Annotated in this window: 54 protein-coding genes, 1 tRNA gene and 1 riboswitch (1 of these 56 running past the window's edge); of the genes, 22 read left to right on the plus strand and 33 right to left on the minus strand. The window is 44.9% G+C overall.

Annotated features, from left to right (window positions below; genetic code table 11):
* The first annotated feature begins 931 nt into the window (after positions 1-931).
* Positions 932-1,207, plus strand: coding sequence for a DUF2992 family protein (locus ACI3E1_RS02190; RefSeq protein WP_405024256.1), 276 nt, complete (start codon positions 932-934; stop codon positions 1,205-1,207).
* A gap of 50 nt (positions 1,208-1,257) precedes the next feature.
* Here ACI3E1_RS02190 and ACI3E1_RS02195 read toward each other — a convergent pair whose 3' ends face one another.
* The 4 genes from ACI3E1_RS02195 to ACI3E1_RS02210 form a co-directional block, all read right to left on the minus strand.
* Entirely contained in the window at positions 1,258-1,386 is a 129-nt protein-coding gene (locus ACI3E1_RS02195) for a hypothetical protein (RefSeq protein ID WP_405024051.1), read from the minus strand.
* 411 nt (positions 1,387-1,797) lie between these two features.
* On the minus strand, positions 1,798-2,463 hold the full coding sequence (locus ACI3E1_RS02200; RefSeq protein ID WP_405024052.1) for a hypothetical protein: 666 nt from the start codon (positions 2,461-2,463) through the stop codon (positions 1,798-1,800).
* Positions 2,464-2,465: 2 nt separating this feature from the next.
* Positions 2,466-3,335, minus strand: a complete 870-nt coding sequence (locus ACI3E1_RS02205) for an ATP-binding cassette domain-containing protein (protein WP_405024053.1) — start codon at positions 3,333-3,335, stop codon at positions 2,466-2,468.
* Positions 3,313-3,699: a GntR family transcriptional regulator gene (locus ACI3E1_RS02210; RefSeq protein WP_405024054.1), complete on the minus strand. Its 387-nt coding sequence runs from the start codon at positions 3,697-3,699 to the stop codon at positions 3,313-3,315. Before ACI3E1_RS02210 ends, ACI3E1_RS02205 begins: the two co-directional genes overlap by 23 nt.
* Before the next feature lie 289 nt (positions 3,700-3,988).
* On the opposite strand from ACI3E1_RS02210, the gene ACI3E1_RS02215 reads away from it, so the two are divergent.
* The 5 genes from ACI3E1_RS02215 to ACI3E1_RS02235 all read left to right on the plus strand — a co-directional run bounded on the left by ACI3E1_RS02215 (position 3,989) and on the right by ACI3E1_RS02235 (position 8,371).
* Positions 3,989-5,422 carry a DNA methylase gene (locus ACI3E1_RS02215; RefSeq protein WP_405024055.1) on the plus strand — a complete coding sequence of 478 codons (1,434 nt, stop codon included), beginning with the start codon at positions 3,989-3,991 and terminating at the stop codon, positions 5,420-5,422.
* Positions 5,419-5,580 carry a hypothetical protein gene (locus ACI3E1_RS02220; protein WP_405024056.1) on the plus strand — a complete coding sequence of 54 codons (162 nt, stop codon included), beginning with the start codon at positions 5,419-5,421 and terminating at the stop codon, positions 5,578-5,580. Before ACI3E1_RS02215 ends, ACI3E1_RS02220 begins: the two co-directional genes overlap by 4 nt.
* A gap of 249 nt (positions 5,581-5,829) precedes the next feature.
* Complete coding sequence (locus ACI3E1_RS02225; RefSeq protein ID WP_405024057.1) at positions 5,830-6,672, plus strand: metal ABC transporter ATP-binding protein; 843 nt, start codon at positions 5,830-5,832, stop codon at positions 6,670-6,672.
* A complete protein-coding gene (locus ACI3E1_RS02230) occupies positions 6,669-7,466 on the plus strand; it encodes an ABC transporter permease (RefSeq protein ID WP_405024058.1) in 798 nt (265 codons plus the stop codon). Before ACI3E1_RS02225 ends, ACI3E1_RS02230 begins: the two co-directional genes overlap by 4 nt.
* A 50-nt stretch (positions 7,467-7,516) precedes the next feature.
* The gene (locus tag ACI3E1_RS02235) at positions 7,517-8,371 is read left to right on the plus strand and encodes a hypothetical protein (protein ID WP_405024059.1); all 855 of its coding nucleotides are present in this window, start codon (positions 7,517-7,519) and stop codon (positions 8,369-8,371) included.
* Positions 8,372-8,484: 113 nt separating this feature from the next.
* On the opposite strand, the gene ACI3E1_RS02240 is transcribed toward ACI3E1_RS02235, so the two are convergent.
* Positions 8,485-9,237, minus strand: coding sequence for an alpha/beta hydrolase (locus ACI3E1_RS02240; RefSeq protein ID WP_405024060.1), 753 nt, complete (start codon positions 9,235-9,237; stop codon positions 8,485-8,487).
* Positions 9,238-9,476: 239 nt separating this feature from the next.
* On the minus strand, positions 9,477-10,958 hold the full coding sequence (abc-f, locus tag ACI3E1_RS02245; RefSeq protein ID WP_405024061.1) for a ribosomal protection-like ABC-F family protein: 1,482 nt from the start codon (positions 10,956-10,958) through the stop codon (positions 9,477-9,479).
* Between the two features lie 1,010 nt (positions 10,959-11,968).
* Here abc-f and ACI3E1_RS02250 point away from each other — a divergent pair.
* Positions 11,969-12,184, plus strand: a complete 216-nt coding sequence (locus tag ACI3E1_RS02250; protein WP_405024062.1) for a helix-turn-helix transcriptional regulator — start codon at positions 11,969-11,971, stop codon at positions 12,182-12,184.
* Complete coding sequence (locus tag ACI3E1_RS02255) at positions 12,171-12,614, plus strand: hypothetical protein (RefSeq protein WP_405024063.1); 444 nt, start codon at positions 12,171-12,173, stop codon at positions 12,612-12,614. The genes ACI3E1_RS02250 and ACI3E1_RS02255 overlap by 14 nt, the downstream gene beginning before the upstream one ends.
* 108 nt (positions 12,615-12,722) lie before the next feature.
* Here the strand turns inward: ACI3E1_RS02255 and ACI3E1_RS02260 are convergent, their stop codons facing one another.
* Together ACI3E1_RS02260 and ACI3E1_RS02265 are read right to left on the minus strand one after the other, a co-directional pair.
* Positions 12,723-13,217 (minus strand): isochorismatase family protein, encoded by a 495-nt coding sequence (locus ACI3E1_RS02260; RefSeq protein WP_405024064.1) that lies wholly within the window; start codon positions 13,215-13,217, stop codon positions 12,723-12,725.
* A gap of 493 nt (positions 13,218-13,710) precedes the next feature.
* Positions 13,711-14,070 (minus strand): hypothetical protein, encoded by a 360-nt coding sequence (locus ACI3E1_RS02265; RefSeq protein WP_405024065.1) that lies wholly within the window; start codon positions 14,068-14,070, stop codon positions 13,711-13,713.
* Between the two features lie 190 nt (positions 14,071-14,260).
* Here ACI3E1_RS02265 and ACI3E1_RS02270 point away from each other — a divergent pair, with 190 nt between their 5' ends.
* Genes ACI3E1_RS02270 through ACI3E1_RS02280 form a run of 3 tightly spaced genes read left to right on the plus strand, consistent with a single transcriptional unit; the run spans position 14,261 to position 15,885 of the window.
* Positions 14,261-14,803: an NAD(P)H-dependent oxidoreductase gene (locus tag ACI3E1_RS02270; RefSeq protein WP_405024066.1), complete on the plus strand. Its 543-nt coding sequence runs from the start codon at positions 14,261-14,263 to the stop codon at positions 14,801-14,803.
* A 19-nt stretch (positions 14,804-14,822) separates the two neighbouring features.
* Positions 14,823-15,128, plus strand: a complete 306-nt coding sequence (locus tag ACI3E1_RS02275; protein WP_405024067.1) for a hypothetical protein — start codon at positions 14,823-14,825, stop codon at positions 15,126-15,128.
* Between the two features lie 25 nt (positions 15,129-15,153).
* Complete coding sequence (locus ACI3E1_RS02280) at positions 15,154-15,885, plus strand: alpha/beta fold hydrolase (RefSeq protein ID WP_405024068.1); 732 nt, start codon at positions 15,154-15,156, stop codon at positions 15,883-15,885.
* Positions 15,886-16,102: 217 nt separating this feature from the next.
* On the opposite strand, the gene ACI3E1_RS02285 is transcribed toward ACI3E1_RS02280, so the two are convergent.
* The 6 genes from ACI3E1_RS02285 to ACI3E1_RS02310 all read right to left on the minus strand — a co-directional run bounded on the left by ACI3E1_RS02285 (position 16,103) and on the right by ACI3E1_RS02310 (position 21,547).
* A complete protein-coding gene (locus tag ACI3E1_RS02285; protein WP_405024069.1) occupies positions 16,103-17,296 on the minus strand; it encodes an MFS transporter in 1,194 nt (397 codons plus the stop codon).
* Between the two features lie 204 nt (positions 17,297-17,500).
* Positions 17,501-18,472: a hypothetical protein gene (locus ACI3E1_RS02290; RefSeq protein ID WP_405024070.1), complete on the minus strand. Its 972-nt coding sequence runs from the start codon at positions 18,470-18,472 to the stop codon at positions 17,501-17,503.
* Positions 18,473-18,530: 58 nt separating this feature from the next.
* Positions 18,531-19,067 (minus strand): hypothetical protein, encoded by a 537-nt coding sequence (locus ACI3E1_RS02295; protein WP_405024071.1) that lies wholly within the window; start codon positions 19,065-19,067, stop codon positions 18,531-18,533.
* 54 nt (positions 19,068-19,121) lie between these two features.
* A complete protein-coding gene (locus tag ACI3E1_RS02300) occupies positions 19,122-19,598 on the minus strand; it encodes a hypothetical protein (RefSeq protein ID WP_405024072.1) in 477 nt (158 codons plus the stop codon).
* 191 nt (positions 19,599-19,789) lie between these two features.
* A complete protein-coding gene (locus ACI3E1_RS02305) occupies positions 19,790-20,788 on the minus strand; it encodes a DNA-processing protein DprA (RefSeq protein ID WP_405024073.1) in 999 nt (332 codons plus the stop codon).
* Between the two features lie 75 nt (positions 20,789-20,863).
* Entirely contained in the window at positions 20,864-21,547 is a 684-nt protein-coding gene (locus tag ACI3E1_RS02310) for a DUF554 domain-containing protein (RefSeq protein WP_405024074.1), read from the minus strand.
* Between the two features lie 130 nt (positions 21,548-21,677).
* Between ACI3E1_RS02310 and ACI3E1_RS02315 the strand changes: the two genes are divergently transcribed.
* From ACI3E1_RS02315 to ACI3E1_RS02330, 4 genes are all read left to right on the plus strand, one after another.
* Positions 21,678-22,211: a GNAT family N-acetyltransferase gene (locus tag ACI3E1_RS02315; RefSeq protein ID WP_405024075.1), complete on the plus strand. Its 534-nt coding sequence runs from the start codon at positions 21,678-21,680 to the stop codon at positions 22,209-22,211.
* A gap of 14 nt (positions 22,212-22,225) precedes the next feature.
* Positions 22,226-22,609, plus strand: a complete 384-nt coding sequence (locus ACI3E1_RS02320) for a VOC family protein (protein ID WP_405024076.1) — start codon at positions 22,226-22,228, stop codon at positions 22,607-22,609.
* Positions 22,610-22,775: 166 nt separating this feature from the next.
* A complete protein-coding gene (locus tag ACI3E1_RS02325; protein WP_405024077.1) occupies positions 22,776-23,411 on the plus strand; it encodes an FMN-dependent NADH-azoreductase in 636 nt (211 codons plus the stop codon).
* Positions 23,412-23,413: 2 nt separating this feature from the next.
* Positions 23,414-23,890, plus strand: a complete 477-nt coding sequence (locus ACI3E1_RS02330) for a MarR family winged helix-turn-helix transcriptional regulator (RefSeq protein ID WP_405024078.1) — start codon at positions 23,414-23,416, stop codon at positions 23,888-23,890.
* Between the two features lie 190 nt (positions 23,891-24,080).
* Here the strand turns inward: ACI3E1_RS02330 and ACI3E1_RS02335 are convergent, their stop codons facing one another.
* From ACI3E1_RS02335 to ACI3E1_RS02360, 6 genes are all read right to left on the minus strand, one after another.
* Entirely contained in the window at positions 24,081-26,540 is a 2,460-nt protein-coding gene (locus ACI3E1_RS02335; RefSeq protein ID WP_405024079.1) for a glycoside hydrolase family 3 protein, read from the minus strand.
* A gap of 15 nt (positions 26,541-26,555) precedes the next feature.
* Positions 26,556-27,614, minus strand: coding sequence for a serine hydrolase domain-containing protein (locus ACI3E1_RS02340; protein ID WP_405024080.1), 1,059 nt, complete (start codon positions 27,612-27,614; stop codon positions 26,556-26,558).
* A 12-nt stretch (positions 27,615-27,626) separates the two neighbouring features.
* Positions 27,627-28,334, minus strand: coding sequence for a DnaD domain protein (locus tag ACI3E1_RS02345; protein ID WP_405024081.1), 708 nt, complete (start codon positions 28,332-28,334; stop codon positions 27,627-27,629).
* Between the two features lie 83 nt (positions 28,335-28,417).
* The gene (asnS, locus tag ACI3E1_RS02350; RefSeq protein WP_405024082.1) at positions 28,418-29,719 is read right to left on the minus strand and encodes an asparagine--tRNA ligase; all 1,302 of its coding nucleotides are present in this window, start codon (positions 29,717-29,719) and stop codon (positions 28,418-28,420) included.
* Positions 29,720-29,813: 94 nt separating this feature from the next.
* Positions 29,814-30,323, minus strand: coding sequence for a DUF5590 domain-containing protein (locus ACI3E1_RS02355; RefSeq protein ID WP_405024083.1), 510 nt, complete (start codon positions 30,321-30,323; stop codon positions 29,814-29,816).
* A 64-nt stretch (positions 30,324-30,387) separates the two neighbouring features.
* Positions 30,388-33,174: a helicase C-terminal domain-containing protein gene (locus tag ACI3E1_RS02360; RefSeq protein ID WP_405024084.1), complete on the minus strand. Its 2,787-nt coding sequence runs from the start codon at positions 33,172-33,174 to the stop codon at positions 30,388-30,390.
* A 187-nt stretch (positions 33,175-33,361) separates the two neighbouring features.
* On the opposite strand from ACI3E1_RS02360, the gene mvk reads away from it, so the two are divergent.
* The 4 genes from mvk to fni are packed head-to-tail and all read left to right on the plus strand — an operon-like array spanning position 33,362 to position 37,424.
* Positions 33,362-34,309, plus strand: a complete 948-nt coding sequence (gene mvk / locus ACI3E1_RS02365; protein WP_405024085.1) for a mevalonate kinase — start codon at positions 33,362-33,364, stop codon at positions 34,307-34,309.
* Positions 34,306-35,283 (plus strand): diphosphomevalonate decarboxylase, encoded by a 978-nt coding sequence (mvaD, locus tag ACI3E1_RS02370; protein ID WP_405024086.1) that lies wholly within the window; start codon positions 34,306-34,308, stop codon positions 35,281-35,283. The genes mvk and mvaD overlap by 4 nt, the downstream gene beginning before the upstream one ends.
* Positions 35,284-35,304: 21 nt before the next feature.
* Positions 35,305-36,387 (plus strand): phosphomevalonate kinase, encoded by a 1,083-nt coding sequence (locus tag ACI3E1_RS02375; protein ID WP_405024087.1) that lies wholly within the window; start codon positions 35,305-35,307, stop codon positions 36,385-36,387.
* Positions 36,384-37,424 (plus strand): type 2 isopentenyl-diphosphate Delta-isomerase, encoded by a 1,041-nt coding sequence (gene fni / locus ACI3E1_RS02380; RefSeq protein ID WP_405024088.1) that lies wholly within the window; start codon positions 36,384-36,386, stop codon positions 37,422-37,424. Before ACI3E1_RS02375 ends, fni begins: the two co-directional genes overlap by 4 nt.
* 113 nt (positions 37,425-37,537) lie before the next feature.
* On the opposite strand, the gene ACI3E1_RS02385 is transcribed toward fni, so the two are convergent.
* The 4 genes from ACI3E1_RS02385 to bsh form a co-directional block, all read right to left on the minus strand.
* On the minus strand, positions 37,538-38,926 hold the full coding sequence (locus ACI3E1_RS02385) for an RsmB/NOP family class I SAM-dependent RNA methyltransferase (RefSeq protein WP_405024089.1): 1,389 nt from the start codon (positions 38,924-38,926) through the stop codon (positions 37,538-37,540).
* Between the two features lie 12 nt (positions 38,927-38,938).
* The gene (locus ACI3E1_RS02390; RefSeq protein WP_405024090.1) at positions 38,939-39,916 is read right to left on the minus strand and encodes an ABC transporter permease; all 978 of its coding nucleotides are present in this window, start codon (positions 39,914-39,916) and stop codon (positions 38,939-38,941) included.
* Positions 39,917-39,931: 15 nt separating this feature from the next.
* Positions 39,932-40,690, minus strand: a complete 759-nt coding sequence (locus ACI3E1_RS02395; RefSeq protein WP_405024091.1) for an alpha/beta fold hydrolase — start codon at positions 40,688-40,690, stop codon at positions 39,932-39,934.
* A gap of 140 nt (positions 40,691-40,830) precedes the next feature.
* Positions 40,831-41,781: a choloylglycine hydrolase gene (gene bsh / locus ACI3E1_RS02400; protein WP_405024092.1), complete on the minus strand. Its 951-nt coding sequence runs from the start codon at positions 41,779-41,781 to the stop codon at positions 40,831-40,833.
* Between the two features lie 767 nt (positions 41,782-42,548).
* On the opposite strand from bsh, the gene ACI3E1_RS02405 reads away from it, so the two are divergent.
* Positions 42,549-43,292 (plus strand): sulfite exporter TauE/SafE family protein, encoded by a 744-nt coding sequence (locus ACI3E1_RS02405; RefSeq protein ID WP_405024093.1) that lies wholly within the window; start codon positions 42,549-42,551, stop codon positions 43,290-43,292.
* A 169-nt stretch (positions 43,293-43,461) separates the two neighbouring features.
* Positions 43,462-44,811 (plus strand): NCS2 family permease, encoded by a 1,350-nt coding sequence (locus ACI3E1_RS02410; protein ID WP_405024094.1) that lies wholly within the window; start codon positions 43,462-43,464, stop codon positions 44,809-44,811.
* 177 nt (positions 44,812-44,988) lie between these two features.
* Here the strand turns inward: ACI3E1_RS02410 and ACI3E1_RS02415 are convergent, their stop codons facing one another.
* The 7 genes from ACI3E1_RS02415 to ACI3E1_RS02445 all read right to left on the minus strand — a co-directional run bounded on the left by ACI3E1_RS02415 (position 44,989) and on the right by ACI3E1_RS02445 (position 50,711).
* Positions 44,989-46,191, minus strand: a complete 1,203-nt coding sequence (locus ACI3E1_RS02415; protein ID WP_405024095.1) for an MFS transporter — start codon at positions 46,189-46,191, stop codon at positions 44,989-44,991.
* 27 nt (positions 46,192-46,218) lie between these two features.
* The gene (locus ACI3E1_RS02420; protein ID WP_405024096.1) at positions 46,219-47,037 is read right to left on the minus strand and encodes a metallophosphoesterase family protein; all 819 of its coding nucleotides are present in this window, start codon (positions 47,035-47,037) and stop codon (positions 46,219-46,221) included.
* 236 nt (positions 47,038-47,273) lie between these two features.
* Complete coding sequence (locus ACI3E1_RS02425; protein WP_405024097.1) at positions 47,274-47,819, minus strand: ECF transporter S component; 546 nt, start codon at positions 47,817-47,819, stop codon at positions 47,274-47,276.
* 108 nt (positions 47,820-47,927) lie between these two features.
* Complete coding sequence (locus ACI3E1_RS02430; RefSeq protein WP_405024098.1) at positions 47,928-48,512, minus strand: AAA family ATPase; 585 nt, start codon at positions 48,510-48,512, stop codon at positions 47,928-47,930.
* A 60-nt stretch (positions 48,513-48,572) separates the two neighbouring features.
* Entirely contained in the window at positions 48,573-49,775 is a 1,203-nt protein-coding gene (locus ACI3E1_RS02435; protein WP_405024099.1) for an acetate/propionate family kinase, read from the minus strand.
* Positions 49,776-49,846: 71 nt separating this feature from the next.
* Positions 49,847-50,176 (minus strand): hypothetical protein, encoded by a 330-nt coding sequence (locus tag ACI3E1_RS02440; RefSeq protein WP_405024100.1) that lies wholly within the window; start codon positions 50,174-50,176, stop codon positions 49,847-49,849.
* A 91-nt stretch (positions 50,177-50,267) separates the two neighbouring features.
* Positions 50,268-50,711 (minus strand): universal stress protein, encoded by a 444-nt coding sequence (locus ACI3E1_RS02445; protein WP_405024101.1) that lies wholly within the window; start codon positions 50,709-50,711, stop codon positions 50,268-50,270.
* A 190-nt stretch (positions 50,712-50,901) separates the two neighbouring features.
* Between ACI3E1_RS02445 and ACI3E1_RS02450 the strand changes: the two genes are divergently transcribed.
* A tRNA-Leu gene (locus ACI3E1_RS02450) sits at positions 50,902-50,986 on the plus strand.
* Between the two features lie 182 nt (positions 50,987-51,168).
* A riboswitch (purine riboswitch) is annotated at positions 51,169-51,267 on the minus strand.
* Positions 51,268-51,501: 234 nt separating this feature from the next.
* Here ACI3E1_RS02450 and addA read toward each other — a convergent pair.
* Together addA and ACI3E1_RS02460 are read right to left on the minus strand one after the other, a co-directional pair.
* A complete protein-coding gene (gene addA, locus ACI3E1_RS02455; protein WP_405024102.1) occupies positions 51,502-55,674 on the minus strand; it encodes a helicase-exonuclease AddAB subunit AddA in 4,173 nt (1,390 codons plus the stop codon).
* Positions 55,664-57,671, minus strand: partial view of a PD-(D/E)XK nuclease family protein gene (locus ACI3E1_RS02460; RefSeq protein ID WP_405024103.1) — the 3' portion only. It continues 1,817 nt past the right edge of the window; 2,008 of the gene's 3,825 nt are visible here — the last part of the coding sequence; the start codon falls outside the window, past its right edge; its stop codon occupies positions 55,664-55,666. The genes addA and ACI3E1_RS02460 overlap by 11 nt, the downstream gene beginning before the upstream one ends.

Genomic DNA, 57,671 nt, shown 5'->3' on the forward strand with positions numbered 1-57,671 from the left:
ATCATCAAATTTAACATACGCAAAATTCACGAATGTGTACACCGTGTGCACAATGTACCTCAAAGTACTGGTATTATAGGTTTTAAATATCCTGTACTCTCCTTTTTAATGAGTCATATGTTATCACAAAACCCCGTAAAACGTTGATTTTGCGGGGTTTTGTTTTTTGATGAATCATATGTTTTCGTATGTTTTTGAAATTCTGTTGCACAATTGTTGCACAAAATTGCACTTTATCCACGTTAGAATTAACGGAACTATGTATCAAAAAAACAACCTCCCGCCATCTTGGTGAGAGGTCGTTTTATCAATAATTCAATTTTTCACCCGGGTAAATCAGGTTCACGTTGCGAATACTATTAGTGAAGCTAACCGGGAAACGGACGTCCCTAGCCGGAGCGGTTGCCAAGTAATTGCGTGATACTTCATTTTACCCACTACTACCACTCTTTTCGATTAATATATGCTGTAATACAGACACAATGAGTATGAAATGTCGACGCACTCTGTCACGAAACCGTCTGGGCGTTCCGTTTGGAGCGCCCTTTTTTATTTGCTCTCCCTAACCCCGTCGATATAATAAAATATTGAATCATACCAGTAGAATTCAGAGAGACTAAACTACAGTGTCACTGGCGGTTTTTTACTTGTTCTTACCACTATGGTACTATTAACTCCGAAAGCAAAAACACAGTTCGGTTGGTAGTCCGGACGTCAGTTAAAACTGATCAGTATCCTTCCCCTCCGGGATGTCCCGCTTTCTTGATCTAATTTAAGGAGGGGACATGATGGCTATTCAATCTTGTCTAACAATTATTTTCGACGGCAGCTTTTACAAGGCCATTTGGGAACGCCACGATGATAAAAATTATTCGGTAGCATCGTTACACTTGGCAGTTCGGAGCCTAAAACGTCATTAATCCTAAAGCTGATAAATCAGAATTATCATCGGTTTCATTTTCATTATGAGCCAGACAAAACACGGATAATTACAAAACATATCAATCCCAAACGCACCCAACGTTTGGCCAACAAAATAATGAAATCACGCGGTATCAGTACTAAAGCACGATGCATTTTGCAAAAACAATTTGAAGAAAAAAAGAAAATTCGTAAAACGCAGCGTTCTACTGAGAAACGACTAGCACAAGAGCTTCGATATCAAAAGCGAATTACTAAACATTACAAAAAACATCGTGGTCATTAACACCATGCATGATCGTCATATAAACGATCATGCTTTTATTTTGGTTTTTGTTATCTAAAAAACTGCTGCATCACTTCGCCAATATCCACATCATCCGTTTTATCAGCCAACATATTAATTAAATTAGCACATGACGCTGGCGTTAACCCTAACTCACCGGGCAGCTGCTTTAATTTCATTGTCGCTGCATCTAAAAGCTGCGCAGCCGGGATTCGTTTATCCCCTTAAAAGTCCCGGCGTAGTTCACCCTTCCCGTCACGAAGAACTTCACCTGTCGAAAGGATTGCCGTTTTCTACATTACTTGTGCCTGTGCCCGTGTCCCTCCCCGTCCTTGTACGCCGTAATCAACTATAATAATGCAAAACGCTTTAACCAGCTGCATCCCCTAATCACCTCATAAAAATAAGAATGGTTGTTACCCACTCCATATTTTTTAAAACTATTAATACAGCACTGGTAATGTCCAATAAATGAATAGCGCCTATTTTTCGAATTATTGTCGTTTATTTGAGACCATCTCTCTTCAATTTATTTTATTTATAACTGCCTAAATTAAAAAACGTCCCCGTTTAGAGACGTTTCCTTTACGTTAACCCCGCCGCACTTGCATTAACCGTGCACACTCATATGAAACTGCAAACATTAACACTATCCATAACGTACACCCGACGTAAAAAGAGATGTACATGTTTGAACTAAGCACTCGTTGAATCAAACTAACTACGGTTGGCAGGCTACTTGCAATCTTAAAAAAGCCGTACAGGACCAAATATATAACAACTAACATTACTGCTTTTCCCAGTCGTTTAAATAGCGCCAAGAAGCTACTCAAGGCAAAAAACGTAGCTGTAACAACAAAGCAACTCACTACAACACTACTAATTAGTAACATTAAGATCCGTGCATTGGCATGTTGAACGCGCAAATTAACTACTGCAAAAATAGTAATTAATAAGGTAATTACTACTACTTCAATTACCTTCACCCACCAAAAGATTGTTCGCGAAAAACCTAACTGCGTTGCAACCAAATAATCTTTGTACTGCGTGAAGAATCCATACAGAAGTGATACTGCCAACATAAAAAAAATCAGGCCATTTATCATGCTCATCCAATACCGTGCTTCGATAATTGCTTTAAATCCGCTAATAATATTTCCTAAAAGCAATACACTAATAAAAATTGCCGTTGCGATAAAAACCTGACGCGCTCGATTATGACATGTACACCTTAATAGTTTAAAGACCTGCTTCATACCTATTCCTCCCCATTTGCCGTTAAAGTAATAAATGCTGTTTGCAAATCAACCGGTTGTACCGTAACCGTTTCAGGGATATTTTTCCCCCGTAATAATTCTGTTTTGACATTAACCATTACCTGCTGTCCAACTGTTATTGGATTAAATAAGTTAACTGATGATCCAAGTAAACGTTCAATCTCCTGTCGTGATCCCCGGATCTGTGTAACTTTCTTACACAGGTCCTCGGCCGACTGGTTAAATTGTAATCGTGCATTATCTAAAACCAACACATCTTCTACTAGATTCTGCACCTCGTTAATTAAATGAGTTGACAACACAAAAATGCGTGGGCGTTCATTATAGGTTTTAATCAATTCGCGGTAAAACGTATTACGCAGGGCAGCATCTAACCCCAATGTTGGTTCATCAAGTAAAATAATCTGCGCATTAGTACAAAAAGCTAAGATTAATTTAGCCGCCGTTCGCAGCCCCGTTGATAAATTTTTAAACCGTTGATGTTCATCAATTTGGAAACTATGTGCTAATCGGTGTGCTTCTTCATAATTAAAATTCCCGTATGCGACATCATTATATTGGTATAAATCCAAGACAGTTTCCCATCCATAATACATTGACGAATTGTCATTCATTAAATAAATCTGATGTAATTGATGAGAATTATTATGCAGCGGTTGCTCATCGAGTAAAATAGCTCCATCACGAAACAACAGCCGATCGCAAATACAATTTAACAATGTACTTTTCCCAACACCATTTCGGCCTAACAAACCATATATTTTGTTACCTGTTAGCTCAAACGAAATATCCTCTAAAATTGGTTGCTGATTAAATGTTTTTGTAAGATTATTTACCGTTAACCTCGTCATCATAATTCCCCCGCTCAATCATGTCCAAGAGACTTTTTTTCGATATATGCAATTTCTTAGCCTCCCGTAACATTCCTTTGACGTAATCCTGATAAAAACTTTTTTGACGCTGAGCCATGACTTTTTCATAAGCTCCAACACAAACAAACATTCCCATTCCACGACGTTTTTCAATTAAACCCGCACCAACTAACAAATTCATCCCCTTTAACACTGTTGCTGGGTTGATACTTAATTCCTGTGAAAGCTGTGTTGTAGAAGGAACTTGTTCTCCCTCAACCAACTCCTGCACAAAAATCATTTCCTCTAATTGATGGGCAATTTGGCGATACAATGGCTCTTTCGTATTAAATTTAAACTCCATTACCACACCTTCCGTCTTAAGTGGTTAACTGCTTATGTAACTAAGTATATAAGGTTCCACCACTTTGTCAATTATTTTTTTCAAAATTAAAAGCGACAAGTATGTAGCGATCGCCCAACTAGCATTATTACTCACAACATCCTAATCACTTTACTTTTCTTAGTACTACCAATATAACCAGCAATATTAGTTAGTTCAGAATCGATGATTCTTTAATAAGAGAGTTGATTTTAAGACAAGAAATGACTATATTAGTATATGCGAACACTTGTTCGATAGGAGGAATAGCATGAATAAGGTTTACATTGCAATTGACTTAAAATCTTTCTACGCCAGTGTGGAATGCCGTGCCTTAGGCTACGATCCGTTAACCACTAATCTAGTAGTTGCTGATGAATCGCGCACAGATAAAACTATTTGCTTAGCGGTTTCTCCCGCTCTAAAAGCCTTTGGTGTTCCGGGACGCCCGCGTCTCTTCCAAGTTAAAGAAATTGTTCGTCAGTTTAACCACCAACGAGTGCAACGGGTGCTGGGTAAACGACTAATTTATTCCTCAATTTACCGTCCCGATATTTTACATAACCCAGCCATGGGACTAGATTTTGTGGTTGCCAAACCACGGATGGAATTATACGAAGATGTGAGTGCCCAAATTTTCGGGATCTATCTTAACTACATTGCACCGGAAGACATTCACGTTTATTCGATTGATGAAGCCTTTATTGACGCCACTGGATACCTAACAATGTACGATTGCACGGCCCAAGAGCTCGCCGACCGGATGATTAACGACGTCTTTAATGCTACCGGAATTACTGCCACTGTCGGAATCGGCCCGAACCTTTACTTAGCCAAGATAGCGATGGATATTATGGCTAAACGGATGACGCCGACACAGACGGGTTACAAGGTCGCCACTCTATCGGTCAAGGAATACCGGCAACAACTATGGAACCACCAACCCCTCACAGATTTTTGGCAAATCGGTCCCGGTTACGCGCATCGGCTTAATCAGTTAGGGCTGCATACTATGGGTGAAATCGCCGCCTGTTCGGTGGGAACACTCGACCAGAAATATAACGCGGACCTCCTCTATCGGACATTTGGCATTAAGGCAGAATTATTAATCGACCATGCTTGGGGCATGGAACCTTTAACCATTCAGGACATTAAACAGTACCGTCCTGAACATCAAAGCCTTTCGGTCGGTCAGGTATTGCCCCGCCCGTATACGTTTGCCGAAGGATTAACGATTATTAACGAAATGAGTGCGGAGCTTGCTCTACGTTTGACGAAACACCGCCAAGGAGCCAAGCAAATCATCCTCAGTGTTCGTTACGATAAAAAAACACCGGTACCCCTAACGAAGCATCGGCTACACGCAACGGTTAACCTACCGCAGCGAACTAACTTAACATCTATCATTCAACGAGCTCTCCGAAACGCCTTCTGCGACCAAGTTAACTCGCACTGTTTAATCCGGAAAATTAGCCTCACAGCCATTGATATCCACGATCACTTTACCCAGGAGTTTGAATGCTTACAAACCAATCTGTTTGAACAGAGAGCGCCACGTAACCACCACAAAGAGGAGCAATTACAGCAAACCACCCTCGATATTCATAGTCGTTTTGGAAAAAACTCCCTACTCACAGCTGAGGACTTAGCACCCCACGCCCGCACACAAGAACGTAACCAACAGATTGGAGGACACCACGCATGATATACAATCAAGCTACATTAATTAACGCTGACTACCAATCCCACCTCCGCTATCCGCGAATGCCCAAAAAAGAACGCGCGGCAATTTTCTTGCCGTACGCCGCTTTAAATGGATTTGAAGAAAAAATTCAATATGTTTTAAAACAGCATGGTAATTAAAAATAAACAAAAATCATAGAAATTTATTCATTATGTAACCGATTGTGTACCACACATCAACACTGATTCAGTGCTATAAAAAAGATAGATAACAATTAATAGAATTTCACTACCTAAATTTCATAATTACATTAATATAACATTCATAATAATCGATATATCACTAATAAATATATACGTTTTAATGCACTTATGATTCAAGAACACATGATACAATAATAAATATCTACATAAGAAAGTTTGATTCATATGAAATACGTGGAAATAAACCATTCAAATTTAGGATACGTAGAAAAAGACACTGATGTAATTCTAAGGGATGTGAATCTCAACCTTAAACCTGACGGTATTTACGCCTTAGTCGGTTCAAATGGCGCCGGTAAATCAACGTTAATTAATTCAATTGTCGGTATTTTACCACCCATATCGGGTGAGATTTCTGTTATTACAGATCAAAACGATGATATGCCCACTTTTAGCAGAATCGGTTTTTGCCCTCAATTTCCCTTAATTGACTGGTATACAACCGTAATAGATAACATAATATTAGGACCAATGTTATCCGGAAAAACATTAAAAGAAAGCAAGAAAATTTCTGATAAATATATCAATATGATGCATATTGGCGATTTAGTAACTCGTCCAATTGATCATTTATCTGGCGGGCAACAACAACGAGTACAGATTGCACGAGAACTAGCTAAAGAACCTGAAATTTATCTTTTAGATGAACCTACTACAGGTCTCGATGTAGAAACTTCTGAAGCTCTATTCAAATATTTAAAAAGAAAAGCAAAAGATACCATCGTCCTGATTTCCAGTCACGATCTTACAATTATTGAAGAATATGCCGATAACATTATTTTCATTGATGAAGGAAAAATAAAATTTAACGGTAAAATGCACGAATTTTTACAAGGGAGGAAATCTACTAACAAGGCAAAGATCCGTTTTGATAATGGTCAAGAAAAAGAAATATTAATAACAAATTTATCAGATGAGTTATCGAAATCAAAACAGAAAATAACGAATATCAAAGTATTAAATCAATCACTTCGCGACATCTACTTAAACATCAAGGGAGAAAAATGAAACCAACTAATTTTAGAAACGAGTCGCTTGGCATCAAGGGTATGTACGTTGTATTGCTTAATGAAATCAATGCTTTTAAGGCAAATAAAGGTAAACTATTATCAATGACAATGCAACCAATATTGTACTTTGCCTTTTTAATCGTCGGATTAAATGCCACTTCTGGAAAGATAATATATGAAGGCCGCTCTATGCCCTATACAGCGTATGCTGTAGTAGGCGTACTCAGCCTAATCATGACAACTCAAATGTCAGAGTCACTTTACCGTAGCACCATTGATAAACAATTTGGGCTAATGGCTATTAAATTCATAAGCGGTGTCACACCGTTATATTATATACTAGGTATGAGTATCTTTCCTTTTATCGGCTATTTATACCAAAGCGCCATTTTATTTATTCTTTGTATCCCCTTCAAAATCCTTAAATTCGCAAAATTTTTACCCCTAAGTATTTTACTGGGATTATTTATGTTACTCTTTTGGACCTCTCTTGGAATTTTCTTCAGTACTCTATTTAGGAATTATCAACAACGGGACATTTTTATCCAGTTAATATTCACTCCCGTTACATTTACCGCCCCCGCATTTTATCTTGAATCAAAGGCACCCTTGTATATCAAAACGTTAGCTAATATAAATCCTATGACGTATCAATTACAGGCTTTAAGAGCGATTGCCTATGGTCACTTTAGTATTTTAAAAACTTGTATTGCCGTCTTACCTTCAATTTTGGCACTAATTTTCGTAAGTTTTGCATTACGGAAAATAAGACTTACACTTCAAGAAAAGTAATAATTATTTGTACTAATATTAGTCCTATTTCTAACCAGGAGGTACTACAAATGAAAACGAACTTCATAAAAACTAAATATGGTAATTTCGCAGTAAAGAACTTTTCCGCATCTCCCTCTTCTAAAAAGGGAATAATCTTTTTCTCTGGATTAGGTGTTAACAGCGCAATATATGATTATTTTAACCTTGCTAATAATATAAAAAATGAGTGTGCAAACCTTAATATCATATGCGCCGATATGCTTAACTGCGGATTGAGTAGTAAATCTTCAAACCAAAATAGAAACATTAATCAGATTTCAACAGAATTAAACAGGCTTTGCAATGAACTACAGTTGGAAAAATTAATAATTGTTTGTCATAGCTTTTCGGCAATCTACCTTTTGAATATTATCAATAATCCCCAATCATTTATCTCAAACTATCAAATTAATGGTTTAGTTACAATCGACCCTACAAATCCCCAATTTATGCTCGAGAACTCATATATTTTTAACGAAATGTTATCTGAAGAAATAAAAAATAAAGAGCTTGTTCAAAATGGCAAATCACCAGATATTCGCCTTGACGACGTAAATCCATTACTTCCCGATAAATTAAAAAAAGATTGTTTATCTCTATATCGTTCTCTATCGGGAAATGATCAATTAATTGCTGAAATTACTAATGCAAAAGACAGCATTAATAAAGTGGCATCACTTACCGTTCCTAATGCGTTACCAACGCTCTGTTTTATTTCTACTTTAAACTCTGATGAATATACGGAAAACAATCCATATTTCAATAAGAATAAATTATCTATGGAAGTTAAACTTAACGGTCACCACTACCTACACTGGTTATTTCCTGAAGTTATATCAAGGAACATTACTGAATTTTCATTGAATTTATTGGAAAACAACTAAAAGAACGGGAAAAATTCCCGTTCTTTTAGTTTAACTTAACATATATAAAAAAGCGGTAGAATACTGCTATCACCTATTTTAATGTCCCTCATCTCATTTTGATACTCGGTTACTTATTTCCTTGAAATAAAGTCAATAACCTTCCCTAACATCGTTTTTCGTTCATGCCCAGTGAAAATATGATTACTCGTATTGACCCGCACAACATCCATTCTGCCAGAATAAAATTTCTGATAACTTTTTTCGACTTCCTGTGGAACATATTCATCATGCAAACTTTGACAGTATAAAACCGGTCCTAAATACTTGGAGATTTGACGAATATCACAATTAATACATTCCTGAATAAATGCTTTTCCAATAATCCTATCAATCCGGTTAACATATAGGTTATCAGGTAAACAATCCGTATCAAACGCGGTTCCTAATAATCGACCACGATTGATTTCTGCTAATATTGAAATAGCCGGTGCAAGCAGTATTAGTTTATCTACTTTCAACATTGACGCTGCTAGACTAGCGATTAGTCCACCTTCTGAAAAACCCAATAACGTAATCTTAGCCATCGGGTACAAACTCCGCGTCATTTGAACTACCGCAACAACGTCACTCAATTGCGATGATAACGTCATCTGTTTAAACGCCCCGTCACTTTTCCCACAACCATAAAAATCAAATCGGATACTACAATAACCCGCACGCCCCAAATCCTTGGCACAGTCAGCCATTAAAGAACCAGCTGTTCGCCCACAATCTGCTCCAAATCCATGCAGCAAAATTATAATATCGGTTATTAATTTTTTATTAGGAACATCAATATACCCCCGCAGGATACTATTATTCCTTTTACATTCAAATTCTTTCAAACTTATTTTTTCATCTCACTACTCATAATTTTTTATGCTGATATTTAAATCATAACGTTCAATGGATTGATTAGTAATATAAGTAATATAGAAAATTTTTATACCCCACACCATAAACATTAAAAAAGCAACATACACTACACTTATTCTTTCGAAAATCTGCACGAAACTAATCGTTCGCTTTTATAATATTGCATTTACTTGAACACCAAACGGTTTTACCGATTACCCCACGGATACTAACTGTTTTTTAATTCTATCTTTTTGCCGGCAATTTTATTTATAAAATCAACATCATGATCAATAAGTAACATCGTAGGAGAAAATTCCAATATCATATCTTGCAACTGTTGTTTGTTATAAACATCTAGATAATTTAACGGCTCATCCCAGATATATAACTCGGCGTTCTCTGTTAACGATTTTGCTAACGCAACCCGTTTTTGTTGCCCGCTACTCATATGTTCAATTCTTTTATTAAACATCCTTCTTTTGAAACCCAATTTATGCAAGTTGTTCAAAAAAACGTTAAAGTTAATCCTATTCGTCTGGGCAAAATCTTTCAATGAACCCCGATAATTAAATTCTTGGCGCACGACGCTTATTTTTAGGTCCTTAGCCTTATGCAAAGATCCGACTATTTCACCTTTAAAGTCCCCTAAAATAGCGTTAATTAAGCTTGTCTTTCCTACCCCGTTTTCCCCAACTAATGCAATGCAATCATTCCTTTTTAGTTCGAAGCTTATCGGCACAAATAACTTATCGTTACCGTAGCTCAACGAAAAATCCTGTAGTCGTAGTAATTTTTCTTTTCTTGTAGGACTAAAATTTAAACTCAACTTATCCATAAATTCAACATCATTCAATAAACCTTTTTTATCTTGTATTTTATGATCAACTGCCTTCTTCATGTTGTTCATCTTCTTCATCAGCCTTGCTGATCTAGCCCCTTCAAATCCCTTGTCCTTTTTTGCATTATCCTTCCGTTTATTTTTCTCTTTCTCCCTTTTATTCCCCCATTGTTTCTTTTGATTTAGCGAATTTGTTAGTGTGCCAATTTCCTTCTTTATCTGAATATTATCCTTTACGTTTTTTTCATCACGGCGTTTCTTCTCCGCCTTAAAGATTTTATAGTTCCCCCGATACAAATAAATGTTTTTGTTCTCAATACTTAATATATGGTCACAGACTGTATTTAAAACTTGTGAATCATGACTAACCAGAATAAAGCCACTTTTTTTCAACAGGTATTGCGCAACTTCCTGTCTTCCTTTCCCATCTAAATGATTCGTGGGTTCGTCTAATAACGGGAAGGAGTCACTTTCTATAAAACAAAGCGCTAACAATATCTTGGCTTTTTCTCCACCTGATAATTTTTTAAACGGTTTCCATAACAAATCTAAATCTACGCCCATTAAATTTAACTCACGTTCTAACTGCCACTCTTCAAACTGGCTAACCTGTTGTAATGCATAGAGGGTATAATTATCAACATCACGTACTTTATGGGGATAGTACGTGAATGCTTGTTTGTGATCAATTTTCCCCTTATAATCCAAATTTCCCCTCAAAAGATTTAAGAAGGTTGTTTTCCCCCTTCCATTTCTTCCAATTAACCCTAAGCGCCACGAACTATCTAAATTTAAATTAACGTTATCAAATAATGGTTCATCTTGATCGTCGTATTTAAAACTTAGTCTTTTAATTCCTATTGACCCCATTAATTTTTATTCCCCTTCCTTTTTACTCGATTATATAACAATTAGACTTATAATTATGTTTTAATATGGCAACAACCTTATTTGCCTCAATTTGTTAGTCTAAATAAAGTTTTAGATTTTATTCTTGTAATCCATAATCAAGCTACACTAATTAACGCTGACTACCAATCCCATCTCCGCTATCCGCGAATGCCTCAAAAAGAACGCGCGGCAATTTCTTTACCGTACGCCGCTTTAAATGGATTTGAAGAAAAAATTCAATGTGTTTTAAAACAACGCGAAAAAAATAGGCAAAACATATGAAAGTTTGCCCAAACAAATTTAGCCTAGCTTTTTTCGTAACTATTTCTTAAACATTCCCCGTTGGTTTTGCACGTTTTTATCACATTTGACATGTATACTCATTGATAGTAAAAAATTGACGACACCCAGTAGACTGAGAAATAAAGAGATAACTACTGGTAATGTCGCCGTTTAGTAAAAATATGTTGTGAGCCCATAGGGAAAAAACTTGGAGACAGAATTTCTCTGGCTCACTCGTGTAGGATAGCATATGTCCTGTTAACCGTCTACTTAAGTTTTATAGCGGTTTTAAACGGTTAATGTACTTATTATGGACTGTCTAACTCGATTATTTTGTTGTTCGCAAAATAATATAGGATCACTAGGGTTTTACTCTAGTGATCTTATTTTTACGAAAAAACGGTAATATTGTGTCCAATGCTGCAGCATATCTAAAATGATATGGGACAAACATCAGATTCCTGCATTTAAAGTATTGCGTATAAAATACACTCTATTATTTTATAAGTACATCCTGAAATGCTTATAAAAATAATATCTAGCTTTCACCTATTCTATGTTATGCCTGGGGTTGGTTCTCCAAAAACATGCTAAATAATCTCCCATAATGGATATATAGTTATATCAGTGTTAAATATATTTGACACCAGCACAACGCTAATATATAACTATATGTGTAAAATAAATTTTACATCGGAGGTGGCACCGTGCAAAATCGAATCTTGCAGTTACGCAAGCGATACGGCTATTCACAAGGAAAATTAGCAGAATTAGCTGGCGTAACCCGCCAAACAATTAATGCGATTGAGAATGCAAAATATTCCCCTTCATTAGAGTTGGCATTCACTTTGGCTAATCTTCTTAACGTAACCGTTGATGAACTGTTTACAATGAAAGGTGTTGATAAAAATGACATGGATTAAAAAACAATTATTACTCAGAGCAATTACAATGACGGGCCTTTTAATTTGTTTTTGCGGCACGGTAATCTTCGTTAATACTCACATTCCATTCGCAATTTGCTCCCTTTCAATGGTAGCCTTTGCGTTTACTCGAATATTCATGCTCCACAAAAAAGCGCCAAATTCGCACCAAAGATTCTGGGCTTTACACGCCCGCCCAACTTATCCAATTGGTGATGAACGCGAACAAAATTTAATACTAAGCGCCGGTTATATTGCTGGACAAGCAACCATGGGAGTAGCGATCATCATTATTTTCATATTATCGTTTGCCAATGCTACTACAGCTTTAACGGTTTCTCTCCCTATTGTTGTGACGATTATCATAGCAATTATAATTGCTCATGAATGGTTGGTTCTAGGGTTTTATTGGTATCTTACTAGTAAATAATAATCATTCTGACAGCACTTTAAGTCCAACGTTTTTGCAAAGTAAAAAGACGAGAGCTTCGACTCCCGCCTTTTTTACAACTATTACAGATGAATCAACACTATCTATTTAATTATCACGCAACGTCAAAAAACGGTTATCCCACATCTGGTAATAATAAGCTAACATCTTTTCCGCTGACAAAAATTCATTATCATAAGTTGATGTGGTCCCCTTATACATTGTCAATGAATATCCTAAATCATGCGCTACCCGAATCGTGGTATCTACACAGTATTCAACGCATAACCCGGTAATTTCTAATTCAGTCACGTTTAGCCCTGCTAACGTTTTCGTTAACTCCGTCTGATAAAAAGAATCAGCATGGTACTTTTGCACAGTAATATCTTTATCAGCGCAATAATCAATTAATGGTGTTATCTGCCACTTTTTTGTCCCGGTAACTAACTCTTCATCATTGTGTTGAATAAAAACTATCGGACCCCGTTGCTTCCGAAATTCATGAATTCGGTTGTTAACAGCCATAGTTACCTTTTTTTGATTATAAAGCTCCTGAGTACAAACACCATTTTGCATGTCAATTACTAACAACGCTCGCCCCATGTTAACCCTACTCCTCCTGTTAATCTGATAAATACATTTTTAATTTTTACATGTGGATAGTCTACCACGTAACAAATAAACATAGAACCTTCTCGACAATATTTAATATATACAAAGACGGCGTTAACAGAAAGAACTCACTATCCGTTAACGTCGCCTTTTAAAAGGACATAGGGCGTAATTGCAAACATGCTAATAAACGGTAAAAAGGAGATTGTTTTGCTATGGTGCCTTATGTACTTCTATCGTTGTGGAGTATATCACTTTATTTTTATGATGGAAAGAACAAATTAAATAATGCAGTAATCTAACACCGTCATAATATCAACGCTCTCTTGGTTCTCAGAATGACTGAAAATTTCTCCCAGTAAAAAAATAATGACACACAATTATTAACGGCTATAAATGTCAGAATTTATGAAATCCTTGGTATTACTGTTTCTGGTTAATATCAGATGGCCTTACTGCTTAATACAACGCAATTTCAATTTAATTACTGCCGAACCGCTACGTTGATTTGCTGAGCAAGTGCTGTTGGATCAGTCACTCCTAGAATTAGTTGCTCGTATTCAGCGTCATGAAGCTGAATAACAAGTGGCGTTTGCGTTCGCTTTACATTAAGAAAAAGCTTACGGTGATCTTGATAATACGTTCCGGCGTAATAAACCCCCGGGATACTCGTCCCTGGTGACCGAAACGCTTTTAAAGGACGGGAAAAAATACCAGTAGCAACAGTTGCCTTTGTAATACATTTTAATGGGACAGTTATCTTCCCCTTAAGCGTTAAAATATGCCCCATCCCTTGTGGGACAACCGTTAAAGAATCATCCGTCAATTTAACCAAATTTTTCATAATAACTCCCCCATGGCAGCTTTAGTTTGTTTATCAACATAATACTTATAAACAAACTAATTGTCTACCATAATTTTTACATTTAAATAGATATTAATTGTGTTTTCATATAATTCTGTGACACTTAATAATCAAAATGTTATAATCTACAACGTTAATCAAAACTAATCCCTAGCAAAGGAAGATTAAAATGAAAACGTTGATATTAGCACATCCATACGATAAAAGCTTTTGCCATGAAATTTTCAATATAATTAAAAATCATAATCCTGAACTACAAGTTATTGATTTATATCGAGATGGATTTAACCCAACTACCTCTAAAGAAGAATTGTCGCAATATAATTCTGGTACCGTTATGGATGAATTAGTAATTAAATATCAAAAACTTTTAAAACAAACAACAGATCTAATTATTGTTACTCCTATTTGGTGGAATAGTATTCCTGCAATTTTAAAAGGCTTTTTTGACAAAGTGCTCAGCAAACATTTTGCATATGAAGATTCTTCAATGGGCGTCAATGGAAACTTAAAAAACATCAAGAAAGCTCAAATAATTACGACCTCAAATTCACCGGTTACATATTTAAAAATAAACGGAGTTAATCACGTACTTAAAATGACCTTAAAACAAGTTGGAGTATCAAGAATAAAATTTACCCAATTGGGGTCAATTAAAAAAACTACCTTGAACGATAGGAAACACTTTTTGAATAAGCTGATTAATGAATAGTTTTTAAGGAGGAATTACAATGAAAATCAATCTGCACGATTATGTAAAAAAGCATTATGAGAGCGGTGATTACGATAATGCTTATTCATCCTACGATTCTAATCAACGTCGGCATGAAGATACTTACAAATACGACAACGTTACAAGAGACGAAACAAACGACTTCGATTTAGGGTATAAGAAAGGACTATCAGATAGTTTTAACAAGTTTAAATTTGTTCCACTAAAACTTTTGAGGTGGATTAATCAACTTTTCAATGGCAAACTGCACGAAATTATTGATTATATAGAAGGATATCGGAAGGCATACCAACATAACCATTAATATTAATTGAAAGGAATCCCCCAGCATGATCACATACCAAGCCTATGGTAACTCAAAAAAGCCCGTCTTATGCTTACTCCCAGGTGCTGGATTGGGTGCATGGGCTTATCAGCAAATAATTCCATTAATTTCAAAAAATTTCTATATAATTATTCCCGAAGTTCTCCCCAACTTTACAACAATGACGGATGCAAGCCAACAACTACATGAATTAATTACCGCTAAATTCCAAGGTCACATTCAAACATTAGCGGGATTAAGCATTGGCGCTCAAATTGCATTAAACCTAATTTCATCTTATCCCACCATATGCACTAACCTATTATTGGAAAGTTGTGCTGCTTTTCCTCAATCAATTCATAAAGTAATTAAACCACTTACTAGTTTAAGCTACTCCTTGACACGATTCACGCAATTCAACCGGTTACAAGCAGCTGCCCTTCATTTACCATCAAATGAATATTCATCCTATGACCAAGAAGTTAAAAGCATTTCCAAACAAACACTGATTAATACGTTAACGGCAAATACAACGTTTGACGCTAGAAAACTCATCCCCATTGACTTTAACGGAAAAACATTTATTGTATATGGAACAAGTGAGAAAAAAATAATTATTAAATCAAGCCATTACCTTTTGAAGAATTTCCGTAACGCTAAAATCATCCCTCTAACTAACTATTACCACGGGGAACTCACGCTAACCCATCCGGTCGAATTCACTCAAATGATAAATAAACTCAATAATTATGATTAATATTGGTGATATTGTATCATCCCTGTTTTTTATATTAACGTCACCGTATTAAGAAGATGACAATACAGCCTATAGTGGAAAAAATTAGCAAGATTTCGCAATACTCCTATTAAACTTTAGCAATAGTATCGTATAAAAAATTCTTATCAAACTCTATTACTGAGGGAATACATGCTTATTTTAAGCAGTATGCTTTACATTCAAGCAATATAATTGATCATCTCGTTTCCTTTCTAATGGACGAAATAATAACCGATCCGATTATACCCAGTGCAATAACCTGCATACATCCCCAATTCAAATAAGGAATTGTTTTTCCAAAAATAAAATCTGCGATGGGTGTTAAAAGGGAACACGCAACAAACAGAACTGAAAAAACACGGCCCAAAAATTCTTTTTTAGCACTCAACTGAATCAACGTAAATGCTTTAGCGTTAAACTGCGTTTCAATGTAACCGTTAATAAACGCCAACGCTATTAACGCCGGGTAATTTTTCAAAAAACCGACTATAAAGAATGCAATGCCTAAAATAATGATGTCCGTTTTAAATTTTATTTCTTTTTTACCATTCTTTTTACTAGCAGATAAAATTATTCCGCCAATAACTCCCCCTACGGCAGTTAAGCTTAAGATAAAACTATACTGACTACTTCCCCTGTTCAAAACAGTTTTAACAATGTACGGCAGCAATAACATAAAACCTTCCATAAAGAAGTTAATCAGCATTACCAGCACAATTAAACTGAATAGCGTTATTTCTTGTTTAACGTACCGTAAACCTTTTAAGAGATCAGCGATAATTGTTGCTTCTTTATCAGGATGAATGGTTACCCTGTACCTAACAAATAACGTTAACCCACTAGATACCAAAAAGGTTATCCCGTTTATAAAAAGAAATTCTTTAAAGTTATTACTATGATTTGCAAGGACCGCACCGAGTAATGGACCACCAATTTTTATTAAGCTTGACAATGTATTTTGAATAGAATTAAAAGCTTCAATTTTATCGTGAAAAAGAACTTCCGGAACGATCGCTTTTGCAGCGGGTGAATTAAAGGACAAAGAAACGTTCAAAACCGAGCTAACCAGAATTAACAAAGCGGTATGTTCGATTGGATTACTAAACAACAACCCGCTTAGTATGCATACAACTGCACTAAGAAGATCAGCTATCATCATAATGGCCTTTCGGTTCTTTGAATCAGCAATCGGCCCCGCAATAATATTAGAAACGATTAAAACAAGCGAACTTACCCCATTAACCAGCCCCAGCAGTCCTGTATTTCCGGTTAACTGGACCAAAAACCAATTCAATCCGTAAGAATAGATAATATCGCCAAGCAAAGAAATTCCATAACCCGTCAGGAGAAATAACGGTGCAGTTACTTGTTTTGGTGTTTTTTGTTCCATAATTAACTATTCCTCAAAATATTTTGTAACAAACCGACTAAGATATTATCCTTACACGGCATAACAACCACATTACGCGGCCTATTGCTAGCACTTTTAAGATCACGAGTAACAGTGTCCGTATCCCTCGCCTCACCCCAAAAATTAACGGCAAAGTTCAAATTATCCCAATAATCCCTGATTTTCCCAAAAATAGCCGCTATTTTAATTTCCAATTTTTTGATACTTATCAATTTGCTTTTCTGTCCAATAAATTTCCGTCTTTTTAATGTGTTTTCCTGCTTGATGATCCTTTTTTTCGTGCTGTCGCATTGTTAAATTATATTTGGCAGCCAATTCTTGCCGTTTACCAAATGGTTCGTTTTCACTTGCTTCGTCAGTTAGATAATCATAATCATAACTTGAAATTGATTTACCGTTAATTCCAATTAAAACAACATTATCTTGAATATTTTGCGCATCCCCACATACATCTGTTTCGTTCAAGGTGATTTTTGAAGTTGGAATGACTGCAAACTTTGCTGTTTTAATCCCCGATACATCGGAACTCAATTCTGACAACTGCTCATTTTCATATGATTTTCGATTCTTAGTGTATTCTTTTTTCATCATTACTAATGTTGACCGCTGTTGGGTTATAGTTATTATTCCAATACTTCCAATTAATCCGCAACTAATAATTACAATTACCCATAAAGCAGCCCTATTCTTTTCCCGTGACCACTTCGCGCGATTAATTAAGATCAATAAAACGATTCCTAACGCAGTACTAATAATCAAACAACTTAATGAAACAAACCGCCAAGTAAAAGCATAATGATACTGAATTCCACCCTCGTCATCATAAACAAATGGGCGGTGAAAAAGGCCATTAAAAGTAAACAAATAAATAATATTAACGATTATGGAAGCAATCATCAATATTTTGCTTCTCTTTATTAGCGTAATCCCCATTAAAATTTCCGGAATAATATAAATTACATATGCTCCTCCTAACGTAAAAACCAATATCCAAGGACCAGCACCAGTTAAGACATACCGCGCACACCAAAACGAACCAACTAACCCGGTCAAAATAAACCCAATTACAAGACTAACGAATAGCTTTTTAGATAATGGTGAACCGTTCTTAAAAACACTACGTTGGTTCTTTAATTTTCGTTTTTCTTCAGTCATCGTTATTAACCTCCATTAATATTGGAATTTTGAATATCAACAGACGATTAAGAGTTATTTACCGAATGTTGTCACCGTGCTGTCTATTATGCCTGCTAATTGAATCGCTAACCTTGTTTTTCATCCGTTTCACCGCTATCTTTAACCTACATCTCTCCGGAATAAAGGCCCATACCACAGCAAACACAAAGTAAACAATGCAAAGATCTTCCATCCAGTCCATCAACTGGTCCAACGCCGTTTCCTGGTTATCATAGTATGTAACACTATCTACATGATAGTAAGAAGAACGGTGACCATGCCACGTTCGCGGAATCAAATAATTAAGAGTATCCTTTACTCTTGATCCAAACGATTGCGGCTCATCACCCGTTTCGTCATCATCTAAATGCGTGTGCGTCCCGTCCTCATCATCGTCATGAAAGGCATGCCCGCCCGTTCCTTCATCATCATGAAACGTATGCGTTGTATGTCCGCCACCAAAACGACCTCCGCCGACATGGCCACCTCCGTGAAAGCCTCGTGCCAATGCAACGGTTGGTGTAAAAAACATTAACATGCACACAAAAACAATAAGCCACCTATTTCTCTTCAAACCCCTATCTCCTTCACCCTGATATTTATTATCTAAGTAAAGAGAACAGCCAACTCACTCTAAACCTAATTCTACCTGTAACCTATTGATTGCTGAACGCAACTCCTTACGACTTTTATGAGTTAGGTAATACAAACTTACTGTAAGGGCGTTGGCACCCTTGGTAATATCGCTCATACTACAATCATGGATTTCCTTGGTTTTTACTGTAAGAACAGCACATTTATAGTTTATAAAATTAGTACTTAACCCGGAAACATTGATGGCTAAGACGTCATCAAAACTTATTTCAATTGTGTTTTTCGTAGAATCACCTACTCCTCCTATATTCAAGTTAAGAGAATTATGAGGAATAAGTACCCTTCGATTAAAATCAATTTCTAACGGCGAATTTAATGATAAAAATATAAGCATACTAATCGCTACAAACACCATAATTAAGACGTATGTTTTTATATTTTTTGAAAAAGACTCATCCCCACTCCCAGGACTAGGGGACGTTACTTCGATCACCACATTACCGTTAACCACGCAATATCGCGATCCCGGATTCGTTGATCACTTGGTTTACCTTCACCGTTCGCCGTTAAATTGGGTTTACCAATGTGTTCGGTTAAGACGTGGTGCTACTGGTTCAAAGCCGTAATGGGTTGTTCGTAGAGTTGGCGGTTCTCCCGCCCACCGCGAATCGAAGCTGCAAAGTAAATTTCCATGATTTCATTCTAAAATAGATGCATTTGGCGGCTTTGCGGCGTTGCCGGTCGTTCTGCTAACCGCCGGCGCCGGGCATTCGCCATCCGCCGCTCAAAGACCTCCAGACTATCTTCCTGCCATAGCGGCATGGCTCGATCGACCTTAATAAATTCTTGATTACCAAGAGCTTCAGGAATCTTGGTGACATCGTCAATCTGCGGGCACTGACTATGATCCAACATGGCAACTGGTCGGTGCTGCTTAAATGCGTGTTGTAAGGCCATCTCAGTCTTCCCGTTCTGATCGGTTTCCACCACGACTAACCCATCGCTCATCCCACTTTCCCACTCATCACGGGCCGCAAGAAACTGCCGGCGCGCAGCCGTGCCGTAACGGAAGGACGACACCAATGCCCCTCCCCGAGCAGTAATTTCATCCGCCAGCGGCTCATTTTCTGGTGGGTAAACCGGTTGTTCTAGACTCTCCCCTAAGATTGCAACGGTTTTCCCGTCAGGTACATCCAAAGCGCCACGGTGAGCAGCGGTATTCGTTCCGATTGAAAGCCCACTTACCACCGTGTATCCATCCGTTGCAAACTTCTGCGCCATCCGCCGGCTCATCTTTACACCCAGATCCGTTGGGCGCCGTGTCCCAATAAACCCTACACTGGGCGTGTTAAGAACTGCTATGTCGCCCTTTACGTACAAAAGAAGTGGAAAGTTCACCAATCGCCGCATATTTTGCGGGTATGCATCTTCCTGGTAATTAATCACCTGCGCGCCATTCTCAACCGTCTTGGTAAGCAGGTCAGCAGCATCCTGCTGAATATCTAACCATTGCTGCGGGTCAAGTTTTCCCGCCAGGTACTGCTTGCGGACTGCTGCAACCCGGCATCCCGGAATCCAACCTGCCTGAGCAAGCCGGGCTGCTGGAATCCGGGCCAAAATTTGTCGGGCAGTCTTTGGCCCCACACCCTTAATCATTTCCAACGCCATAATTAACCGTGAATAATCTAATGGTTCCACCATGCTGCACTTCCTTACTTAGTTTTCGTTCTTAGTATAGCGCGCTCCCGTAGAAAAACCGGCAGTAAACCCCTCTTGCTACTTCAACCCAAGAAATAAGCCATAAAGAAGTGGCCCTAACAGTGCCGGCAACATGTTCGCCACCTTAAGCTGCCGGATCTTTAGCACATCAATGGCCAACGCCACAAGTAGTACCGAACCGACCGCCCCAATTTCCGTGATTACCGCCGTGGTTAGAAACGGGTGCAACGCTGCCGCTGCCCAGTAAATTATCGCCTCATAAGCAAACACAAACGGTCCCGCAAAAAGCACGCCCGGACCAAACGCTGCCCCGTAAATTAACGACGACAGCACGTCCAAAACAATTTTCATTAGCAAGATACTGGGGTTGTGACTCAACGCTTCATTTAGTGGCCCAATAATCGCCATCGAACCGATACATTCAATCATCAAAGCAGCGACAAACCCGGTTACAAAATCCTCGTTCATCGCATGTAACCGGCGCTCCAATACATGACCAACTCCCGTAAACCTACCGTCAATATCTAACCAGTAACCCACTAATGTTCCCAAAACTAAACTTACCAGCATCAACAACGGCTGTTTGGTCGTAATGGCTCCCTGAACCCCAATAATGCCCACACACAATGTTGCCGCATCCAGCATCGCGCCTGTTTGGGTGGTAGTTAACACGTGTTTTAATGGTTGGCTTAGTAAGCCAGCAATAATGATTCCTACTAAATCCATCATAACGTACAGCATAATTCTTAACTCCGTTCATTTAATCTCCCCTAAATTATACGGATTCTTAAGCAGAACGGCAACGGCGCTTGCGAAAAAGAATTCTTGCCGTGTACAATATACAAGAACAACTTATGAGGGAGGAATTCCTATGCATCTGCGGCACGCAATACCTAGCGACCAATCAGCAATTATGGCAATTCTTACCGGGGCAATTACCGCCTTAAAGCAGACTGGTAGTCCCCAATGGCAAAACGGTTACCCGAATGATGCGACCATTACTACCGACATTAAACAGCACGTTGCGTACGTCCTTGAAAAGGACCAAACGGTAATTGGATACGCTGCCTTAGTCGGTGGCCCTGATCCAAATTACCTTCATATTAATGGACAGTGGCTCACCTCAAATACTAACTACTGTACCATTCACCGGGTTGCCCTTGCCCAAAGTATCCGGAGACAGGGAATGGCAACTCCCTTTTTAACCCTTTTGCTAGCCCAAGCTAAGCAAGATGGATACCAAAGTGTCCGGATCGATACGCACCGGCTTAACCTCCCAATGCAAAAAACGGCAATTAACGCGGGATTTATCCAGTGCGGAATGATCAAGATTATTAACGACCCCACTGACCCCAACCGCATTGCGTATGAACAACTCCTCACTCCTACAAATAATCATCACTAAAGGAAGGTTTTTCTATGAAAATTAGTCGTATTGACCATATTGTCCTTACGGTAAGCGATGTTGCCCAGGCCACCCGGTTTTACCACGAAGTCTTTGACATGCCGGTCATCCAGCAACAAAGTACCACAGGGGTAACTACACTACGCTGTGGACACCAACTCATTCGCTTGCAACGAGCCGACCGGAATGCCCGCAAAGCTGCCCACCCAACCGTTGGCAGTGCTGATCTGTGCATCGTTACCCGCGATGACCTGGAAGATGTTCTTCGCCACCTCAAAAGCTACTACGTTAAAATTGATAGTGAACCGGTTACCAAACAAGGATCTGAGGGGCAAATGCATTCTATCTATCTTCGGGATCCGGATGACAACCTAATTGAAATCTCATCATATAAGTAACCTCACCGCTTCAGGGATTGAATTCACTGAAGCGTTTTTTAGTTACCAAACCATTTCTACCGCAAAAGGATTCAATCTTGTAGCGGAACATTTTATTTTTGTTGACAAGCAACAAAAATAATTGTATGCTTTCTTCAACATAAATAATTAATTGGAGGAGTTCAATATGACTAAGTTACTTGTTGTTAAGGCTCACCCACACGTTGAACCAAGCCTTTCACTTAGCATCGGAAATGCCTTTGTTACGGCCTACCAAGAAAGTCATCCAGATGATAAAATTGTCGTTCGTGACCTATATGACAGCACCGTTCCCGCGCTTAACGACACCACAATGAGCGCTTGGAAACACGAAAAGGCTGGTCAGGAGTTAACCGCAAAAGAAACCGCCCTTCTTACCCGCCATAACAAGTGGCTCAACGAATTTATGGCTGCTGATAAGTACGTTTTTATCAACCCAATGTACAATCTCTTTTTACCTGCTGAATTAAAGCAATACATTGATGTAATGGCCGTCCCCCATAAAACATTTAAGTACACAGCCCACGGCCCTGTTGGCTTGATTGGGGACCGCAAAGTAATTCATATTCAAGCGGCCGGTAGTGTATATCACGGTCCAAAAGCAAATTCCATGATGACTAAACTGGACTTTGGAGATGCGTACCTGCGGGGAATTTTCACGCTCTTTGGCGTAAAGGATTTCCAGAGCATCTTTGTCGAAGGGGCTGACCAAGATCCAACCAAGCGGGAAGCAATCATCACGGCAGCAAAGGAACAGGCAATTCAGCTCGCCCGGAAATTTTAACCATGACAACTCAAATTGAACGATTATCGCTACTAATTGCACAACTCCGGCATACTCCGCATAGCGCGCAATCTGCCGCTAAAAAATGGATGCAAGCCCACGTGACGGACGATTCCCTTAAAGAACTTATTCCCCAAATTTCGGTCGTGGCCTACCATTTATTGGATGCCCTGCTCCACCACGGGGAAATGCCGGGGAGTACCATTGCAACTGAGTTAGGAGTGACCCGCGGAGCCGTCACCCGCGCAGCCCGCACACTCAAACAACTTGCGCTAATTACGAGTACCAAACATCCTGATAACCAAAAGAATATTTACTACCAGTTAACAGCATCCGGAAAGCAGCTTGCTATGCTACATAATACGATGCGTGAAGAGCTTTACCAACAGTTAGCAAACCACATTCAGGCAACGTATTCCCCGGATCAAATTGAACTAATTATCCGTTTTTTGACTGATATTAAGGATAGTTCCCTTTAATCCTAAGACGTGTTCTCAAAAAACGAGCGCGGTGGAGCCAGCTAGCCGCACGAAGCACAAAACGTTAATTCGAAGGGGTTACGGTTTTCCAATCAGTCCGGTTATTTTGTATTCAAAAACAACACGGAGGATGTGACATAAGTCACATCCTCCCATTATTATCTTTGGTTGTCTTTCACTTACTTGCTTATTAGTGTGCCTGCAACCGCAATAATATTCCTAAAACCATCCGCGCGTTTTCCTGGAGCCGAGCAAGTGGCAGCGTTCCGCCCGCCAGTGCACCCGCGATACTATCGTAGTCATCCGGTGTCCCAGGCATAATGACATTCGTTCCGGCGGCCACACACGCCGCAGCGTTAGTAGTCGGGTATTGATGGGTTTGCCCATCACTCAGCGTGCTAAACCAATCGGTCATCACCATGCCATCAAAGTTCCATTCATCCCGTAAAACGGTGGTTACTAGCTTAGATGATGCGGCCACGTGCTGGCCGTTAACAAGATTATAGGCCGTCATTACCGCTACGGGTTTCCCCGCTTTAATGGCAACCTCAAAGCCACGTAAATAAATTTCCCGGAGAGTCCGCTCACTCATATTGCTACTCGAATACATCCGGTTAGTTTCCTGGTTATTTGCCACGAAGTGCTTGAGGGTTACCCCACATCCTGGATGATCCTGCACTCCCGCAGTAATCCCGGCCGCAACTAATCCACTTAATAACGGATCCTCCGAGTAATACTCGAAATTACGACCATCAAGCGGTGACCGTTGAATATTAAGGGCGGGCGCGAGCCATAAGTGCACCCCAAGGCGGGTCATTTCATCCCCAACAATATCGCCGTACTTCCGCGCAATTGCCGGGTTCCACGTTTGCGCTACCGCCGTTCCAACCGGTAAAGCCGTTGTCCACTGGTAATACCGCTTTCCCCGGATAACCGGGTGACGCCGATAATCACCGCCAAACGATGGGGTCAGCGCCTGGGCGTTTCCGTTACTATCAAGCGTATACACCGTGCTGAGCCGTAATCCGGCCGGACCGTCCGCCATCACAAGCGACGGCACCCCACTGCCGCGAAGCTGACGGGTCGTTTGCCCAGCAGCCCCCGCAACCATTGTCGCTGCGTTTCCTACAAAATCCGTCCCGGTTACTGAATCACCATAATTACCCACTGCTAATTGACATAGTTGGTCTGGTGACAATCCCGCAATAAAATCATCAAGGGAGTGGTTCCCCACCACTACGTCCTCCCAAAACGACTGGGGCGCTGCAGGAAGCTCTTGGAGGGGATTAACCGGTGTAACCGCCTTAGTCCTAAAATCTTCAGCCCGCAGGTAGTACTTGGGAAGCCAAAGGTCCGTGTGGCGCATATCATACTCGAATGTCTGGTCGGTAACGGTTCTTTGGTGCGTACTAATAGGATGTAACTGCTCGAGAATCACCATTCGATCTAAGTAAATTCGGGCAACCGGGTTGGCTGCCGCCGAACTACCCACGGCTAAAACGTACGGGCCGTTCACCAGCACCTTAGCTGCGCGGGCACTATCGTACATTGCAAACCGTTCAATTGGAAGAAACAGTGTCACAACGGTCACTTCTCCTGGCGCTAGCTCCGGGGTCTTCATGAACCCAACCAGGTCTTCGGCGGCCATCTTATACTCCGTTTCCGGCTTAGTGACGTATGCCTGAATAACCTCTTTTCCGGGATAAATACCAATATTTTTGACAGTTGCCTCAACGGTGATTCCAGCAGGAGCAACATCCGTTACCCGAGCGTTAATTTCAAAGTCAGTGTAACTTTTCCCATAGCCAAACTGGTAGGCCGCTTCTTCCGGATGAGCCGCAAAGTACCGGTACCCAACGTTGATTCCTTCGGTATAATCCGTATTATCCAGTGCACCAAAATGCTTAACCGGATAGTTTTCTAACGGTGCCCACGTCATTGTAAGTTTCCCAGACGGATAACTCTTTCCCAAAAGAACGTCCACCAACGCTGTTCCCGTCGCCATTCCTAGCTGACTAGCAAGCAGAATTGTATGCACGTAGCCTTGAATCGGGGTTAAATCAACGAGCCCCCCAACGTTTAATACCAACACAAACCGGCGGCTCTGCCCACTCAGTGTAATAATGTCCCGTACTTCTTCCGCGGTCAGTTGGATATCCCCCGCAATGTTTTGGCGGTCGTTTGCCTCCCCCGAGTTCCGGGTTAAAACATATACGGTTAAGTCCGCTTCTTCCGGACAATCCAGTGGAATATCATAATCTTGCGGGGTAGGCATTAACCGCAACATCACTCCTAAATCGTGCGGAGCTTTCTTTAACGCTGCTTGTTTTTCCGTTCGGAAGGCTGCCTGGCGTTTCCGGTAAACACGGTCGTACCGATCCAACCATTTTTTCGTCAGAACCGCTAATCCCGCCTGCTCGCATGCCTCCTCAACATTCAGAAAATGCCGGACGTTTACGTCGCCCGAACCAACCCCGCCCTTAACGGGATGACGAATCCCCGCACCATACAGGGCAATCTTCTTCATAAACTTAACTGGAAGCGTCCCATCGTGCTCTAACAACACCATACTTTCAGGAGCTGCCTGACGAATCACCGCCGCATGCTCCCGCTCATAGTCCTGCTCAGCTGTGGTTTCGTACCGTTTCATCCTTATTCCCCCGCATTACTCATAATTATACCCAAAGTAAATCCTAAACAGTTTGTATCCTAAGGTTTCCATATGGACAAAAGACATGTTGGTGGTAAAAAGCATAAGCGTCTTATGGTGACGATAGTCGCAATAAAATGTACAGTCATACCCGTTATTCGCACCGTCCGCGTGAATCAAACCAGGATGATTGTACACCCCATCGAAATACCACGGTCCACCCTTGATGGCAACTTTCTTAGTAATCATCTTTAGTGGCACCAACTTGTTATGCGTTAATGCCTGGATAAACTGCCAGTAACCCTGGGGAGTACAGTACAACTCACCCGCTCCCGGGGCGCCCGCCATAGTTCGTTGTAACCGATTAAAGTTTGCCACCTGGTCAAACCTGTTTAGTCCCGTTGTCGAAATAGGGACCGTCGTAACCCGGTGTACGTGGTTGTAAAACGCAAACTGGCTAGAAGATAGCCCCGCTCGTTCCAAAACATTTCGCGTCAAATACTGCTGGTATGACGTTTTACTGACCTGACTTATGATACCCGAAAGCAACCCATACTCGGCATTTGAATAGTGCCAGTAATGGTGCCCGGTAGAGCGTAAATTCCGGAGGGTAAACGCCAACTGCTGGTTCTGAGTCGGTAACACCGCTGCCGGAGCGGGTAAGCAGTCGCGAATCCCAGAACTATGGGTGATTAATTGCTGCACCGTAATTTGATGGGCGTACCGAACATGGGGATAATAACGGCTTAACCGGTCATTAAGGGTCAATTTATTTTGCCGGATAAGCTGCGCCAAAGACACCCCCGTCATCACCTTCTGTAAGGAGGCAATCGGGAAAAGACGATCAGCCGTGGCCGCATTCCGGCCCGTTGTGGTTTGAATAATTTTGGGAGCTTGCCCGTGACCATTAACAATTACAATCGCCTGCGCATGGTTCTGCTTAAGGGTGTGGCGGATTGCATGCGCCTGCTTAGTGGTAGTTGCCTGAATCCCCGTGCTACTCGTCACAATTAGCCCAACCGCTAGTAACCCGCTTATTAAGCGTAATCCCCAGTGTCGCCGTATGTGCTGCATTTCATCACCCCGCTACTTTTGATTCGTCCAATGGTACATGGGAATTGCTGGTTTGGCACGCTTACCCTGCTTCTTTGCCGGCTTCTTTGCCGCTTGATGGGCCCGCCGTTCAGCACGCTCCCGCTCAACGGCAGCCGGCGTTGTTAGGTTGCGTTTTTCCCATGCAATCAAAATACGGTCAATGTATTTCAGGTTATATACCTGACTTAAGACCGCCTCTTTAAGCGCAAGCTCCACCATTGCTGGTGAGTAGTGGTCGTTTGTCAACCACCCATCAATCATTTCCCCTTCAATCGGTGAAAGGGGGCGGCCAAATTCCTTTTCAATCATTGCAAATAAATCCGCCTTGGTTTGAGTGTGAGCAGTTTTTTGCGCGGCTTGTTCCTGATGAGTAAGCAACACACCTAACTTTGCGTACAAGGGCGCCATGTCGTATCGCTGCTGACTACGTCCATCCGCCGCCGGAGCTTCGTCAACCCGAAGAAGCTTTTTTTGAAGAAGTTGGTGCATCAGTTCGTATACCTGAGAAGCCGGCTTGCCCATAATCGTTGCAATCGCATCAATCGACGGAAAATCATCGCCCTCCTGGTGATAACTTAATAATTGTAAAATCAAAACCAACTCCTCTTCCGTTAACCCCACCTTATGGTAGTGTCGCAAAAGGAGGTTGGAAACACTCATCGTCCCAGCCTGCATGTATTTGACAAAGTTTTGCGTCATCTCACGCCTCCTGAACGGAACGGGGAGGTCGTGACCGCTGTCGCAACCTCCCTCATTCCAATTAATCACGTTCTTAATTCAGTTTACGGGTAAATCCGGTTGAGCATCCGCGGGAACGGAATTGATTCCCGAATATGACTTTCACCGGTAATCCACGTAATCATCCGCTCTAACCCGAGCCCAAATCCAGAATGCGGGACACTTCCATACCGCCGCAAGTCAAGGTACCACTGATAATCATCCATGTTCAACCCCGCCTGCTTAATCTGGTCTTCCAAGTAATGAACATCCGTTGCCCGTTCGGACCCGCCAATAATTTCACCATAACCTTCCGGCGCCAGTAAGTCCGCACAAATAACCACGTCATCCCGGGTCGGATGCGGCTTCATGTAAAACGGCTTAATGGTCTTCGGGTAATTCAACACAAAGACCGGCTTATTAAAGTGCTCTGCCAGGTAGGTTTCTTCTGGTGAACCAAAGTCCACCCCCCACTCTAGACCATCAAACTGGCCGGATTCTTGCAATAACTTAATTGCATCATCGTAAGTCACCCGCGGATACGGTAATTCCGTATACCGCTGCAAAACGTCCTTATCCCGCCCAAGAATGGTTAACGGGTAGTCACAATGGTTAAGCACGCTCTGGACCAGAAAAGCAATGTAACGTTCCTGTAACTCCAGGCTTTCTTCCTGGTGCATGAATGCCATCTCTGGTTCAACCATCCAAAATTCAATTAAATGCCGCCGGGTCTTAGATTTTTCTGCCCGGAAAACAGGACCAAAGGTGAAAACCTTACCGTAGGCCATTGCTCCCGCTTCAGCGTACAACTGGCCGGACTGGGACAAGTAGGCATCACGCCCAAAGTATTCCGTGTGGAATAAATCAGTCGTCCCTTCCGGCGCACTCCCTGTTAGGATTGGTGAATCCAACTTTATAAAGCCTTCCTTGTTGAAGAACTCGTACGTTGCCCGGATAATCTCATTCCGAATTTTCATGATGGCAAACTGTTTCTGAGACCGCAACCACAGGTGACGATGATCCATCAAAAAGTCAGTCCCGTGGTCTTTAGGAGTAATCGGGTAGTCCTCACTTTCACCAATAACCTCAATATCATCCACCGCAATTTCGTAACCAAAGTGAGACCGCTCATCAGCATGAACCGTCCCCGTCACGTACAGACTTGTTTCCTGCTTTAAGCTTTTTGCTAGTGCAAACACTTCAGGTGAAACGTTATTCTTCAGCACAACCCCCTGAAAGTATGCTGAACCATCCCGCAGTTGCAGGAAGGCAATCTTTCCGCTCGACCGCTTATTAGTTAGCCATGCCCCAATTCGAACCTGTTCATCAACGTGGTCCTTGGCATCAATAATACTAATTGTTTGCACGTAAATTCCTCCATTCGCTGGTTGCCGGTTTTTTAACCGCAATCATTTTACTTGTTCTTTAAATTATAACGTAGTCCAGCCGCCTTGTCAGTAGCTAAAGGCCCTTGTTTTGTTGAATAATCTTTCCCGTCTTAAAGCTTAACAAGACATAACATTGTTCGCTTTGCTGGTTAAGGTAGGCCACTTCCCACGCCGGTTTGCCCGCATGCATCCCCAACGTTGTTGCTTGAACTTTCCGCACGTTGTCATTATTACGGGCAACCTGCACAGCTTGCTTGGCCGAAATTCCCGCATACTGGGAATAAACGTTCACGCTTGCCCCATTCTTCGGGATAATAACGTACACGTTCTGTCCCTTATTGTTCTGGCCAGCAACGGTAAAATACGTCTGATCCCGGTTATACCAGTAAAAATGACTCACCTTATCAACGTGAGCGTACTTTTCCGCCATCCGGGTGGCCTCATGCCGCGCCTGAAAATACGGGAACTGCGCTTTAATAAGTAATCCAATCCCGGTTAAACAAACCGCAATGATCAATACAACCACCCCGGTGATCAGTCGCCGCCAAATAATATGGTTCTTCCGTGTTAGGTTTCGTTTCATTTTCGTCGTTCCAATCGTTCAAATTCCCCCTGATTATAGCACGCCGGCTAAACGCCCACCAACCTCATTTTGCCGGGTGCTGGGCGTAAAATACAGCCAACTGGTTAGTTAACTGCTTCACCGAACACGTTTTAACGGGCAGCGAATCCGGCCACGCCTTCACGAAAGTTTTGCCATATCGCTGCGTAACAATCCGGCTGTCTAGTACGACCATGGCACCAATATCATCCGGCGTGCGAATTAACCGCCCTAACCCCTGGTTCATTCGTTGCACGGTCCGCGGCAGGGATAGCGTGACAAACGGGTTATGGTGTTTTGCCTGTTCCCGGGCATACCTGACCTGATTTAGTAGGGTTGTTGGTGATTCAAACGGAAGCTGAGCAATAACCAGTAGCTCAAGCTGGTCCTTAGGCAAATCAACGCCCTCCCAAAACGTTCCGGTTCCTAATAGGATTGCCCCTTCGTTTTTTGCCAAAACAAAACGCTTTTTTAGTTTGGCGACGGTTCCCGTGACCCCCTGTGCCATTACTGGTCGTTCGCTAGTAATGCCAACAACACCAAGCTGAGCGTATACTGCCTCAATCACAGCCAATGAGTTAAAGAGGATCAGGGTTTGCCGGTGTTCTTGCCGTAAGATCGGCGCAAGGCCCGCCACCAACTGCTTGGCATACTCTCCCCGCCCAATTTCCCGCACAGAGGGCATGTCCCTAACCAGAAACGCGGCCGCTTGCTTTGAATAATCAAACGGGGCCTTATAGTGATAAAACGTTGCCGCCCCCGACAAATCATACGTTTTCTTGGTTTGCTCCCGGTTTCGGAGGGTCAGGTTTGCTCCCACTAAGAGGACTTGCTGGAAAAAGCGGTACACCTGCTGGTTCAGGTAATCCGTTGTCGCCGCAATCCCCACAACAAGGCGTAAGTGAGCGTTGGGATTATCGGCAGCCCGCTGGAGCGATACCATGGCGGTCGCCTGAAGGTCTTCTAAGTATGTGAGGTCAAATACCCGCCACGGGAGCAACGTCGTAATCAAGGCGTCCCCCGTTTCAAAAAACGTGGTTAAAAACTGCTGTTCTTCTGGCGTAAACTGGTGTTGCTGGTCAGTCCCGGCTAACCGGTGGCGCAACCGGGTTAAGCTCGTATGTACCCGCACCGCCGCCTTGGTGATCTTACTAATTGGACCGAGGTGGCCCTTCACAAACCCGGTAAAACGTCCAAAATTTAGGGTCATCGCTGGCAGTTGTGTTCCGTCATCTCGCAGGGTAAAGTTGGCAAGTAAGGCCGTCCGAATTTCTGGAACCTGGTGATCAATTACTCTTAGATCCGCCCGCAAAGCCACGTATTCAGCCCGACTAATTCCGCTTTTTCCAATAAGATCACGTAGTGCTAATGACTCATGCGATTCCATCAGGGTCAGGATAGTATCCGCTGCAATCTTAATCGCATCAAAATCCAATTGCACCGCTGGTTGATCCAATACCGTATCAGGAAGGTGCTGGGCTTCATCTACAATTAAGCAGCGATTCATCGCAGCAAATTCTGCTGCGTGTTGAACGAGGTATGCATGGTTGGTGATGATTACCGGAACATGGCGTTGTTCTTCAGCCTGACGAACCAAGAAATCTTCATCATAGAACGGGTCATCTGCTGATAAACTGTCAATTCCGTGATGCCGGATCTGGGCAAATAACGGGTCTTGTTGCTGCGTTAAGTGCAGCTCATCTAAGTCCCCGGTCGTCGTTTCACTCAACCACACTAAAATTTTCATCTGGAGGAGCTGGCTGTGCTCAGAAACCGGTCGCTGCAACGTCCGCGCAAACCGAGCAATATCAATGTAGTGGTTATTCCCCTTCAGTAACATTACGGGCACGGGTTGCGCAGTCAACCGGGTCACCACCGGAAGAGCTTCCTGAAGCAGTTGCCCCTGCAAGGTTGTCGTGGCAGTACTGATCACAAACTTAGCCCCGGTACTGGCAGCATAGGCCACTGGCAACAAATATCCCAGTGTCTTCCCGACCCCAGTAGGCGCTTCAAAGAGCGCCGTTGTTTTCTGCGTTAACGTTCGAAAAACATCGTTCATCATCCGCGCTTGCTCGCGGCGATAATCAAGTTCTCCCTTAAACAACCGTTCCTTCTTCCGTTTTGTTTGGGGATATTCCAGTGCCGTTAATGCGACTGGCTCCGCATGCCGCCGCAGAATCAAGCCCTCCACCGCCTTTTGGTTTCGGTGGGGTTTAGTCCCCACATGTTGCTGATAATGGGCAGCAGCGGTAAAACACCGCCCGGTTTCGTATAGGAGGCACCGACTCAACGACGCCAGCCGCTGCACAACCCCCCGGTCAAGGGAACGCAACCGCCGCTGAAGTTTAATGAATAACCGGGCCGTTACGGCCGCATCGCTATCAGCTTGGTGGGGATGCCGGTGCAAAATTCCAAGCGCGCGGGTTAAATCGCTTAATCGGTACGAGGGTTGTGTTGGATACAGGATTTGTGCTAACTGAACCGTGTCAATTCCCGGTAACGTGAGGGGCGGATACCCTACCCGTTCAAACTCCTGACTCAAAAAACGGTAGTCAAACTGGATATTGTGGGCCACAAAAGTCGTTTCCGCCAATAATTCGTAAATTGTTCCCGCAACGTCATCAAATAACGGTGCGTTGTCCAGATCCCGCTGCTTTAGGTGCGTCAACCGTAGTACCTCTTGATCAACCCGCCGTTCGGGATTAACTAGTGTAGTAAACGAACCCGCCAATCGGTTCCCCTTCACAAAGGTGCAGCTAAACTGAATAATCCGGTGGTGCCCGTTAAGCTTTGTCCCCGTTGTTTCTAAGTCCACGACCGCGTACGTTGTCATTCCAGCCACTTCCAGTTAAAAGTTCATCTTAGGTCCGATAATTATTCCGGTGATGATTATACCATGCTCGTTCACGATTCAGGAAACGAAGGAAAATGTTGTCGTTCCCCGACGGCTCGGGTATAATTTACCTGTGTGTCGCTAGTTGCGACCAACCAGGAACGTTTAATGAAAGGAAGGAGTACCGTTGACACCACAAACGGGCACAAGTAACGCAAAGATTATCCTTGCGGGTGAACACGCAGTTGTATACGGAGAGCCAGCTATCGCTCTTCCTTTAACAACCGTTCAGGCCCAGGCCACCTTCCGGCCCCAAGCGGGCCAAGCAACCATTCATAGTTCATACTATGACGGACCAGTTGTGACGATGCCCCCAACGATGAATGGGGTTCACGCCCTGCTGAACCAGTTAATGGCGGATGTAAATTACCGAAAAGGGTATGATCTCACCATTAACAGTGCCCTGCCCGCTGAACGGGGAATGGGTTCGTCCGCTGCCGTTGCGGTGGCCATTATCCGGGCAGCCTTTCGGTTCTTTAACCGCCCCCTTAACCACCAGCAACTCCTTACCTGGGCTGCGGTAGCTGAGAAAATTACCCACAAGAATCCGAGCGGCTTGGATGCGGCAACCACTGCCAGTACCAATCCGGTCTGGCTAATCCGGGGACACGAACCGCACCCGCTTTCCATTAACGTCAACGCTGCACTCCTTATCTGTGATAGTGGCATTAAGGGAAAGACCAGTGCTGCCATCATGCGAGTGAAGGAACACCTTACCAGTGATCCTCGTCCAACCCGCCAACACCTCCATACAATTGGCACCATTGTCCGGGAGATGAAGGACGCCCTTGCGGCAAACGCCGTACCGGAGCTGGGACGATTGATGAACGCAAATCAAACCGAACTACGCGCTCTGGGGGTCAGCAGCCCTCAACTTGATAAGCTGATTACCCTTGCCCGCCAAAACGGGGCCCTGGGAAGTAAACTAACCGGTGGCGGGTGCGGTGGTTGCTTTATTAACCTCGTTCCGGATACCAAAACAGCACGGCGCCTCGCAACGTTACTTTCAGCGCATGGCGTCACTGCCACATGGATTGAGCCTCTTACCCTCGTACCAAAGGAGAATGAAGAATGAAAACGCCCCGGGTAACTGCACGGGCACACACAAATATCGCCCTCGTAAAGTATTGGGGGAAACGAGACGAAAACCTCATCATCCCGATGAATAGTTCGCTGTCCCTCACCCTCGATGAATTTTATACGGAAACAACCGTCCAGTTTGACTCTCAGCGCCAAACGGATCAATTAATTCTTGATGGGGTTGCCCAACCAACAACACGGGTAACCCCCTTCCTTAACGTTATCCGAAACCGGGCTGATCTAGTGGCGGGAGCAACGGTAATTTCAACAAACCACGTGCCTACCGCAGCGGGATTAGCATCATCCGCCTCCGCTTACGCAGCCCTCGCAGCCGCTGCAAGTCGGGCAGCCGGGTTAACTTTAAACCGTCAAGCCCTTTCGCGATTAGCACGCCGAGGATCCGGATCCGCTACCCGGTCAATCTTTGGGGGCTTTACCGAATGGCAGGCGGGGATTGACGATACCACATCATATGCTGTTCCGCTTGACGAACACCCCACCTGGCCCATTCGGATGATCACCGTAGTAGTGAGCCGGGCTGAGAAAAAAATTGGTTCTCGGGTAGGCATGCAAACCGTGGTCAACACGTCCCCGTTTTACCAGGAATGGGTGAAAAAAGCACAGGCAGACCTAGCCGCTATTAAACCCGCCATTGCTGCGCACAATATTCAGCAAACCGGAATGATTGCTGAAAGTAATGCCATGGCAATGCACGCCCTGAACCTAACAGCCACGCCTCATTTTACATACTTCACAGCGGGTAGTCTAACAGCCATGCGCTGCGTAGAGGAACTGCGGGCCACCGGAATTCCGTGTTACTACACGATGGACGCCGGTCCAAACGTGAAGGTTCTGTGTGAGGAACAACATGTTCCTTCTGTTTTAACGAAACTACAACATTGCTTTAACGCTAATGATCTCCTTGTCGCCCATCCGGGACCAGGAGTGCAAATTATTAGCGAGGACTAACGTTGGGAGGAGGAAAAGCCCATGATTACGGCAACTGCGCCGGGAAAACTTTATATTGCCGGTGAATATGCGGTGGTAACGCCCGGTTACCCCGCTATTTTGGTGGCCGTTGACCGGACCGTAACCGTCACGCTGACCCCCACACAAACAACTACTGGAACCATTACTTCCGACCAAAATAAAAATGCGTACGTTACTTGGCAAACTACCCCCGTCAAAACGATTATCACAACCCCGACTTCTCACCCGTTTCCGTACGTTACTGCTGCTCTCGAGGTTGTGCTCCGGCTTGCACGGGAACAAGGAAAGAAAATTCGGCCAGCAAACCTTCACGTCACAAGTTCCCTGGACGATGCCGCGGGAAAAAAATACGGCCTTGGATCATCCGCGGCTGTTACCGTGGCAACCGTTAAAGCGGCGGCGCGCTATTACCACCTCGCCCTTACCCGAACCACAACGTTTAAGTTAGCAGCCGTGGCTGCCTACCGGGTTCAGGGAAACGGATCGCTCGGAGACGTCGCCGCTAGTACTTACGGCGGCTGGCTTGCCTACCAGTCATGTGACCGGGAGTGGCTAATGAAAACAGCCAACCACGTTTCAATCAGCCAGTTAATCACAATGAAGTGGCCACACCTTAAAATCACCTCCCTGACACCCCCTCCTGCTCTTCAGCTCCTCGTTGGGTGGACGGGGACCCCAGCGTCGACCGCTAACTTTGTTACCCAAATGGACCACTACCGGGTTAAAAATGCGTACCGGCAATTCTTGACTGCAAGTCGGCAATGCGTGACCACCATGATTCGAGCTTTTCAGGCAGGAAATTTACCAGCAATCCAGCAACAGCTAGCGGTGAATCGCACCCTGTTAACTGAGTTAGCAGCGGCCAGTGGCATTAACATTGAAACCCCCGCTCTTACCCAGTTAGTCGAAATTGCCCACCGGTTCGGGGCACAGGCAAAGTCATCGGGGGCGGGCGGCGGCGATTGTGGAATTGCCATTGCTGACCGCCAAGCCCCGGATACCCCCCAGATCACTGCAGCATGGCAAACAGCTGGCATCACCCCGCTTACGCTACACGTTTACGCCGAGGAGGAACACCAATGAACCAGCAAGAACACCGCAAAAACGAACACGTTAGCCTTGCTACCAAGCAATTTCAGGAGGAGACGGCAACCGCAACCAGACTTGCGGAGGTCCGCTTAGTCCCTCACACTATGCCAGAGATCAACCTGGACGCCGTTGATTTAACCACAACCATTGCGGGGCAAAAAACAACTGCCCCATTCTTCATTAACGCGATGACCGGGGGCACATCAGAAACCGGTAAGCTGAACCAACAACTCGCCACCGCTGCTAAGGAAACAGGGATTGCCATGGCAACCGGATCAGAAAGCGTTGCCCTGCGGAGTGCAGCTGCCCAGCCGTCGTTTACCATTGTGCGTCAGGTTAATCCAGCTGGGGTGGTCCTCGGAAACGTCAGTGCGACAACTTCCCCAAACGCTGCACAAAAGGCCGTAGACCTCATTAATGCTAATGCCCTGGAAGTCCACGTAAACGTCGCCCAAGAACTTACCATGCCGGAAGGCGAAACGGCCTTCCACTGGCAAGAAAACATTGTAGCCATTACCCAGCGGGTGACCGTCCCCGTTATCATCAAGGAAGTTGGGCAAGGCGTTGATCCCCGGACGCTGCATACCCTAAGCACGCTTCCGGTTGCGGGCGTTGATTTAGGCGGCCGTGGTGGAACTAACTTCATTACCATTGAAAACGAGCGGCGGCCCCATCAGGACATGGCCTACCTGAAAGAATGGGGATTAACCACCGCAGAAAATCTCTTAATCGCTAAGAAAATAGCCTCCAACCTGACTATTACCGCTACGGGAGGAATTCATACTCCCCTCGACGTCGCCAAATGTTTAGCACTCGGCGCGGATAACGTTGGAATTGCCGGTTCCTTCCTCCACATTCTCATCAAACACGATCTCACTACTTTAGTTCAAACCATCGAGTGGTTTAAGGACCAGCTCAAACGGATTATGGTCCTGTGCGGGTGCAAAACAATCGCAGAACTTCAGCGAGCACCGTATTTGCTGAGTCCCGCACTCCAACAAACGGCGGAGCAATTATTAACAATTAAGTAAGCAAAAAGGTTAGGACAGTGGTTCTAACCTTTTTAATACCTTTTAATTTCAAGCGGAACTTACCAAACTAAAAAACAGGACAACGTTCTGCCGCTCTCCTGTTTGCTTCAATTCTATTTATCCACCGTAAACCGTAACGCTTTCGGGAAGAAGTTCTTCACCGTCCGGCCAACCACCTTACCAAAGGCGAATGGCTTTCCCGCACACGTTAGCAGCGTCCAACCGGTGGGGTGCTCTTCATCTAACGACAACACCTGACCACTAACGTATGCTGCCCACTGAGCCTCAGACACCGCAAGCACGTGCGCCACTTCCTCCGGACGAAGCGCCAGAGCTAACGCGTAGCTTGGCTCAAAACGCTTCTTCTTAAAGGTTCCCAACAGCAAGCCCGGCCGCTGGTACGTTAGCCCATTAAGGGCCGGCCACTCGTGTCGGTATAAGTATAAGTACGTTCCGGAAACGTACAGGTCGGCGGGAGCCACAATAAATCCCGGAAGCGTCTCCTGCTGAAATGCCGTCCATAATTGTAATTGCTCCTTATTTAGCCGACCAGAAACCTTCAGGCTTTTCTTTTTTCTCGGGTACCAGGACCGGCCGCCAACCGAAACAGCTGGGCGGGGATCCTGGAGTTTAGCTACAAACTGACCCTCACCCGCAAAGTGGTGGGTCATCATCCGCACGGTTCCAGCCAATGCTGCCTCTTCATCCGCAAAGTCCGGGCGTCCCGCATCCATTCCTGGATAACGCTTCAGCGGCATAACCATGAGCCCGTATTCGCGCAGCAGCCACGCAACCACCTGCTCATCCTCTTCCGGTGCGTAGGTACACGTTGAATACACGAGTTGGCCACCCGGTCGCAGAAGCGCCATTGCTGAGCGCAAAATTTCGTGCTGACGCCGAGCACACTCCGCCGGATAGCCTGTGTGCCAGTACTTTACCGCTGTAGGATCCTTCCGGAACATTCCTTCTCCGGAACACGGCGCATCAACAACCACCTTATCAAAGTAACCCGCTAATTCTGTGGCCAGGTGGTCTGGACGTTCATTTAGCACCAACACGTTCCGGGCACCGGTTCGTTCCACGTTTTCTGCCAAAACACGTGCCCGCTTGGTGTTAATTTCATTACTAACCAATACACCCTGATTGGCCATCATTCCGGCCAACTGGGTTGTTTTCCCGCCCGGAGCAGCACATAAATCCAACACGCGCTCCCCAGGTTGCGGATTCGTCACTGCCGCCACGTACATTGCACTTGGGTCCTGACTATAGACATAGCCAGCCTGATGCATCAGGGTGTGTCCGTGTACCCGCCCTTCATACCCATCAACAACGTGGGAAAGCGGATGCGTTAATGCTACCGCCACATCCTGATAGTGGGGTTTTAGCGGATTTAACCGAAACCCCTTCACTGGCGGAGTATCAAAACTCGCAAAAAGGGCTTCCGCTTCATCTTCCCCGAGTAGTTGGCGATATTTTTCCTTAAAAGCAACTGGTAAGTCCATTCCATTCCTCCACTACATCCGCTGCCGGTCCAGCACAAGCGCACCAAGGGACCGGAAAAAAACCAGGTTAATGCAGTACACCAGTCCAATGAAAATCAGAATACCAGTGTAGGTAGTAAACGTATAGCTCATTGTTCCGGTTAACGTTCCAACCAGCGTCCCAATTCCTGAAACCAAGGCAAACCGATTAGTCTCATGGAACAATAACCGGGGACAACTTTCCTTAAGGGCTGCCTTCAGCGCAAGCATCCGTTGTTCCGACCGGAAAATCCGCACAAAGGTTGCCCCAAAGTACGCCACTAATACCATAATCAATCCTAGTAGCTGAGCCCAATGTTGCCCAACCCACGTCGGGCCAGCAACCGTTAACCGCTTAGAAACAATTGTCTTAATCTTTGTCGCGTGGAGGGCTGTTTTTAAATTACGCGGATTCAATTTCTTACGGCCGTCCAGAATAATCCGGTAATTCCCCGCCTTCATCTTACCAACCGCCCGCTGAGACTCAGAAATAAAAATTTGGTTATCCAGCCGGGAACGGTACTTATCCCCCATTACTCCGATTACCGGCATGTACTGCCCGTTGATGAACAAATACGACTGATCTTTGGGGGTATACAGCTTTTTTGCCACGTTTTTACCAACAACCGCTACGCTCACCTCCGACTGCATGTCACTCGGAGAAAAGAACTGCCCGGAAACCATCGGTGGGACAGCATAACGTCCCTTCCCGTAGAAGTACGTGACGTTTTTATGCTGTTTATCTTGACAGTGGACCTGCACGCTCTTAATTGCATCATCATTATCTAACCACTTGTTAAACTGTTTCACAGTTGTTTGCGGCGCTACCGTCACCTCGTAAGCATCCTGCGAGAGGTTATGGTTGTTCAACCGAATAATCAAATCCCGTTCCTGAATTTTATAAAAACAAAGAACTGCCAGGAAAGCAAAAACAGCAAAATACACAATTGAAAGAAAGTTCTTTTTAAACACGTTTGTTTCCCCCGCCTACTTTGTTAGGGACGTCGCTACTTGCTTGGCAATTATTACCGTTGCCGCATACGGAACTTCATGCCCCGCATCCGGCGTTGTGTTCACAGAAACATTCCTCCCGGCCGGGGTTTGTTGTACCTGCTTGATAAAGTCAAGCGTTGGTTGGGGCGGGACGGTCTCATCAGCTAACCCGTGCCAGAAATGAACGGGCCGCCCGGCTAATCTTTCCGGGTGGTGGGATAAATCCATTTTTTCAAGCGCTTGTACCTGAGCATTCACATACTCCTGCGAAACCTGGTTCATTCCAGGAACGTGCGTAAGTAGATAATGCAAGAAATCTACCGCACACGGCGTTCCCATGAAACACCCGGCTGTTGTAATCCAATCATAGGTTGCCAGTAGCGCACAGGTTGTAATTCCCCCCATCGACAGGCCACTCACCGCAATCTGATTATCCTGGATAAGTCTTGCATTCCGGTAAAAAGCAACCACCTGAGGAAACTCCTTTACGGACTGCATGATAATTTGCCAAAACTCCGCCTCGTGGGCAAGAGGACCCTTTTCATCGGTTCGTTCTCCGTGGTAGAGAGCGTCAGGCATTACCACCCGCACCCCCTGCCGGGCAAATTCATACCCCTGCGTCAGGTTATTTTCTTTCCGTCCGGTCCACCCATGGTAAAACACCACCAATGGACGGGCGCTATCCTGGTATTCCGTCCCAGCAAGTTCTAAAACCGGAATCTCCCCGATCCGGCGTCGCTTGATTTCAATCATGGCCGTCGCTTCCTTCGTCATTATTGTTAAGCGTATTCTTATTATAACATTTTCCAGTTTTATCCAGCGAAATGAATGGTTAATCAAAAACACCACCGTAGATTCTTCCGCGATGATATTTTCAATTATGCAACCATTATCTAATAAATCGTCACCTCAGAAGATGTCATGTTAGCTTCTGTTAACTGAACCGCTTTAATAGCAAAGTTATTTTCAGTATTGTAGTAGTACGTCTTCGTTGCTTGAGAATAGCACCCGGTATAAACCGTGTATTCATCCTTACCGTCCTGGTTAGTTACGGATCCCCGTACCATAGCAACGTTCTTTAAAATGTTAAAGAACTTTGCTACATTAGCTTTTTCACCAGAAACTAGCGGATAGTTGGCGTTCAGGTAGGCCACCTTTACGAACCGAGAAGCCGGTAAGCTGTCTCCTGGCAACCCGTAACTACCAGTCCCCACACCCCACGAAGCGATGGCCTGCTTACTCCACGTGCCATCCGCCGCATCATTTGGCGTTAGTCCTGCATAGTTCATCAGGTTCTTGACGTGCCACTCAAAGTCCGGGCTGTTGGTTAACACCCCAACCTGGTTGTCATAAACCCGTAGTCCCTTATCCGCGGACATTTCTACCGTAATGGCGGCCTGAGCGTCGCTAATTAACCAGTGTAGTGGTGCAACCGGCATCTGGGGGGTAAATGGTTTATTTACCAAGTTTACGTTCCTTAATGCATCCTTGACCGCGGCTACTGAATCAAACTCATCGCATACCCACAATATGAGTTCGTACGGCGTCAAGTTAAGCTCTCCGGTCACCGGCACGTCACTAAAGTGGGCAAATTTCGGAAAGTTTAACCCGGCAATGCACAATCCATCTTCGTTGCAAGCATCAAAGTACATGGGGTACTTTCCGGTCATAATCCCCATTCCAATAATAGCCCGCTGGGACTTCCGGTCATCCCGGAACTTGTATGGTAAGACGTAATTCCGAGGAGTTACCAGTACCCTTTCACCGTATGACGATTCTACGTCCAGGTTCCGGCCGTAAAACAAATTCCCCTGATCATCAGTAAACCGTAATCCAGTACACATAGTAATTCCTCCTTTAACGGAAAAGCCGCGTTGATCTTCCTCCGTAACCCTTCCAATTACCCTATTTCCTTGACTATCTTTGCGTCTCCTTTTGCAGCACTTTAATTCGGATAACCACACCGATTAACAGGATAAAGCCAATTACAAAGAAAACTGACATCACAACACCACATCATCTTAAAATTAATGCTGGCCCTGGTTTGGTTGTCCCGAAGAGCAGTGCCGATAGCTAACCAGATAGCATACACCAACCCAAGGCCTAAACATAACCCCTTGTTTCTTCTTCCAAAAGCAGAGCCTAATCATTGCAGACGAGGCCAAACATGCCTGAAGACGACCCGATCACGAAAAATGGCGCCAACATCAAGTAAACCGCCTCAACGGCGTACGGTACAAATAATGGCTAAATATTCTGTGCACCCCTATATAGCACGGCTCGGATGAACATACAAAAGAACCCCATGAAATACTTAAAACCATTGCTGACTGAGTTTGCTCTAAGGTCGTCGCCATAATCATCACTCTCTTATTATAGGTGATTACAAGGCCTTTTCAATCCAGCGTCAGCGTACAATGCTGCTCTCCGTCTACGCAAAATAATCGTTTACTCCCAACAACCTTACGATTACCATAACTATCCGTATAACCTTGTAACTATTCTGATGTTTCTTCCCTTTTTCTGTTCACCAGAAAGTTTGGCAAATTCATCTTGAGCCACACCCCGATTAACGCTAAACTGAAAACGGTTAAGCATAATGAAGGAGTTTATGATGGTTGCTTTAAATTTTATGATTATTATTCTAATTACGTTCACCGCCGCACTTGTTCAATGTACGAGTGGGTTTGGCTTTGGCATGGTTTTTATGGCGGTGATTCCCGCCATCGGCTTGATTGATTATAAGGAATGCGCCGTAATTTCCATTATTGCTAGCATGGTATTGCAATTTTTCGCAATTATTCGGCTATGGCACCATATTAATTGGAAAAAGGTCCTCCTCCCAGCCATTCCCGCATTCATCTGTGGTGCGATTGGTGTCCATATTATGGTTGGCCTTTCCCAACGGACAATTAACTTAATCCTCGGAATCTTTCTGTGGACCCTGGCAGCATACATGATTTTCGTTGCTCCACGCATCATCCTCCCCCGCAATGCCGCAACGGGATTGACAGCTGGGGCAGTAAGCGGAATTATGGGCGGGCTTTTCGCAATCAGCGGTGCCCCAATTGCCGCTTACTATGACGCCGTTATTGATGAACCACTTGAATATCAAGGCACAATTCAAACCTTCTTTTTTATTACGTCCATTAACCTGATCGTTAATGACCTTTTCAACGGAAACCTCACGATTGCAATGGGTACTCCCACCATCATCGCCATTATCGCGTGCCTTTTAGGAACATGGGTAGGACTAAAAATCATGCAACGTCTTTCCATGACCGGAGTGCGGCGGATCACCTACTGTGTCATGTTAGTCGCCGGATTATACTACCTTATGAAAGGCTGCCTTTAATAATTTGCTTTAATAAAACCCGGACATTCTTCACTTTTATAATGCGGGGAACGTTTTTTTATTGCTATTATGCACGCATTGTTCGTATATAACGAACATTTAACTTGCATCAATCACTAATTGGTTTTATAATCATAGCCGAACAAATGATATGGAGGTTTCATTATTTATGGATAATAACACGAACAGTTCTGCCACTTGGCGAACAATCGACCGGATATTCCATCTTGCTGATAACAAAACAACGGTAAAACGGGAAGTTCTTGCCGGAATCACAACGTTCGTCTCAATGGCATACATTCTCTTCGTTAATCCGAGTATTCTCGGTCAGGCGGGCATGAATAAGGGGGCCGTGTTTACCGCAACCGCCCTTTCTGCCATTATCGGGTGTCTCTTAATGGGGGTGCTTGCAAATTACCCGATTGCCATTGCTCCAGGATTAGGTGACAATGCCTTCTTCACTTTCTCGGTTGTCTTAGCAATGGGAATCTCGTGGCAAAAAGCCATGGCTGGAGTATTCGTTGCATCAATCATTTTCGTGGTTCTCTCCCTCATGAAAATCCGGGAATTCGTAATTGATGCCATTCCACGGGACCTTAAGCTAGCAATGGCCGCCGGGATTGGAATTTTCATCGCATTTATCGGGCTGCAAGAAGGCGGCCTGGTCGGAGCTGATAAGTCCAATCTCGTCAGTCTTGGATCACTAACCCACCCAGCTGTGTGGTTAACAATCTTTGGCATTTTCGTAATTGGAATTCTAATGGCACGTAAAGTACCGGGATCAATCTTTATCGGAATGGTTCTCACCACTATCGTAGGCCTTTTTACTGGATTAATTAAGGCCCCGCACCACTTCATTTCAATGGCGCCAAGCCTAAAGCCAACCTTTGGCGTGGGGGTAACCCACATCGGTGCACTGATTACTGACCCGCAACTATGGGCCGTAGTTATTGTCTTCTTGCTGGTGGCCTTCTTTGATACTGCCGGCACATTAATTGGTCTTGCCCAACAAGCCGGCATTATGAAAGGTGACAAGATGCCGCGGATGAACCGGGCTTTGATCTCTGATTCCGTTTCAATGCTGGCCGGCTCAATCATGGGAACAACCCCAACGTCTGCCTACGTTGAATCTTCTGCTGGAATTGCTGTTGGAGGAAAAACCGGGCTAACGACCGTCGTTGTTGCCGTCCTCTTCGTTATCAGTATGTTATTCTCCCCACTTCTAACCATGATCACAGATAACGTGACGGCTCCTGCCCTTATCATTGTCGGAGTTCTCATGGCATCATCCTTGCGGGAAATCAACTGGGATAAGTTTGAAGTGGCCTTTCCGTCCTTCCTGACGTTAATCGGAATTCCGTTGACCTACAACATCTCATACGGGATTGCCTTCGGGTTCTTAACATACCCAATCATGATGACGGCCGCCGGAAAGATAAAACAGGTTCGGCCAATCGTTTGGATCCTGATGGTTACGTTTATCGTGCTCTTAACCATCATGAACGTGCTTCCACACTAACGAATTAACTTAAAATTTAACAGAGGCTGTGGCAAGAAAGCCACAGCCTCTTTGCTTTTTCAAGCCCAAAATAAATAACCGTGGTGAAAGGTGGTAATTTCGAATCGCTTATTCGCGATCCATTGGCGTGACCGTTTTCCACCGTGGTTATCCTTTCTATTGCCATATCCGCTATTTTTATTCCCGAATTAATTGTTGCCGCCGGGCAATCATAACCAAGGCCACTAAAAGCCCAAGAATTAACACCGCCACGGAAATAAAGAGGACCGCATAGTTCCCATGGTCAACCAGGGCCCCACCGTACAATGGCCCTACGGAACGGCCAACCGCCATTGCAATGCTAGGCAATCCCTGGTATTTTCCCCGTTGGCTTGCAGGGGTCAACTGGTCAATCCATGCCGGCACCGCCGGAAGACTAAGCATGTCGCCAACCGTTGCAATAATAAACGCAAAGAGAATCATCCAGAAGTTATGGGCGTCCACAAGAATTAAAAATGATATCCCGAAGAGAAATACCCCACTCTCAATTTGGTGATCAATCCGGATCCGGGAACCCAACACATTTACGAGTGGCTGGCAACAAATAATCATTAATCCGTTAAAGGTCCATAAAAAACTGTAAAACACAAAGGGAATACCCAAGTGCGCCATATGAGCAGGCATAATACTTTCCCATAACGCATACCCGAGGTATACACTAGCCAGGCATGCGCAGGCCGTCAATACAACAAACCGGTTACGGTTTTGTTGCGGTTCTAATGATCTCGCGTCCTTTTGATGCTGGAAACGATGCTGGCGTTGTAAAATAACCGGCCCCCGAAAGGCTACAATACATACCATTAAAAGTAAGATATACGCTCCAGTTGCCACCGCAAACACAAGCGGCGCACTAATGGGCAATAACACCCCAACGAGGAGGGTGCCCAAAACAATTCCCAGGTTAACCGCAATATACAGGGTGTTAAACGCCGTCCTAGCCCCCTGTCGTGCGGTTGCCGCTGTATAGGCGTTCACCACCGTCGCAATAATTCCATCGGCAAACGCATTAATAATTAGTAAGACCGCAAACCACGGCCACGAATGATTCCAAATCAAAACTGCCGTTGACAGCACCGCTAAACTAGCCGCCCCAATCAAGGTCGGATACGGTTTCCAGTGATCAAACAGCCGGCCGCCCAACAAATTACCGGCCGCCATCGTAATTGAAACGAATAACAGAACAATTCCCGCCACCGTAAGCGATTGGTGAAGGTATTCATTGATGTAAATTGCAATTAACGGCCACAAAAAGGCTGCTCCGAGTTGGTCAAGCAGCGTTGCAATGAAAACAGCACGAAATGATAACTGATGATGATCGTGATCCTGATCTGATGAATCCATTTTTAATCCCCCTAAAACTAATACGTTCTAACACTTTTGTTGATCATAACCGCGATCATGGTTAATTCGTGCTAGGAGTTCTTGATCATGCGTGTGAACCCGGCCCTCAAAAAGTTGTTCCCGGTAAAGGTCAGCATACGGAACCATACACTCCTCAGCTCGCTGTGCTTCAGCCTCATGGTCATAATCAACCCGCCGAAAATTAGTTGCTGGCCGGCCCTGCTCGTCAACCGTTAAGATGACGTACTGTGCGCGTAAGTCTTGCTGTAACCGGGGCCATGCATCAAATGGTTCTCCCACTGCCCCGGGATTGATTACGAGTTGTTCGTGGTTTGTATACCGAAGAGTAGCATGATGAACATGTGCGTACACCGCCACGTCAGCCTGATCACCAGGAACAAGCTCATCAAAATTATCCTGGGGAGCGGTGGGATACAGCTTCTGTCCAAAATTATGATATGGCAGATTATGACTAATATTAACGGTTAATCCGTTAACGTTGCGGGTGGTTGCCAAGGGCCAGTTAGCAATAGTTTCCAACACTTCCGGTGTTAAACGAGCAGCTGTATAGTGGGCGAGAACACTAAAAAAACGACGGCTCGGTTTATCGATAACAAGTTGATCGCGGGCTCCGTTAACCAATAAATCGTCCCAATTTCCCCGCACCATTACCGTCGGATGCATAGCCATCAGCTGCGCCCACATTTCCTGGGAACCGGGTCCGGGCATAAACAAGTCCCCCACAAACCAGTACTCATCGACTTGTTGTGCTTGACTGTCTGCATACATTGCCTGAAAGGCTCCGACGTTACCGTGAACATCGGAAAACACCGCAATTTTTGTCATTGCGCCCGTCCCCCTTAAAAATTCGTTGCTCCTATTATAGCAGATTTCCCGCATTTATCGGCTAATTGCCCTTCCCGTCGGCAAAGCAAAAAATGGGAGAATCACCCCGGTGTAAGATACCAATCCGGCGACTAATAAATTTCTATTTGCCCCGGTCGTTTTAACACTAGTTGACGTGAAAAACAAAGAGGTTGAGACTCATATCCCAACCTCGTAATAAGATCTTATTCTTCGTTCTAAGCCCGTAAATGGTGAATCACCCGGTAGAGGATCATCCCAAATAACGGAACGGTAATCATCATTGCGATGCCCGTTGCAACACTTGCTGGGACAGCTGCTACCGCCATTGCCAGGGCGGTATTAAAATGGCTACCTACCATCAGGGCTTCAATCACATACCGGAGATACCCGCTAACCATCTTAGTAATCCCCGTAGCAATTCCTAAAATAATCAACCGGGAACCCTTCATCGAGCGTCCTAGTGCGTTAAACGTAAGTGTCGCAACGCACCCAACCATCAAAACTTCCATAACGGTAAGGTATGCGTGGGCCGCATAACCATTTAAAAAATCAAACAGCACCAGCCCAATCAACCCGGCGATTATCCCGTATTTAAATCCTAAAAAAATCATTCCGATAACAACAAAGGTAAACCCTAAATCAATGAATGGGTGCCCCACTGGTGACGGAATATGAATTTGCATCATTGCCAAAACATAATCAATCGCCGCAAACACCGCTGCAAGGGTAATGTTCCGAACCTGATTAGTACTCCTGAGCATTATAAAGTACCTCCTTTTCATGTTTCCTCTCTGTATATCACTACCACGTGTAGCATACCACGATTTTATGAGAACCCACTATGAAGATTACCTAATCTCACCAATAGTTCACAAAAAGTACGACCCAACACTACTACCAGCAAGTTGGGCAGCCAATTCATCATAATAAACAACGCCAGCTTGCTCTTCGTACACTAACCGTAATTTGTCCTGATTAGTATATAGCAGAACTTCATCCGCCACCTGTTGAATTACCCGGAGATTAGCTACTCCCCGGGCGAACCGCGCCGCAACGTCCACCTGACTTCCACCAATGCCGCCCTGTTGAAACCGCGCGGTGACCCGCTGAAGAGCTACAGCTGCATCCGCCACTAAAACACCAATTAACCGCACCGTCATTCCATGCGCGTGGCCCTGCTTAACAAGACGAAGAGCGGTTCGCGCTGTTCCCCCGAGAGGCGTCTCCCAGGTAACCGCCCGGTGCGCCGCCACTTGAGCGCTCACTGCATGCTGGGCTTTCATAACCGCAGCCATCCGGTCATTTCCCCGCCGCCAGTTACCGTGAGCGCGCCGTAAATAGTCGTCTGCATCAACAATAATATCGCCCGCAAATAACTCAGGGTGTTGGGTGCGGAGCGTTGTCTTCCCCGCACCATTCACGCCTGCTAATACCGTTAGCCGTGCTTTCTTCATTTAAGCCTCCAAACATCAAACAAGCAGTTACACGGGGTAACTGCTTGTCCAAAACTCTAATTAATGCGCCTCGTGGGCAAGTCGCTGAACATCCCGCGCAATCATTAACTCTTCGTTCGTTTTAACCCGGAGGACCGCAACCGCCGAATCTGCCGTTGAAATAGCGCAGTCGCCATCCGGATGCTCATTAGCTGCAGAATCAATCTTAATTCCTAGATAGGCTAATCGCTCAAGTACCAGCCGCCGAATTGGCGCTGAATTCTCCCCAATTCCGGCGGTAAAGATAATGGCATCAGCCCCGCCCATTTCTGCAACGTACTGACCAACATAACGCACAATATTCCGGACAAAAATATCCAAGGCCAACTGTGCCCGGTCGTTACCATCAGCGGCTTGAGCAAGAATATCACGCATATCTGATGAAATTCCAGAAATTCCCTTTAGCCCCGCTTCGTGGTTTAGGAGAGTCACCATTTCATTTCCGTTTGTAATCCCCAACTTATCCATAACAAATCCGACCAGTGACGGATCAACGTCTCCTGAACGGGTTCCCATCGTTAAACCAGCTAGCGGGGTGAAACCCATCGAAGTATCAAACGATTGCCCGTTCTGAACAGCACAAATGGATGAACCGTTTCCCAGATGACAACTAATTAATTTTAGCTGCTCGTACGGCTTTCCTAGGAGGTCCGCTGCCCGCTGAGTAACATACCGGTGGCTCGTTCCGTGCGCCCCGTACCGACGCACGCCCCATTTTTCGTACCATTCGTAAGGAACACTATAAATATAGTTTTCTGGGGGAAGGGTCTGGTGGAACGACGTGTCAAACACCGCAACGGAAACCGCCTGGGGGAGAAGCTCCCGAAAAGCCTGAATTCCCGCACCATTTGCGGGATTATGTAACGGCGCGTATTCCGCAAGTGCCTTAATCTGGGCTACATCATCATCGCTAACAATAACTGACTGTTTGTACACTTCCCCGCCGGCAACAACACGGTGACCAACCCCCGTAATTTCTTCGGGGTTCGTTACGATTGACAACTGCCGGAGAAGTTTCATTAACAAGCCCACCGCTGCCTTATGGTCCGGCACCGGCGTTTCTTCGGTGTACTTCTCTCCCGCTTGGTTCTTAATCGTCACCCGCGAACCATCAATTCCAATTCGTTCGATTTGTCCTGCTGCCAATTCCTTTTCCGCAGGCATTGCAAAGAGTTTAAATTTCAGGCTTGAACTTCCCGAATTAATTGCCATTATCTTTTCCATGCCAAGTCCTCCTTATTGTAACCGTTGTCATTAACATCATACCGCAAATTCAGTGCGCTGGAAACCCGTTTTCAGTTCCCGTGGGCAATCAGCTTCGCTTCCTGGATATTTGACTGCCGGACAACAATACTGGCAACCGTATAAAGATCCAGGAAAAAACACAATTCCGTAAAAGAAGCACTAAAAATCATAATCACCGTAATAACAAAGAGCACCTGACTTAGCAATACCCATTTACGGCGATCGTGCCGCAGTTGACTAATGGCAATTTGCTGTCCCATTGTTAATTCAACGGGACCTCGCTGACCAAGGCGCCGCCGCCAACCTACCAATTGGCGGTTAAGGCGAAAACTAATTACGCCCAAAATCAGCAACATAACCACAACAATTACTGTTCCCATACAATCCTCCCCTTTAATAAAAGCAATGGTCGTGATTTTTCATCACGACCGTAACTTAACTAATCATACCGAGCCCACTATTTTTATTCTTCTAGTGAACAATAATCACATCGCAGCTAGCCAACCGGATGACATAGTCCGTAACCGCTCCAATTAAGACGCGTTCAACGGCATTTAACCCCGTCGGCCCCATTACGATCAAATCCGTGTTGTGGTCTGCCGGAAATTCCTTTGAAATTACTGACCGGGGCGATCCATACCGAATATGCGGTTCAATATCTTTAAAGCCCGTTTTCTTAACCTTTTTGATTAATCCATCGACATAATCTTCAGCATCCTGGAATGTTTGGTAAACAATGTCGCCACTAGTATCTACGACCCCACCAAAGTTAACCGTAAACTGCTTCAAATCAATGACATTCAAAATATCAAGGTGGGCGTTATTCCGCCGGGCAATCTCAACAGCCCGCTTCAGTGAATGCTCAGCCGTAGCTGATCCATCAACCGGAACAAGAATATTCTTGTACTCTTGCATTCTGCTCACTTCCCAATCTTTTTTATAGTTTAATTATATCATAAACCCCACTTACATCCCCTATTGTACTAACAGATAACTGCTTCTTAAAGCACTCTTTACGTTTCTGAATGCCCACAACAAAGTCGAAAAAATATTCTTGCATTCCAATCAAAATCATGTATACTAATACAGTAAGCTTTTGAGCAATGCCACTGTGGCGGAATTGGCAGACGCGCAGCGTTCAGGTCGCTGTTCGGGTTACCCGAGTACAGGTTCGACTCCTGCCAGTGGCATATTAACATGTTGGTATATCAACGTTCATAGGGACTTTGACCGTTATTTGACCGTCAAAGCCTTTTTTTGTACTCTATCCCCAAATTCCAATTAGTAGTTACCATTTACCCCGTATCAATAGAGTTGAACGTAGCGGCGCAAAACAAAAGCGGCAGTTTTGCAACTGCCGCATGCAATCACGAACTTCACCATCACCCGAGGTAGTCTGAAGTTTACGGCTTCAGGTAGAAACGACCAGCCTTATCCATGGTCATATACCACCAGGACGATGAAGAACAAATCATTCATCGGTTTCATTATACGCAAAAAAACGCTGAATGCGAAGTTATTCTCTCGGGGAAACCGGAGAGGTAACGCCGCACGCTTCCACTGCCATTTCAATTATGCAGCCATGTATTAGTCCCTACCACTTCCACATACTGCTGAAAAGCATTAAACAGCGAGCTGACACCGCCCCGCTCATCCTTTAAACCGAATCTTTCCGCATCATTGCAGTTACCGAAACGCTTTACCATTACTTAACCGTAACAAGTTGACGAGCTCCCACTGCATATAACACCTTAGTAGTGACTGGTTGCCCGGTCATTAAAGTTAAGGCTTGGGCATACAAGTTGAGCTGCCCTTGATACTCCGTTGCTAACCGCTCCAATCCACCCGGCTGCGTGGCAAGTTGATCAGTCTTATAATCAAACAAAACAATCCCATCCTTGGTTGGAATATACCCGTCAATAATTCCGTGAATCAAAACGGGCAAATCAGGAAGGGCTGCATCGTTAAATAGCCTGTTAGCCGGATACAGCATTGCAAACGGGGCTTCCCGGCGAGCCACCGCAGCATACTGTTGGAGCTGTTTCCCGATCAATGTTTGGTAAAAGGTAACGATCCCTTCGATATCAAGGGCAGCCACGACCCGCTTAGTCAGTTGTCGCTGAGCGATCAACTGCGCACAGACTCGCTGAACCACCCGCGGTGTCACCGGCTGCTCAAGCGGCATGTTTTGAAACACCAGGTGCGTGGCGGTCCCCAGTGTTTGCGCACTTAGCAGGGCTGTTTTTTGTTCCGTTGGTCCCTGGTAAAACCGGGGCATGTTAAACCGCGGTGTCCGTTGCACGGGCGCTCGGTGAACACGGTCGGTTACCGTCAATTCCGGCATCACTGCTTTATCCGGATCATCAAAGTAGTGCTTAATGCTCGTTACCGCCTGGTACGCTGCCGTCCGGGTCGCTGTTTCATCGGGATACGTAAATTCCAACACCCGCTGAATGGACTCCGGCAATGGTGTTAGTGTATCCTGGGCCTTTAACCACTCAGCAGCGTGGTGCTGGTGCTGATAAGCCGTCATTCCCTGATTATGCGCAGCACTAACCTGTGCTAAGGCCGGCTGGTCCCAGACAGTAATTTTAATCTGGGGAGCATGGGCTACGAAAAACGCCGGAATGGACGCTTGTCTCTCCCCCGGAAGACCCGTTGTGGTGGTCATTATTCCATCCTTAACTTGGTGGACCGTTACCCGCGTTGCTACGTTAGGAACCCGCCCCAAGCACAGTAAAATCCAGTCCAAATACGAAGCTGCCGTTGCTCGCCGCTCGTACGGAAGAACTTCAACGTTGGTTTGACCAGCAACCGCTAATCGGTCAGCAAGATTCCGGGTAATTTCCCCTGGCTTACTACGAAGCCGCCCAGTAATGATTACCTTTTGCTCTGCCCGGGTAACCGCCACGTACAACTTCCGCATTTCCTCGGCTAACAACTGCAGTTTTTCCTGCTGCTGCAAATAACGCATTTGAGGAAGTGTAAACCGTACTATGAAGTGCTCGTTTTCCCGGCCAACCGTCGTGTCTCCTTCATTAAGGGTCAGTCCAGCCAATTCCGGTTCAGCACCACCGTCAACGGCAAGGCGTAAGCCCATTCCAATATCCTTATTGATAATAAACGGATCCTGCCCTGTAAGGCGAAACCGCCGATCTGTATCAATCACAAACACCACCGGAAACTCCAGTCCCTTACTCTTATGAATCGTCATAAAGCGAACCTTATCCGCCTCTTCCTGGGGATTCTGGCTAGTTAAGTCGCGTTGTCGGTCTTCCATCCGGTGCACAAACCGAATAAACTGGTACAGCCCTTTAAAACTAGTCTGTTCGTACTCTTGGGCCCGTTCATACAGCGCATGCAGGTTTGCCTGCCGCTGAGGGCCATTCGGCATTCCCCCCACAAAATCCAGGAAACCCGAGTGGTTATAGATAGTCCAAATCAAAGTGGCAATGTCCCCCCGGTGGGCCTGAACCCGGTAGGCCGTCAGGTCATCAAGGAACCGCTGAACCTTTGCGATTAGGGCTTCTTCCCAGTCCGGATGGTAATCCACCAGCTGCTTCCGGTCGTGCTTCACAAGGTACGCGTACCGCGTCAGTTTCGTATAAAAGTCTGTTTGCTGACGGCCGTTTACCTTGATTAAGGCCAGTCCATTTTCGTCAATTCCGTATAACGGTGACCGCAACACTGCCACTAACGGAATATCCTGATGCGGATTATCAATTACCTGGAGAAGGGCAAGCATAATCTTAATTTCCGTCATCTGGAAAAAATTGGTAGTCTCATCGACCGCCACCGGAATGCCAAACTGCTTAAAAACCGTCGTCAGGGCCGCCCCGCTACTTCGGGTTGATGCCAGCACAGCAATATCGCCCGCCGTTATCGGACGTTGTTTCTTTGTCTGACGGTCAAAGATAAGTTCGTGCTGATCCAGCATTTGCCGAATTCGTTGGGCCACCATCACTAATTGACCCTGGTTACCCTGCAAATCAGTATCAGTTCCAACATCAGCCACAACGGGCGAATCTGCATATAACAAAACCTCCGCTGGTATCTCTTGCACTGCTCCTCCGGCCGCTTGGTAGTCCGGATTAGCGTTATCCATCAACGCTTGATCATCATACGTTAACGCCCCGATCTGGTTATCCATTAACTGCCGGAAGAAGAAATTTGTTAGTTGGCCCACATTTTTTACCGACCGGAAATTCTGCTGCAACACAATTAACTCTCCTGGCACGCGGGATGATAACTGTCCGTCTTCCGTTGGCTGGAACGTGCCGTACTTGTGCTGAAAAAGGTGCGGGTCCGCTTGCCGAAAACGGTAAATTGACTGCTTGTTATCTCCCACCATAAAGACATTATCGGTGGCTAAGCGCTGAATAAGCGCCTCCTGCACGCCATTGGTATCCTGGTACTCATCGACCATAATCGTTGTGTACTTTTGCTTGAGGGTGGTACACAATTCTTCGTTTTCCAATAACTGCAGGGCGTAGTGTTCCAGATCATCGAATTCCAAGACATGCCGGCGCAACTTTTCCCGCAAAAAAGCTGCCCGGAATTTCCCAGTTAGTGTGGTTAACAGGTCAATCACCGCCGCCATCCGCCGGGTCAAAGTCGTCAAGCGTTCTGCTGGTAACTGCAAATAGTGCCCCACTGGATCAGCGGTTGCCTGCCGTTCCTTAGCAGACGCATTGTCGTACACTTCCATGATTTTTGTCTTTTTCCCTGGTAAATTATCATCCACGCCCCACGCCCGGTAAAAGTTAACGGCCGCGATAATTACTGGAGCCAACACATCATTCATGTGTTCCTTAACTAATTTCGCTTTGGGACTAAGATCCTTAAGCGGGTTAGGCATTTCCTTAATTTGGTTAACAACCATGACCATCGTATCCCAGTCAGGAGACACGGTATCATCCCACGCTACCATTTGTTTCTCCAAGGCCGCCCACGCTGCCTGCATCGTAGGCAGGACCTCTTCTTGCAGCTTCTTAACGGTCTTAGTTGGCTTGTTAACAGCCATACCAGCTAAGTTCGCTAAGCCAGCAATAATCTGCGGAATCCATTTTCTAGTTCGGATAATGGTACCGATAAACAAAGGAGCCACCACTTTTTGACAAAAAGCGGTATCGCTAATTGTCCCCTTTTCCGGAATGGCGTATAACTGCCGCGGAACGGTGTGAAGCCACTCATCCGGGTGGGCAGTTGCGCCAGCAGCAGCATCCAAAGCTGCTACTACTTTCGTCAACGCTTCATCAGCCTGGTCCCGGTCACCACTCAACAGATTTAAAACATCCGCGTAAGATTGTCCCAATTCATCACCGGGAATTCCCTCATCATCCAGGTGACGTAAGGCTTCCTGATAAAACTGCTCGCGCACCTTTTCCCACACATCGTCCCACATGATTTCGCGTTCAGCATCGTCCGCTAATAACCGAAAATCCGGGTCAAGGGTGGCGTCGGGTTCACCGGTGGGATTAACCGCATAATAATACTGCTGCAATAGTCGTAAACAAAAGGCGTGAAGGGTACTAATATCCGCCACGTTCACGGCAGTTACCTGCCCTTGGAGATGTGTTACTAATCCCGCATCGGCTTGTGGATCAGCACTCATCGTTGCTAACTGGTTCTCTAACTCGGTTTGTAACCGGATACGCATTTCGGCAGCCGCATCGTTCGTGAAAGTAGTAATTAGCATCCGCCGTAAGTCACCGTATCTCCCCTGTTCGTCCTTCGTCGTTAGAAGATGCATGACCCGTTCAACAAGCACCCGGGTTTTCCCCGAACCGGCGGAGGCCGCTACTAAAATATTATGGCCGCCATGAAGGACTGCTTTTTTCTGGGCAGGCGTTGCCCGGTCCATAAAATTACTTGTCATCCGTTGCTTCCTCCTTTTTCCGGGTATGCTGTTTAATAAATTGAATAAACTGTTCATCGTTTTCAAGCGCCTGCAGCTGGGCGGCAAGCTTCCTAGGAGCGGCCGCTACCTCCTGGTCTAAATCGTGATACGTATTTCCTAACGCCGGGTCAAATAACATCACCTGCTGGTAGTCCGATTGCTGCACCGCGTTAACCCCATGCAGCCGGTACGGGTACATGGAAATCACGCCGTCATAAATTAATTGTCGGGCCGTATCGAGTTTATACAGGTCATAGTCCAAAAGCATTTCAAAGTCACCAGGAGTAAGCACTAAGCTTTTCCCCCGCCCCTTAAATTCATTTTGCTTTGTTGTTCCCAATCCGTACTGTTCAACGTTAGGCGGTGTAGTCGTATGAGTAACAACCTGGCCGTCATCCGTAATGTTCAGGGTGGTAGCCGTCAAGGCGTTTAAAAAGGTATTCTCTTGATCTTTTGTAAACAGCCCGTTGTACTTAAACTGATCGTTTAATAAGGTGAGTGGCGTTGCTCCGGATTTAACAGTAGATTGCCCTACCTGCGGGCTCCGCACCGTCACGTAAGTTCCGCTTCCCCGATAAAATTTAAGGGGTGCTTTCCGGGAAACAAACTGTGAAATACCCGCCTGTTCAATTAGTTGATGCAGTCTTGAATAGTTATTCGGTTGCCGCAAAACGTTTAGGTACGTGAGAAGTTGCAGCGATAACCCGTTTTTCAACCGTACGATAAAATGGTCGAGGTAATTGTTAGTTGGATTACTGGACTTATAATCCACTACGTTGTAGTACAGCTGACCATCCGGGGTAGTAACCACGTCAATCCGATCAATCTTTCCGTTCACGTTCATCTGCCGGGAGCCACTTCCTAGGTGCAATGCCCGTAACGGTGCGTTATGGCCGCCATATTTCGTTTCCGCTGCCACCGGAAAGAGCGGTTGCCAGCGTTCCTGCCGGTAAAAAGCCCCAGTCACGCCATGAAGGGTCTGATTCATCCGGTATTGGAGGTACTGGTTCCGGGCTGAATTACGGAAAACCGCAAAGTCGTCCTCCTGCTGCACCTGCACGAGCGCCTGCGCAAACAACCGATCAAACTCGTAGTGCGGGAGTGTCCGCAGTGTGGCACCCGCCGTAACCACCTTCTTCACAAAGATCTCCATCACGCGATGTAGGTAATTTCCTGTATTTAATGGATCAACCTTAAAAACTGCTCGGGGTCGTAACCGCAGCCCGTGATTCAGGAAGAAAGCGTACGGGTTCTGCCAAAATTCCTGGATACTTGAAACTGATCCCCGGAACCGTTTTCCGTAAAGTAACGGCACCAGTGCAGGCGCGAGTTGCTTGTCGCCCGCTGGATCAAACGTCGTCTCCCCCTTAACGGGTGTACTGGCCGGAAGAACCGCATTTACGTAGGTTAACCCAGCGAGCGCGGCGCGGGCTTGGGGGATGGTTCCTAGCCGGTGCAGGAGCGCGCGCCATTCAACGCTAAGGGTTGTAGTACCTTCTTGAAGCGCTTGGCGGCACTGAGTAATAAGCGCACCGAGCATTCCCTGCGCCGTTCCCCCGTACGGTAACAGGGAATCAGTCGGGGCCGGAACTGCCCGAACCTGCTTAACCGCCACGTTTAACCACGCGGCAACTTGAGCAATAACTGGAGCAATGTCATAGGTTACCCCGTCCCGCCCGTTTACGGGAAAGGTAATAAATAATGCATCCGTTGCTACCAACAAATCCCGGAATAAGCGGTACGGGGCCGTTGCCATCTGCAAGTCAGCCCCGTCCGCTAACTGAGGACCGTCATCTCCTGCTAACCGGGTTGCCAGTGCCAACCGGTCATCCGCACTTAAAATAGTATTTTGCGTAACCGTTCCGGGAAGATCCGCGGCAGTTGCCCCCATTATGAAGACCACTTTCTTGTTGCGCAGATGCATCCCGTTTAGTGAACTAACAATTACCTGATCGAGCATAGCAGGGATTCGGCTA

This window comes from Ligilactobacillus sp. LYQ139 (assembly GCF_045033025.1).
Lineage (GTDB): Bacteria > Bacillota > Bacilli > Lactobacillales > Lactobacillaceae > Ligilactobacillus.

What these genes read in the sequence shown, in the direction of transcription:
- bsh (WP_405024092.1), bottom strand. Translation starts at nt 41,781, where the DNA reads ATGTGTACTGGATTACGGTTTACTGATGATCAGGGGAATTTGTTTTAC.
- ACI3E1_RS02425 (WP_405024097.1), bottom strand. Translation starts at nt 47,819, where the DNA reads ATGCTCAGGAGTACTAATCAGGTTCGGAACATTACCCTTGCAGCGGTG.
- ACI3E1_RS02315 (WP_405024075.1), top strand. Translation starts at nt 21,678, where the DNA reads ATGCATCTGCGGCACGCAATACCTAGCGACCAATCAGCAATTATGGCA.
- ACI3E1_RS02310 (WP_405024074.1), bottom strand. Translation starts at nt 21,547, where the DNA reads ATGCTGTACGTTATGATGGATTTAGTAGGAATCATTATTGCTGGCTTA.
- ACI3E1_RS02445 (WP_405024101.1), bottom strand. Translation starts at nt 50,711, where the DNA reads ATGCAAGAGTACAAGAATATTCTTGTTCCGGTTGATGGATCAGCTACG.
- ACI3E1_RS02260 (WP_405024064.1), bottom strand. Translation starts at nt 13,217, where the DNA reads ATGGGGCGAGCGTTGTTAGTAATTGACATGCAAAATGGTGTTTGTACT.
- ACI3E1_RS02200 (WP_405024052.1), bottom strand. Translation starts at nt 2,463, where the DNA reads ATGAAGCAGGTCTTTAAACTATTAAGGTGTACATGTCATAATCGAGCG.
- ACI3E1_RS02230 (WP_405024058.1), top strand. Translation starts at nt 6,669, where the DNA reads ATGAAACCAACTAATTTTAGAAACGAGTCGCTTGGCATCAAGGGTATG.
- ACI3E1_RS02275 (WP_405024067.1), top strand. Translation starts at nt 14,823, where the DNA reads ATGAAAATCAATCTGCACGATTATGTAAAAAAGCATTATGAGAGCGGT.
- ACI3E1_RS02410 (WP_405024094.1), top strand. Translation starts at nt 43,462, where the DNA reads ATGGATAATAACACGAACAGTTCTGCCACTTGGCGAACAATCGACCGG.
- ACI3E1_RS02385 (WP_405024089.1), bottom strand. Translation starts at nt 38,926, where the DNA reads ATGGACTTACCAGTTGCTTTTAAGGAAAAATATCGCCAACTACTCGGG.
- ACI3E1_RS02305 (WP_405024073.1), bottom strand. Translation starts at nt 20,788, where the DNA reads ATGGTGGAACCATTAGATTATTCACGGTTAATTATGGCGTTGGAAATG.
- ACI3E1_RS02355 (WP_405024083.1), bottom strand. Translation starts at nt 30,323, where the DNA reads ATGAAACGAAACCTAACACGGAAGAACCATATTATTTGGCGGCGACTG.
- ACI3E1_RS02325 (WP_405024077.1), top strand. Translation starts at nt 22,776, where the DNA reads ATGACTAAGTTACTTGTTGTTAAGGCTCACCCACACGTTGAACCAAGC.
- ACI3E1_RS02280 (WP_405024068.1), top strand. Translation starts at nt 15,154, where the DNA reads ATGATCACATACCAAGCCTATGGTAACTCAAAAAAGCCCGTCTTATGC.
- ACI3E1_RS02430 (WP_405024098.1), bottom strand. Translation starts at nt 48,512, where the DNA reads ATGAAGAAAGCACGGCTAACGGTATTAGCAGGCGTGAATGGTGCGGGG.
- ACI3E1_RS02205 (WP_405024053.1), bottom strand. Translation starts at nt 3,335, where the DNA reads ATGACGAGGTTAACGGTAAATAATCTTACAAAAACATTTAATCAGCAA.
- mvaD (WP_405024086.1), top strand. Translation starts at nt 34,306, where the DNA reads ATGAAAACGCCCCGGGTAACTGCACGGGCACACACAAATATCGCCCTC.
- ACI3E1_RS02195 (WP_405024051.1), bottom strand. Translation starts at nt 1,386, where the DNA reads ATGAAATTAAAGCAGCTGCCCGGTGAGTTAGGGTTAACGCCAGCGTCA.
- ACI3E1_RS02285 (WP_405024069.1), bottom strand. Translation starts at nt 17,296, where the DNA reads ATGGAACAAAAAACACCAAAACAAGTAACTGCACCGTTATTTCTCCTG.
- ACI3E1_RS02265 (WP_405024065.1), bottom strand. Translation starts at nt 14,070, where the DNA reads ATGAAAAATTTGGTTAAATTGACGGATGATTCTTTAACGGTTGTCCCA.
- ACI3E1_RS02235 (WP_405024059.1), top strand. Translation starts at nt 7,517, where the DNA reads ATGAAAACGAACTTCATAAAAACTAAATATGGTAATTTCGCAGTAAAG.
- ACI3E1_RS02435 (WP_405024099.1), bottom strand. Translation starts at nt 49,775, where the DNA reads ATGGAAAAGATAATGGCAATTAATTCGGGAAGTTCAAGCCTGAAATTT.
- ACI3E1_RS02220 (WP_405024056.1), top strand. Translation starts at nt 5,419, where the DNA reads ATGATATACAATCAAGCTACATTAATTAACGCTGACTACCAATCCCAC.
- ACI3E1_RS02225 (WP_405024057.1), top strand. Translation starts at nt 5,830, where the DNA reads ATGAAATACGTGGAAATAAACCATTCAAATTTAGGATACGTAGAAAAA.
- ACI3E1_RS02290 (WP_405024070.1), bottom strand. Translation starts at nt 18,472, where the DNA reads ATGACTGAAGAAAAACGAAAATTAAAGAACCAACGTAGTGTTTTTAAG.
- ACI3E1_RS02335 (WP_405024079.1), bottom strand. Translation starts at nt 26,540, where the DNA reads ATGAAACGGTACGAAACCACAGCTGAGCAGGACTATGAGCGGGAGCAT.
- ACI3E1_RS02395 (WP_405024091.1), bottom strand. Translation starts at nt 40,690, where the DNA reads ATGATTGAAATCAAGCGACGCCGGATCGGGGAGATTCCGGTTTTAGAA.
- ACI3E1_RS02440 (WP_405024100.1), bottom strand. Translation starts at nt 50,176, where the DNA reads ATGGGAACAGTAATTGTTGTGGTTATGTTGCTGATTTTGGGCGTAATT.
- addA (WP_405024102.1), bottom strand. Translation starts at nt 55,674, where the DNA reads ATGACAAGTAATTTTATGGACCGGGCAACGCCTGCCCAGAAAAAAGCA.
- abc-f (WP_405024061.1), bottom strand. Translation starts at nt 10,958, where the DNA reads ATGGGGTCAATAGGAATTAAAAGACTAAGTTTTAAATACGACGATCAA.
- ACI3E1_RS02255 (WP_405024063.1), top strand. Translation starts at nt 12,171, where the DNA reads ATGACATGGATTAAAAAACAATTATTACTCAGAGCAATTACAATGACG.
- ACI3E1_RS02320 (WP_405024076.1), top strand. Translation starts at nt 22,226, where the DNA reads ATGAAAATTAGTCGTATTGACCATATTGTCCTTACGGTAAGCGATGTT.
- ACI3E1_RS02345 (WP_405024081.1), bottom strand. Translation starts at nt 28,334, where the DNA reads ATGACGCAAAACTTTGTCAAATACATGCAGGCTGGGACGATGAGTGTT.
- ACI3E1_RS02405 (WP_405024093.1), top strand. Translation starts at nt 42,549, where the DNA reads ATGATGGTTGCTTTAAATTTTATGATTATTATTCTAATTACGTTCACC.
- ACI3E1_RS02330 (WP_405024078.1), top strand. Translation starts at nt 23,414, where the DNA reads ATGACAACTCAAATTGAACGATTATCGCTACTAATTGCACAACTCCGG.
- ACI3E1_RS02270 (WP_405024066.1), top strand. Translation starts at nt 14,261, where the DNA reads ATGAAAACGTTGATATTAGCACATCCATACGATAAAAGCTTTTGCCAT.
- ACI3E1_RS02360 (WP_405024084.1), bottom strand. Translation starts at nt 33,174, where the DNA reads ATGACAACGTACGCGGTCGTGGACTTAGAAACAACGGGGACAAAGCTT.
- ACI3E1_RS02375 (WP_405024087.1), top strand. Translation starts at nt 35,305, where the DNA reads ATGATTACGGCAACTGCGCCGGGAAAACTTTATATTGCCGGTGAATAT.
- ACI3E1_RS02210 (WP_405024054.1), bottom strand. Translation starts at nt 3,699, where the DNA reads ATGGAGTTTAAATTTAATACGAAAGAGCCATTGTATCGCCAAATTGCC.
- ACI3E1_RS02340 (WP_405024080.1), bottom strand. Translation starts at nt 27,614, where the DNA reads ATGCAGCACATACGGCGACACTGGGGATTACGCTTAATAAGCGGGTTA.
- ACI3E1_RS02415 (WP_405024095.1), bottom strand. Translation starts at nt 46,191, where the DNA reads ATGGATTCATCAGATCAGGATCACGATCATCATCAGTTATCATTTCGT.
- ACI3E1_RS02420 (WP_405024096.1), bottom strand. Translation starts at nt 47,037, where the DNA reads ATGACAAAAATTGCGGTGTTTTCCGATGTTCACGGTAACGTCGGAGCC.
- fni (WP_405024088.1), top strand. Translation starts at nt 36,384, where the DNA reads ATGAACCAGCAAGAACACCGCAAAAACGAACACGTTAGCCTTGCTACC.
- ACI3E1_RS02215 (WP_405024055.1), top strand. Translation starts at nt 3,989, where the DNA reads ATGAATAAGGTTTACATTGCAATTGACTTAAAATCTTTCTACGCCAGT.